The organism is Flavobacterium sp. LC2016-23 (assembly GCF_009674775.1).
GTDB lineage: Bacteria > Bacteroidota > Bacteroidia > Flavobacteriales > Flavobacteriaceae > Flavobacterium.
Genome location: NZ_WKKE01000009.1, coordinates 115,343 through 173,013 on the forward strand (window position 1 = coordinate 115,343; position 57,671 = coordinate 173,013).

Genomic DNA, 57,671 nt, shown 5'->3' on the forward strand with positions numbered 1-57,671 from the left:
AGGCGACACCAAATTCGTTGTGGACTGTTTTTGGAGATTATTCAGGAGTCTATAATCCATATCCGAAAGACAGTTATGGGATAAGTAAATTCAGTCAGGATCAATGGCTGGATATTCCTTATGAGGAAGTTCTGGGTGCTAAATCGTTAGTAAGGATAGCGGTAGATCCAAATAATGAAAATAAAGTATATGTAGGGTCTTATGATGCCGGTTTATTAAAGATTGAGAAAGAGGTGCCCTCTTATCTTTACGGAACCGGAAATAGTTCGTTAGAGGCTATTCCGGGTACGCCGGATGTCTGGATTAACGGAACCGTGTTTGATAAAATCGGAAATTTATGGATGAATAACAGTCTGGTTGATAACGGAATCAAAATGCTTAAGCCAAACGGAGACTGGCAGGTTTATTCGACAAAATCAATCATTACGAATGTTTCAAGTTGTCCTTTTGGCCGAATGTCAATTGATAAAAACGGAACAAAATGGATGGCAACCTATAATAATGGAATTATCGGATTTAATGAAAAAGGAAATGTTTTCAAGAAAATTACAATGGGCAGTGATGCCGGAAATCTTCCTTTTATTGATGCACGTGTAGCTACTCCGGATAATAACAATCAGCTTTGGATTGGAACCGCAAAGGGACTAAGGGTTCTGTCTAATGTAAATAGTTTCCTGACAGATCCTCAGTTAACGACAAAAGCAATCATTATTCTGGAAGATGGCTTAGCACAGGAATTATTGTACGAGCAATTTATTACAGATATTGTAGTCGACGGATCTAACAATAAATGGATTGCGACTGCTGATTCCGGTGTTTTCCTGGTTTCTCCGAACGGTCAGGAAACCAAATACCATTTTACCATAAATAATTCGCCTTTGCCCAGTAATACTATAAATGATATTGATATCAATAGTGCCACGGGAGAAGTTTTTATAGCAACAGACAAAGGACTTATTTCTTTTAAAGGAGTATCAACTGCCGCAAATGATAATTTGAATGAGGTCTATGTCTATCCAAATCCGGTGCGTCCTAATTATGGAGGAACGGTAAAAGTAGCAGGTTTGCTGGATAAAGCCAATATAAAAATTACAGATATTGAAGGTAATCTTGTTTACGAAACGACTTCGCAAGGCGGAACAATAGAGTGGGATACCACTGCTTTTGGCCGGTATAAAGTGGCTTCCGGAGTGTATATGATTTTTATATCGGCTCAGGACGGAGTTGAAACTAAAGTCAAAAAAGTAATGATTATCAGGTAGTTTGATGCGATGAATACTAAAAATTGTTTTGACTTTTTACGGTTTTTCTTTGCCGCAAATATTCTGTTGGCACATCTCTGCGAACTTTCTCAAAGCAATAACCTGGCTTTTTTGTCCCATTTTTCTAATGCGATAATTGCTATAAAAGGGTTCTTTGTAATAAGTGGTTTTCTGGTGGCTAAAAGTTTTGTGAATACGCCTTCATTAAAAGAGTATTTCCTCAAACGGGCTAAAAGAATTTTACCGGCCTATGTTGTGGTGGTGGTTCTTTCAGTTTTAATTTTTGCCTTCTTCAGCAGCCATGATTTTGCGGACTATTTTTCAGATATAAATACCTATAAATATCTGGGATGGAATTTAGTTTTTCTAAATTTCATGCAGCCTTGTTTGCCGGGACTTTTTGAGGGCAATCTTCTTTGTGCGGTAAATGGCGCTTTGTGGACCTTAAAAGTAGAAGAAGGATTTTATATTGTTCTGCCTTTGATTTTTTACGCGATCAAGAAGACAAAAAGACCCATTTTGATACTTGTAAGTCTTTATTTTCTGTCATTACTCTATTGGTTTATAATGGATTCTTATTTTAATAAACCCTTATTAGCGAAACAATTGCCAGGGTATTTGTCTTATTTTGTTACCGGGATTTTACTTTTTCTCAATTTTGAGTTCATTATGAAATTCAAAAAATCAATTTTGATGTTTTCGGTTTTGATGTTACTGAGTTATTATTTTTCAAATCTCCAAACCGATGTATTTTACCCTGCCGCATTTGGCTGTATTGTGATCATTATGGCCTACAATCTTCCGTTTCTGAACCACTTTGGGAAGTATGGCGATTTTACCTACGGACTGTATATTTATCATTTTCCGATAATCCAATTGTTTCGACAATACAATTTATTCGAAAGATACAACGCGTTTGCAATGGCAATTGCAGTAATTTTGATTACTTTGTTCTTTGCTGTCTTATCCTGGTTTTTAATCGAACGCAGATTTTTGGACCGTTTTAAAAAGAATAATCAAAAGCAAATTCCGGCTGTATGTTAGTCAAAACCAAAGCCATCGTAATCTCATCCTTAAAATTTCAGGAAAAAAGCCTGATCGTAAAATGTTTTACGCTTTCAAACGGCCTGAAATCTTATTTCGTCCGCGATGCTTTTTCGAGCCGGAAAGCCAGTCAGAAAATTGCCTATTTCCAGCCGTTGTCTATTCTCGAAATTGAAGCGGTACATAAAAACAAGGGAACTTTGGAAAATTTCAAGGAAATAAAAACAGCCGTTCCCTTTCAAAGTATTCATACCGATATTGTAAAAAGCACTATGGTCATGTTTCTGTCTGAAATGCTTCATTATTCCATTCAGGAAGAAGAAAAAAACGAATCGCTTTTTACGTTTTTAGAGACCGCTTTGACCTGGCTGGATCATCATGATGAGATTTCCAATTTCCATTTAATCCTGCTTCTCGAAACCACCAAGTATTTAGGGTTTTATCCGGATGTTTCCGAAATAGAACTGCCGTTTTTTGAAATGTATGACGGGATTTTTACCCTTTTTCATGGTGTAGGTTCGCTGACGGAACATGAAAGCACTTTGTTTAAAAAGCTGATTGATTTAAAATTTGATAACGACCAGAAAGTTTTTCATGTCATTGAAAGGCAAATACTACTTAAAATATTGATTGACTACTACAGCTTTCACTTAGACGGATTCAAAAAACCAAAATCTTTGGAAGTTTTAAAAGAAGTTTTCTCTTAAATCAAGCAAAACGTTACTATTTCTTGAATATTATAGTATAAATTTCGCCATACCAGTCTTTTTTCTGTCATCTTTTATCTATTTTACTCAAAATTCCTTACTTTCGCACCTCGATTAAGAAAAGGATAAAATGAGCACAAAATTTACTGAATACAAAGGACTTGACTTGCCAACAGTAGCGTCAGAAGTACTTGATTTTTGGAAGAAAGAAAATATATTTGAAAAGAGCGTAACAACTCGCGAAGGTGCTGAGCCTTACGTATTTTTTGAAGGTCCGCCTTCAGCAAACGGATTACCGGGAATTCACCACGTGATGGCACGTGCAATTAAAGATATTTTTTGCAGATACAGAACTCAAAAAGGTTTTCAGGTAAAAAGAAAAGCCGGTTGGGACACGCACGGATTGCCTGTAGAATTAGGTACCGAAAAAGAACTTGGAATCACAAAAGAAGATATTGGCAAAACCATTTCTATCGAAGAATATAACGAAGCGTGTAAAAAAACCGTTATGCGTTATACTGATGTATGGAATGATTTGACCGAAAAAATGGGGTATTGGGTTGATATGGAAGATCCGTATGTGACGTACAAACCTAAATATATGGAATCGGTTTGGTGGCTTTTGAAACAAATCTACGATAAAGGTTTGTTGTACAAAGGATACACGATTCAGCCATATTCTCCAAAAGCGGGAACAGGATTGTCTTCTCACGAAGTAAATCAGCCAGGAGCGTACAGAGATGTTACAGATACTACGATTGTTGCGCAATTCAAAACTTTACCGGAAACATTGCCCTTATTTTTACAGGGTTTTGGAGATATTCACATTTTGGCCTGGACGACAACACCATGGACATTACCATCGAATACCGCTTTGACCGTTGGTCCAAAAATTGACTACGTATTAGTAAAAACATTCAATCAGTATACATTCGAACCTGTAAATGTTGTTTTGGCTAAAAATTTAGTGGGAAAACAATTCGGGAAAGGATTTTTCGCAAGTGAAGACGATGCTGATTTTGCAAAAGTGAAAAACGGCGACAAACAGCTTCCGTACAAAATTTTAGCGGAAGCGAAAGGTATAGATTTAGTTGAAATACGTTATGAGCAATTATTGCCTTATGTATTGCCTTATCAAAATGCTGAAAATGCTTTTAGGGTAATTGCCGGAGATTTTGTTACGACAGAAGACGGAACAGGAATTGTACATACTGCTCCGACTTTCGGTGCCGATGATGCTAAAGTGGCAAAAGAAGCGAAACCCGAAATTCCGCCAATGCTGGTTTTAGACGAAAGCGGAACAGCAGTGCCGCTGGTAGATTTACAAGGAAAGTTTACCTCTCATTTAGGAGATCTTGCCGGTAAATATGTTAAAAACGAATATTACGATGAAGGACAGGCTCCGGAACGTTCTGTTGATGTGGAAATCGCTATTCGATTAAAAGAAGAAAATAAAGCCTTTAAGGTTGAAAAATACGTACATAGTTATCCACACAGCTGGAGAACTGATGAGCCGTTATTATATTATCCGCTAGATTCATGGTTTATTAAAGTAACCGATGTAAAAGATAGAATGTTCGACCTGAACGAAACTATCAATTGGAAGCCTAAGTCTACTGGTGAGGGACGTTTTGGAAACTGGCTGAAAAATGCCAACGACTGGAACTTATCTCGTTCTAGATATTGGGGTATTCCGTTGCCAATTTGGAGAACTGAAGATAAAAAAGAAGAAGTTCTTATTGGTTCTGTTGAAGAATTGTACAATGCGATTGAAAAATCTATCGAAGCCGGTTTTCAGAAAGAAAATCCGTTTAAAGGTTTTGAAATCGGAAACATGTCTGAATCCAATTATGATTTAATTGATTTGCACAAAAATGTAGTGGATGGAATTACTTTAGTTTCAGCTTCAGGCCAGCCAATGAAACGCGAAAGCGATTTGATTGATGTCTGGTTCGATTCTGGTGCAATGCCTTATGCACAATGGCATTATCCTTTTGAAAATAAAGATAAAATCGACGAGAATAAAGATTTTCCTGCGAATTTCATCGCAGAAGGTGTAGATCAGACCCGTGGATGGTTTTATACCTTACACGCTATCGGAACTTTGGTTTTTGATAAAGTGGCCTATAAAAATGTGGTTTCCAATGGTTTGGTTCTGGATAAAGACGGAATAAAAATGTCTAAAAGTAAAGGGAATACGATAGACCCTTTTAAAACCATTGAAGAGTATGGTCCTGATGCCACCCGCTGGTACATGATCATGAATGCAAATCCCTGGGACAACCTGAAATTTGATTTAGAGGGAATTGCTGAGGTGCGTCGTAAATTCTTCGGAACATTATACAACACCTATTCGTTCTTTTCGTTATATGCCAATATCGATGGATTTAAATATGCTGAAGCAGAGATCCCGTTAAACGAAAGACCGGAAATCGATCAGTGGATTATGTCTGAATTACACACGTTAATAAAATTTGTTGATGAATGCTATGAAGATTATGAGCCGACAAAAGCAGCAAGGGCTATTTCTGACTTCGTTCAGGAAAATCTGAGTAACTGGTATGTTCGTTTGTGCCGTCGTCGTTTCTGGAAAGGCGAATATGCTCAGGATAAGATTGCGGCTTACCAGACATTATATACCTGTCTGCTAACGATCAGTAAATTAAGCGCTCCAATCGCTCCTTTTTTCATGGATAAATTGTACCGCGATTTGACAATTTCTACAGGATCTGAGAATTATGCCAGTGTTCACTTGGCTGAGTTTCCAAAATTTGTCGAAAACTTTGTTAATAAAACGTTAGAAAGCAAAATGCAGAAGGCGCAAACCATCTCATCTTTGGTTTTATCACTCCGTAAAAAGGAAATGATCAAAGTACGTCAGCCTTTGCAAAAGGTAATGATTCCGGTGCTTGACGAGAATCAGAGAGTTGAAATCGAAGCGATTTCAGAGCTTATAAAAGCCGAAGTAAACGTGAAAGAAATCATGCTTTTAGATGATGCTTCAGGTATTTTAGTAAAGCAGATTAAACCTAATTTTAAAACTTTAGGACCACGTTTCGGGAAAGATATGGGCTTGATTTCTAAGGAAATACAAAGTTTTTCTTCCGATCAGATCAATGAGCTGGACAAGCAGGGTACGCTAGATATTGTTATTGCTGGAAATAATGTAACTTTATCTCTGGAAGATGTCGAAATAACATCTCAGGATATCGAAGGATGGCTGGTTGCAAATTCAAACGGAATTACTGTTGCGCTTGATATAACAATCACCGAAGATTTGAAAAAAGAAGGTATTGCGAGAGAATTGGTAAACAGAATTCAGAATATCCGTAAAGATTCAGGATTTGAGGTTACTGATAAGATTAAAGTACAAATTAAAAGAAGCGGTCTTTTAGAGGAAGCTATTTTAAAAAATGAAGACTATATAAAGTCGGAGACATTAACAGATAATTTGATTTTTACTGATGCGCTGGAAAGCGGCACAGAAATTGAGTTTGACGATATTAAAACAATGATATTAATTTCAAAATAATATAAAAATGGTAGATGAAATTACAAGATACTCTGACGCCGATTTGGCGGAGTTCAAAGAAATAATCCAAAATAAAATACAAAAAGCACAAGCCGATCTGGATTTAATAAAAAGTGCTTACATGAATGATTTGAATAACGGAACAGATGATACTTCTCCAACTTTCAAAGCTTTTGAAGAAGGAAGCGAAACAATGTCAAAAGAAGCGAATTCACAGTTGGCTATCAGACAGGAAAAGTTTATTCGTGATCTGAAGAATGCATTATTCCGTGTAGAAAATAAAACGTATGGTATCTGCAAAGTAACAGGTAAATTAATAGGTAAAGAAAGACTGAAAATTGTACCTCATGCTACAATGAGTATCGAAGCAAAAAATCTGCAACGATAATATACTAAATTATAAAACGCTCCTTTTGGGGCGTTTTTTATATAAAAATGTCAGGTGATGTAAAATCTTAAGCCTTGTTTTAGGGTTTGTGTAATTATCCGGCTGGAAAAACTATTGCTTAATTAGGACTGTCTCGATTGAGGTCAGTTCTAATTAAGCAATAATAAATGGCATTAGGCTAAATTCTTTTCGAGTTCTAATTTATGTTTTCTCAGGATAGCTCTTGTCATTCCTAAATTGGCCTTAGTGGAATCTGCAGCCAGGTAAATCATAAATTTTTTATTTGGTGAGATGTCTATAATGTGAATTTGTGTAGAAAGCGTAATTAAGATATCTTCAATATTCTGATTTAAATTAAGGGCTTTCACGGCATTTAATTTTGCCTTTACAACTTCAAGATTGTAAGCAGCTGCCAGCTCAGGATCAAAAGAAGGGTCTACACTTAAATTACCAAAGCTTAATCCGGATTCAATTTCGGTTACGGCAATAGCAATAAAGCCGTTTACGTTGGTTTTCATTTCATTTAAAAAAACGTTTAAAAAGTCGTTACTCATAATGTTGTGGTGTTTGTGGTTAATAGATTATGTTATTTCAATAGGGAATTTTTGCTTAATTCGTTCGAAAGTTCATCTGTTGTACGCATCAATAATCCGAGATTGCTCCCGTCTTTTGAAAAGGCCACTACAAAGTTTGAGCCACTGATCTTGTTTCCAATTACAACTCCCTCTGCTGTTTTTAAGAACAACTGTTTTAGGGAACCTTTATCCAGATCAGAAAGAAATTTTTCAGTCATAGATAAAATAGCAGCACTCATTGCGGCGACACTGTCCCCGTAATCCAGGTGCAGTGATGTGATTAGTTTTCCTTTTCCGTTTAAAATTAGTGCTGATGAAGATTTTGTGTTAATCAGAAAATCATTCAGGATGGTAGTGATTTCATTCATTTGGGAAGGATTTAAGGAGTTGTTAAAATAGGTTGATATTGATAAACTATTTAAAGTTTGGGATGTATTCTGACTAAACAACTGTTAATTTTACTAACAAATATAAAATATTTTATGTATCATTGTATTACCGGATCAATAATAATTTAATTTTTTTACTATAAAAACCTTACATTATGGCTAAAGTGTTGAAATTCAAAGATGTTAACTCGGATGTTGAAAATAGAATGAAAGAATTCGAGAAAATGAGGGTTAAATTGAAATCCCAGATTGCAAAGGATACAGCTAAAAAATCCGCTGCAGGAAAAGAGGGAAAAGGTTTGTTTAAATCGATTTCCGAATTTTTTACCGATGCTCCTAAAACGCCGGCAAATACAAGTGTTAAAAAATAGGCTTTATTAAGCTGGTCGCAAGTTATCGTAGACCGGTTTATTTTATTATAAAACAATTAACGCTCCTTAAGGGGCGTTCTTTTTGATTAAATTACTATTTTTGCCCATCAAAAAATCATAAAATGTCATTACGAAAATCGTATTTCCTTATATTCTTAGTTTTATTAATCGATCAGCTTTCTAAAATTTATGTAAAAACAAACTTTGTCTTAGGTGAGGAAGTGGTTATTGCGGACTGGTTTAGGATTCATTTTATAGAAAATGAAGGAATGGCCTGGGGAACCAAAATTCCAGGGGAATATGGAAAATTAATTTTGACCGTTTTCAGGATTTTTGCCGTATTCGGAATCGGATACTGGCTGGCTGATGCGATTAAAAAGCGCCATTCTACTTATCTGATCGTTTCTATTGCCTTAATTTTTGCCGGTGCAGCCGGAAATATACTGGATTCTGTTTTTTACGGAGTAATTTTTGACGACAGTACCCATAATCTGGCAACACTTTTTTCTCCAACTCCATACGGATCATGGTTTCATGGTCTCGTAGTAGATATGTTTTATTTTCCGATTTGGGAGGGTAATCTGCCAGCCTGGCTGCCTTTCTTTGGAGGTAAGCATTTTATGTTTTTCAACGCTATTTTCAATGTTGCCGATATGGCAATTTCCACCGGTGTTGGTATCCTGCTGGTATTTAATAAAAGAGCATTTCCGAAACACAGCTAGTTGTTTTAAATTTCAAATTTTTGAAATTCCAAATTCCAATATTTGCCTGCAATGAACGCTTCAAGTATTGGAATTTGGAATTTTACATTATTGGGATTTAATATTTATTGTGCTATTTTTACGATACAAAAATCAAACCTATGCAAAGTCCGTCTTTTTCTATTTATGATGCATCTGCGGGTTCGGGAAAGACCTATACTCTCGTTAAGGAATATCTTAAAATTATCCTCTCTTCTCCTAAAAATGATGCCTATCGTAATATTCTGGCAATAACTTTTACGAATAAAGCTGTTCACGAAATGAAAAGCCGTATTGTCGGTAGTTTATCTGAATTTACCAAAGATGAACCTTCTGCAAAAGCGATGGATTTGATGGAGGATTTGTCCCGTGAAACAGGTCTTTCGATTATAAAAATCAAAACAAAATCCCAGAATATTATCAAGCACCTTATTCATAATTATGCTGCTTTTGATATTTCTACTATTGATAAATTTACCCATAAGGTAATTCGTGCTTTTGCACATGATCTGAATTTACCCATGACTTTTGAGGTTACACTGGATACCGAAAATTTACTGGTAGAAGCCGTTGACGCTATTATTGCCCAAGCTGGACAGGATGAAACGCTCACCAAATTGCTGATTGATTTCACGATGGAAAAAACCGACGACGATAAAAGTTGGGATGTTTCGCGTGAAATTCTTGAAACCGGAAGATTGGTACTGAATGAAAACAACAGGAATGAAATCTCTCATTTTCAGGACAAATCCATTGAGGAATTTGTTGCTATAAAGAAGAAAATGTCGGTTCTGTGTTCCGATCTGGAAAAAGAAAATGCGGAGTCTGCGACACAGGTTCTGGAGTTAATCGATAAAAACGGAATTGATTTAAAGTCGTTTTCAAGAGGAACTTTTCCAAATCATCTTGAAAGTATTCGTGATGGAAAATTTAATCCAAGAAATAAAACTTTTCATGAATTTGAGGATATCGCAATCAATAAAACAGCAAGTGACCGGGCTCTGATTGAAAATCTTATTCCTGAATTACTGCTGACTTTAGATAAGATTTATAAAAACTTCGAAAAACGAGATTTTTACAAAGCCTTTCTCAAAAACATAACACCGCTTTCTTTACTGAATACGGTCAGTAATGAACTGGCAAAAATCCAGTCGGAACAAAATATTTTGTCGATTTCAGAATTCAACGCCATTATTCATCGTGAAATTCAAAATCAGCCGGCACCATTTATTTATGAGCGTTTGGGAGAACGGTACCGTCATTTTTTTATTGATGAATTTCAGGATACCTCAGAAATGCAATGGCAGAATCTGATCCCGCTAATTGACAATGCACTTTCCGGTCAGGATGATTTTGGGAATAAAGGAACGCTTATGATTGTTGGTGACCCCAAACAATCCATTTATCGTTGGAGGGGAGGAAAGGCAGAGCAGTTTATTGAATTAAGTAAAGAAGCAAATCCTTTTGCAAATCCGGATAAAAAACTGGAACATTTAAATACGAATTATAGAAGCTACAGCGAAGTAATTGATTTTAATAATGCTTTCTTTAAACTAATTTCCACGGAATTTACAAATGAAGATTATAAGGATTTATATGAAAACCATAGCTTTCAGAATCCAAATTCTAAAAAAGGCGGCTATGTCAATATTTCATTTCTGCCCATAATAGAAAAAAGTGATTTTGCGGATGAAGAAGAGGGTGTTGAGAAATCCGATTTGTATGTGCTGGCCACTTTAAATACAATTTTAAAAGTGGTTAAGGAAGGTTTTGAATATAAGGACATCGTAGTTCTGACCCGCAAAAGGGACCAGGGAATTGCCATTGCCAATTATTTGACAGAACAGAATATTCCGCTTCTTTCTTCGGAAACCCTGATGATTCAGAATGCTACGGAAGTCCGACTGATTGTTCATTTGCTGAAATATCTGAACAACAGTGCTGATTTGGAGTCAAAAGCTAATTTTTTGCATTTTTTAGCAACGACTCTCGAAATTGAAATTCCGATTCATGATTTTATCGCAAACGGAATGGCTCAGAGAGTCGAAAGTGATTTTGAGAAGTGGCTTTTAGCGTTTGATGTTTCACTTTCTTTTGAAGATATCAGGAAGAAGTCTTTGTACGAAGCTGTTGAAATTATAATTTCAAAATTCATTCTTCCGTCGGAGGGAAATGCCTATGTGCAGTTTTTTCTGGATATCGTTTTGGAGCGCGACATCAGAAATCAGGCAGGTATTGCCGATTTTCTGGGGTATTGGGATAAAAATGCGGAGAAATTCAGTATTCCTTCCCCGGAAGGAAATAATGCAGTCCGCATTATGACCATTCATAAATCGAAAGGCCTCGAGTTTCCTGTCGTCATCATGCCTTTTGCTGAAGAAGATTACAACAGGAAACCAAAAGATAAGCTTTGGCTGGATACAGAAGAAGCTGATTTGGGCGTGCCAAAAGCTTTGATCGATAACAGTAGTGCTGTCGAAGGTTTTGGTGAAAGTGCTTCGGCAGTTTTTAATTTGAAAAAACAGGAAGAATTACTGGACAATATTAATGTTTTATATGTGGCCCTGACACGTGCTGAAGAGCAGTTGTATGTTATTTCGCAATCTTTAAAAGAGCGAAAGGACGGAGAATTTCCGAATAACATGGCTTCTTTTTTTATTAAATATTTGATGCATAAAGGCATTTATGATTCGGAAAAAACAGAATATGATTTTGGACGTAAAACAAAACTCTCTCCGCCGACGAAAATGGCAGATCTGGTTAAGGTAATTCCAATGGTGGCAGAAGTTTTAAATCCGAAAAATATAAAAATTGCACAGCGGGAAGCTTTAATGTGGGGCACGCATCAGCAGGAAGCGATTTCGTACGGAAATGTAATTCATGAAATTCTGGCGTTTGTTAAAGATAAATCAGAGGTGGATTTAGCGGTTACAAAAGCACTCGAAAATGGGCTGATTACTTTTGATCAGACCGAAAAGGTATTGACAACACTTCGCGAAATTGTAAATCATCCGGAATTAAGTGTGTGTTTTGACGGAAATGATAAAATCCTGAATGAGCAGACGATTGTTCAGAAAGAAGGTAAAGTTTTAAAACCGGATCGTATTGTTTTGAAAAAAAACAAAGAAGCATATCTTTTGGATTATAAAACTGGTGTGAGTAATGCAAAATACACGAGACAAATTCAGGAATATCAGGATGCTATTGAAGATTTAGGATACAAAGTGTTAAAAAGAGCTTTGGTGTATATAGGAACAGATGTTGATGTGGTAAATTTGTGATGAAATTAATCAGATGTTAAAGTGTTAATTGGCGTAAGTTGTTAATTTTTAACATATTAAATAAATAAAAATGTACGGTAAAATTAAAGATCATTTGCAAAGTGAGTTGCAGACTATTGAAGAAAACGGAATTTTTAAAAAAGAACGTATTATAACTTCGGCACAAGATGCTGAAATTACGATTTCAACCGGAGAGAAAGTTTTAAATTTCTGTGCCAATAATTATTTAGGACTTTCTTCGCATCCTGAAGTGGTTCAGGCTGCTAAAGATGCTATGGACACGCATGGTTTTGGAATGTCGTCTGTTCGTTTCATTTGTGGTACACAGGATATTCATAAGACCCTAGAGAAAAAGATTGCTGATTTTTATGGTACAGAGGATACTATTTTATATGCAGCCGCTTTTGATGCTAATGGTGGTGTTTTTGAACCATTACTGGGAGAAAATGATGCTATTATTTCAGATAGTTTAAATCATGCTTCTATTATTGATGGCGTTCGTTTGTGTAAAGCAGCCCGTTATCGCTATGAGAACAGTAATATGGAAGATCTGGAGCAGCAGTTAATTAAGGCTAATGAAGCAGGTGCACGTTTTAAATTAATTGTTACCGATGGTGTTTTTTCTATGGATGGTGTTGTAGCTCCGTTAGATAAAATCTGTGATCTGGCAGATAAATACGACGCTTTGGTGATGGTGGATGAATGTCATGCAGCAGGATTTATTGGTGCCACCGGTAAGGGTACCCTTGAGGCAAAAGGTGTTATGGGAAGAGTTGATATTATAACAGGTACACTTGGTAAAGCGCTGGGTGGAGCAATGGGAGGTTACACAACAGCTAAGAAAGAAATTATTGAATTACTGCGTCAAAGATCAAGACCTTATTTATTTTCGAACTCTCTGGCACCTGCAATTGTTGGGGCTTCCATCAAGGTTTTTGAATTACTGGAAAAAGATACTTCGCTAAGAGATAAATTAGAATGGAATACAAACTACTTTAAAGAAGGTATGAAAAATGCCGGATTTGATATTATTGATGGGGATTCGGCAATTGTTCCGGTGATGTTATACGACGCAAAATTATCACAAACAATGGCAAATGAACTTTTGAAACAAGGTATTTATGTGATCGGTTTCTTTTTTCCTGTTGTTCCGAAAGAGAAGGCCAGAATTCGCGTGCAGCTATCTGCAGCACATACGAAAGAACATTTAGACAAAGCTATAAGTGCTTTTGTATCAGTTGGTAAAATGTTAAAAGTTATATAATTCCCATTTTATTGAATTTTTGTAGGTTTTTTTTAACATTTCATTTTGTATTTAAAAATTTTGGTGTTACTTTTGCTTGTAATTAACTAAATTGTAATTAAAAAAATTAAGTATGAAACATCTTAACAAACTTTTAGTTGCTGTAATGATGGTGATGGGGCTAGCTTCTCACGCGCAAGACAGTAACAATCCATGGGCTATCTCTTTTGGAGTTAATGCCGTTGACACTAGAACTAGCTCTAATGCAGGAAGTGGTTTCTTTGATCAACATTTTTCTCAGGCATTCGCTGTGAAAGACAACTGGAATATTCTTCCTTCTTTGTCTTACATTGGTGTGTCTAGATACGTTGGAAGTGGATTCTCTGTAGGTTTACAAGGGTCTGTGAACAAAATTGATAAATTTGTAACTTTCGCTCCATCTGCTCCAGGGCATGATGCAAGAGGAAATGTTGTTACTAATCCTGGTGATTTGATGTATTACGGAGTTGACGCTACTATCAAATATAGCTTCCAGGAATTAATCAAATCTAAAGTAATCGATCCTTCCTTAACTGTTGGTGGTGGTTATGTTTTCTTCGGAGACAGCAGCTACGGAACTGTTAACCCAGGTGCTGGTTTAACTTTTTGGTTTACTGACGCTATTGGTTTAGAGCTTGCTACTAAATACAAATGGTCTGTTTCTGGAGACAGAGTAGATGCTGCTGGTGTTCCAGACGCTCCATCTCACTTCCAACACACTGCAGGTCTTATCTTCAAATTTGGAGGTAAAGATACAGACGGTGATGGTATCTACGATAAAGATGATGCTTGTCCGGACGTTGCAGGTTTAAAACAATTCAACGGATGTCCTGATACTGACGGAGACGGAATCGTTGATGCTTCTGACGCTTGTCCAGATGTTTTTGGTTTAGCTGCATTAAACGGATGTCCTGATACTGACGGAGACGGAATTGCTGATAAAGATGATGCTTGTCCAGATGTTGCTGGTTTAGCTGCTTTAAAAGGTTGTCCAGATGCTGACGGTGACGGAATTGCTGATAAAGATGACAAATGTCCTACAGTTGCTGGTCCAAAAGAAAACGGTGGTTGTCCTTTCTTAGACGCTGATAAAGATGGTGTTCTAGATAAAGATGATGATTGTCCTACAGTTGCTGGTCCTGCTAGTAACAGAGGTTGTCCAGAAGTTACTTCTGAGGCTTTAGAAGACCTTAAAGTTCAAGCTAGAGCAATCTACTTCAACTCAGGTAAAGCTACTTTCAAAACAGGAGACAAAGAAACTCCAGCTAGATTAGATGCTATTAAAGAAATCCTTAAAAACTATCCAAACGCGAAATTCAGCATTGAAGGTCACACAGATAGCGATGGTTCTGACAAATTGAACCAAAAACTTTCTGAAGACAGAGCTGCTGCTGTAATGAACGCTTTGATCGAAAGAGGAGTAAATGTTGATAACTTAGTATCTAAAGGTTTTGGTGAGTCTCAACCAGTTGCGAGTAACAAAACTCCTGCAGGTAAAGCACAAAACAGAAGAACTGAAATCAAACACATTGGTTCTAAATACGAAGGTAAATTGTAATTTACTTTCTAAATAAATTCTAAAAGCCATTCTTAATTGAATGGCTTTTTTTATTTTTATAAAATGATAAATACTTCTTTTCTCGGAAAAATAGCAACTGTTATAATTCAGGATTATTCAGGTAAACTTGCTGAAACAACTATTATCCTGCCCAATAAAAGAGCTAAGGTTTTTTTAATTGAAGCTCTGAAAAGAGAAACTACGCATACAATTCTTTCTCCTGATATCATTAGTATAGAGGATTTTGTACAGGATGTCGCTTCCATTCGGGCTGTTGATTCTATTGAACTTTTATTTGAGTTTTACGAAGTGTATCTTTCAATTACAGAAAAACAAAATCAGCAATCATTTGAGTTATTTGCCAATTGGGCAAAAACACTTCTGCAGGACTTTAATGAAATTGATCGCTATTTATTGGAACCTTCTCACGTTTTGTCTTACCTGAAAGATATTGAAGACATTAAAAAATGGGGTATAGAAGTTGAAAATAAAACGAAACTTTTAGAGAATTATATTGATTTCTGGAAACTTCTTCCGCTCTATTATGAGTCTTTATACAATCATTTGCTTCATAAAGGTATCGGATATCAGGGATTGATTTATCGGGAAGCGGTCAATAATTTAAATCATTTTTCGAATACAATTTCCGAACGTCATTTTGTTTTTGCAGGTTTCAATGCCTTAAACGCAGCCGAAGAAAAAATCGTGCAGCATCTTTTAGCCTTAGATCAGGCTAAAATTTATTGGGATGTCGATCAGACTTTTCTCAACGACCCCTATCATGACGCAGGACTTTTTGTACGTCGTTTTAAAGAAAACTGGAAACACTATAAATCAAATCCTTTTGAGTGGATTGTAGATGACTTTTCACAATCAAAAAACATTCAGGTTATCGGTACCCCAAAAACGATTGGCCAGGCTAAATTAGCAGGAAGTATTATCGAAAAAATAGTAGCTGAAAATCCCTTAACCTCCCTCGACAAAGTAGCTATTGTTTTGGGTGAAGAGAATTTACTGATACCTGTTTTATACGCTTTGCCTTCTTCGGTAGGAGCTTTGAATATTACTATGGGATATTCAGGTAAAAATAACCCATCGCAGATTCTGATTGCGAAATTATTTAAAATGCATACGAATGCACTCTCCAGAAAAGGGGAAAGCTATGTTTTTTATTATAAAGATGTATTGGATATTTTGACGCATCCGTTAGTGGAACCTTATGCAAATGCCGGGAATCTGGTTAAGATTATAAAAGAGAATAATTATACTTTTATTACCCACAACAGATTGTTTGAACTGAATTCGAATGTGTCGGATCTTTTTAAATTGCTTTTTCAAAAATGGGAGAACGGATCGGTGGCAGTTCTCGAAAATATTTCAACACTTCTATTGGTTATAAAAGGGAATTTTAGTAATGACAATGAAGAAGAAAAAATAGCCAAAGCTTTTGTTTTTGCTATTTTTAAAGTAATTAACAAGCTGATTAATTACTATTCCAGACATAAACATATCGATAATATTGATACGCTTTATGCGATTTACAAACAGGTAATTGATGTAGCTGAAGTTTCTTTTGAAGGAGAACCTTTAAAAGGATTGCAGATTATGGGAGTTCTTGAAAGCCGTGTGCTGGATTTTGATACTGTAATCGTAACTTCAATGAACGAGGGGAAATTTCCTGCCGGAAAATCCCAAAATTCATTTATCCCCTACGATGTAAAAAAAGAACTGGGTCTGCCAACTTTTAAAGAGAAGGATGCTATTTATACGTATCACTTTTATCATTTGCTGCAAAGGGCAAAGAATATTTATCTGATTTATAATACCGAAAATGATGGTTTAGATGCCGGTGAACGCAGTCGTTTTATAACGCAGCTCGAAGTCGAAAAGCAAGTAAAGCACAACCTTACTTTTGATATTTATAATCCTGTTTTGCCAACAACGGCATACAAGCCAATGGTGATTCCGAAATCTGAAGCGGTTATGGAACGATTAAAGGAAATTGCAGAGACTGGTTTTTCTCCGTCTGCCTTGACAAGTTATATCCGGAATCCGATTGAATTTTATTTTCAGAAAATCCTGCGGATCCGTGAAGTCGAAGAAGTCGAAGAAAACATTGCCTTAAATACGTTGGGAACCATTATACATGAAACTTTAAAGGCATTGTACGATCCTTTTGTGGACAGATTTATTTCTGAAGCGGATATAAAAAATTGTTTTAAACTGTTGGATGACGAAGTGTTAAGGCAATTCAAACTGGTTTATAAAGAAGGAGAAATTAAAAAAGGACGAAATCTTCTGGCTTTTGAAGTAGCCAAACGAAATGTTTCGAATTTCCTGAAAATGGAGCTGGATTCGATTGTAAACGGAGATGCCATTAAAATCATTGCTTTAGAAAAAACATTTGAGCGTCACTTTAGTCATCCTGATTTGCCATTTCCGGTTTTGATTAAAGGAAATGTGGACAGAATCGAACTGCGAAACGGAAAAGTAAGAATTATCGATTATAAGACCGGAAAAGTAGAGAAGACCAATGTAGTATTGAAATCATGGAATGGATTGACTCAGGAGCTTAAAAATGATAAAATTATCCAGGTCCTGGCCTATGCGTTTATGTTTGAGGAAGAAGCGACGGATATTCCTATGGAAGTTGGAATTATCTCCTTCAAAAATTTAAAATCAGGATTTCTCCCGTTTGGATTTAAGGAAGAGAAAGAAATGGATCTTATAGTAAGCAAAGAAATTCTGAGCAGTTATTTAGAACAAGTGGCTTTGCTGCTAAAGGAAATTTTTGATCCCGCTATTCCATTCGAGGAAAAAATAAATTAGATCACTGAGCTGTAAAAAGACGATTTTATTATCGTTTAAAAAGTAAAGGATAAACACTTTTTAGAAAAACGGATGCCTTTAATCTGTTTTAAATAAAAAAATCAAGCGGCTGTCCGTTAGGGAATGGTGCTGTTTTTAAATTAAAAACGTTTTTTTTAAATCTTCAAAAAACGTTTTTTCAGAGATACCGTAAAGCCGATTATCGCCCGTGATGATTGAATCGGTGAATGAACAGATCGTAAAAAAATCAAAATTTCAGGGCCTGATTATTACGGATCCTAATTGTGAAAATGTAATCATGATTTCAACCTGGTTCATTCTATGCAAAAACGGTAAGTTGCATCCTGTAAGTAAAAAAGCGGAAATTGTTCTCTAACAAGTTCCGCTTTTTTTGTAAGTCGTTTTTAGCTGAATATTTTTTTGAAGAAGCCCTTTTTCTTTTCTTCCTCAGTTGCATTAGCGTTTATACTTCCGTTCTCAAAACGAAATCTTCTAAACTTCATCAGTTTTACATTTAGGTCAAAGCGTAATTCGTCTACCGTTTTCATTTGAATAAATTTTTCGCAAATTTAGGGAAAACTTCCCGTAAACCTGCTTCTCCTTTACGTTTATCGAATCATTTGAGTTTTATTGAACAGATTGTCCGGTTTTTCAATAAATCACTGTTTTCTATTAATTTTTTTTGCAGAATTTATTTTAAAAACAGCCAAAAATTAAAGTATAAATAAAAGTAATTCAGGTAATTAGGTATCCTGTTTTTTTTAACAAGTGTTTAGCGTACAATTCTGTTTATTGAAAATATCTTTGAAGATTCTTAAAATTTTTATAACAGCAATATGATTGATTTAAATACACTGGTAGCGGAAACCGGAGCTGAATCCGGATTGGTTTTTAATATAGATGGAATTTTGGTAGAATCAGTTAATCTGGAATACGACGGGAATGTGGCTGCAATGATAGGGATGATATTAAAGATGTGTTTGGAAATGTCGGAAGATGTTAATAATGGAGATTTGAAACAGGTAATGATTAAGAACAACGATGGTATCGTGGTAGCAAATAAGAATTCGGACGATAATTGTGTTGCGCTGCTTTCTAAAGATATTAGTAAAATGGGACTTCTGTTACGCAGAATGGATACCGTTTTCAACAATTAATTAAATACAATTAAAACATGTCAGATTTTTTACAGAATTTTCAAAACGATTTAAAAGAGAATATTAACGGGTTTATTGCCGTTTCAGTAACTCAGGTCGAAACAGGAATGTCTTATTGCTCACTTTCTTTAAATCCGGCTTTTGACCCGGAATTAGCATCCGCTTATAATTTAGAAGTTGTAAAAGCAAAAATAAACGCTATCAAAGCTTTAGGGCTCGATCAAAAAATCAATGATATCCTAATTACACTAACAGATCAGATTCATATTATTGATGTTTCTGAGGATGGAAGCTATTTTATTTATTTGGCGGTTGATGCAACAAAAGCGAATCTTGGAATGACAAGAGCAACTTTGGCGAAATTCAAAAAAGATATTATCTCGAAATTATAATATAATTTTTGCCCCCAATAATGAGAAAAGGCTGTTTCAAAATTTTTTGAACAGCCTTTTTTGCTTTTTGCAGGTTTTCATTTATTTAAAGAAATCAGCCAGTACCACTTTCAGCTCTTCTTTGTTTTCAATGTGACTCATATGTCCATCGTCAAAAGAAACAAGTACTGCGGTGGTATCTTCTATTTGTGTTGCGGTTTCTTCGTAGTTGAGAACCGGATCTTTTTTGCCTAAAACCAATAAAACCGGAAAAAGGTTTTCACGTAAAAGCGCTTCCCTGTCTTTTCTGATTTTCATTCCTTCTAAAGAAGCGACAATTCCCTGCAAAGGAGTCTTAAGTGCCTGAGCTTTAGTTTTCTCAATTTCTTCTGCTAATCTTGTTCGGTTGTCTTCGCTAAACAAATTGGCTACCGCAAGGCTTACAAAGGTTACATAGTTTTGTTTCACCGCTTTGATGGCACGGGTTCTGTTTAGTTTTTTCTCGGCACTGTCTTCTTTGGCAGTCGAATTTAATAAAACTAATTTCTTAATACGCTCCGGATGCAATTCAGCCAGGGCCAAAGCAACATAGCCTCCCATAGAATGACCAGCGACAATCGCTTTTTCGATTTTTAAATGTTCTAAAACTTCATTTACGGCATTGGCATTATCTTCCATTGAATGGACGTAGCCCAAAGAATCCGATTCGCCATGGCCCAGTAAATCGATTGTGACCACGCGATACTCTTTAGAGAAAAGAGCCACATATTCCTGCCACATTTTTTTGTTTTCCAAAAAGCCGTGTAGCAATACAATTGCAGTTCCTTGTCCGGAATCAGTATAGGATATTTTCGTGTTTTTGTATAATAGCGTTTTCAAGACGTTTGATTTAAATATAAATTTAAGGTATTATTTTTAAAATTGGATTAAAATTAAAAACGGCTCGCATTTCTGAAAGCCGTTTGTTTTTTATGATTTTAAAAAGGAATTTATTTCAGAGAAAAACTTTTCCCGTGCATCCAGCCATCCATAATGTTTGGAATGTTCCAGGAAAATCAGTTTTGAATTCGGAAGTGTCTGATGTGCCAGTTCTCCAATTTCGTTACTGATAATGTCTTCTTTTCCCTGAATGATCAGCACCGGATTTTTGAATTGTTTCAATTTTGCTTTGCAGTCAAAATTCATTTTCTGCATATCGCTCCATAATAAGCCGTTTATAGTCGAATTGCCTTGTGTTAATCTTTCTGCGATTATTGGGGCATATTGCTGATCGTAAACATAAGCAGGAGCCATTGCTTTTCCTCTTCCGATTCTTGCGGTGTACGAAGTGTCGCCTTTTTCGATTTTGGTATTCCAGTAAGTCAATGAATCTTTTTGCGATTGATTCAATCCAGATTCGATAAGATTTGGGCTTTTCAGCAAAGTCAGATCAACGCCTCCGGAAGAAGATAAAATTAATTTATCGATACTTTCGGGATATACAGTCGCATAATAAGAAGCCAGCATTCCTCCAAATGAATGCCCGAGGATATTCCATTTCTTGATTTTAAGATGTTTTCTCAATGATTCGATATCATCGGCCATTAATTTCATCGAAACAGTCTTCGCGTTTAAATTTGCCAATTTTGATTTTCCCGTTCCCCTTTGGTCGTAAATTATGGTTTGCTGATTTTCAGACAGCGTTTTGGCCATGTTTTCAAAACCATTACTGTTCATTCCCGGACCGCCGTTAATAATTAAAAGCGGTTCTCCTTTTCCGAATGTTTTGTAATATGTCAGGCTCGAATCATTGTTCTTAGCGTAACCTTCCGTCTGAGCGAAAGTCTTGCCGGCGAAAATCAAAAAAGTAAGTATAAAAAGCTTTTTCATAACCATAATTATGAATTCATAAGACTTTCGATTTCATCTACTTCAATCGGAATGTTGCGCATCAGGTTGAAAGGTTCTCCTTTTTCCTGCACCACAACGTTGTCCTCCAGACGGATTCCGAATCCTTCTGCCGGAATGTAGATGCCAGGTTCAACCGTAAAAACCATATTGGCTTTCATGGGTTCGTGAAGCAATCCGTAATCGTGCGTGTCCAGCCCCATGTGGTGGGAAGTTCCGTGCATGAAATATTTTTTGTACGCTGGCCAGTCCGGATTTTCGTTCTGAACATCGGCTTTGTCAATTAAACCCAGACCCAGTAATTCTGAAGTCATGATTTTACCCACTTCAATATGGTATTGCTTCCAAAGTGTTCCCGGAGTCAGCATTTTGGTGGCTTCGTTTTTTACTCTTAAAACCGCATTGTAAACGGCTTTTTGTCTTTCGGAATATCTTCCTGAAACCGGAATTGTTCTGGTCATATCGCTCGAATAATTCGCATATTCAGCAGCGACATCCAGTAAAATTAAATCATCGGCTTTACATTGCTGGTTGTTTTCGATATAATGCAAAACGTTGGCATTGTTTCCCGAAGCAATAATTGGGGTGTAAGCGAAGCCTTTCGAACGGTTACGGATGAATTCGTGAATCAGTTCGGCTTCGATTTCGTATTCGGTAACGTTTGGTTTTACAAACGACAATAATCTGCGAAACCCTTTTTCGGTAATATCACACGCCTGTTGAATCAAATCGATTTCTTCGCTTTCTTTTACAGAACGAATGCGTTGTAAAATCGGGTTGCTTTTCGCTACGTTGTGTGCCGGATAACGTTCTTTCCACCATTTTACGAAACGGGCTTCACGGGTTTCTGTTTCAACAGTCGCACGGTAATGTTCGTTGGTGTTGATGTACATCGTGTCGGCGTACGTCATCATTTCGTTCAAAATTTTATGAAAATCCTGTAACCAATACACTGTTCTGATTCCCGAAACCTGAAAAGCGCGTTCTTTACTTAGCTTTTCGCCTTCCCAAACGGCAATATGATCGTTGGTTTCTTTCAGGAAAAGAATCTCTTTTTGGTTTTCATAAGGCGCATCCGGAAACAAAAGCAAGATGCTTTCTTCCTGATCTACACCGCTCAGGTAAAATATATCTCTGTGTTGTGCAAACGGCAAAGTACTGTCGGCACTAACGGGGTAAATGTCATTGGAATTGAAAACGGCAACACTGTTAGGTTTCATTTCTGCCGTGAATTTTCTGCGGTTTTTTACAAAAAGAGCGCTGTTTATTTGATGATATTTCATAATAATTTCGTTTTTGAACTTCGAATTTCAAAATTAGTGATTTTTGAAGAAGTGTCGTATACTTGGTTTATTAAAGTTTTCTTATTTGTTTTGAGGCTAATTTTAGGTTGCTGATTTAACTACAAATCGCAGGCAAAGATTAATTAAAAGCCGTAGCCAATGGTTTCAACCATTGGAGGGTAATAGATTTGTCGCAATATGAAACCCAAGGTTGAAACCTTGGGCTATAGTTGAAAACAGAAAGCATAAGATCTGTAAAGATGCCTAAATCTTACAACCGTAATCATTGTCATTCTGAGGAATGAGGAATCTCTGCAAGTAACTCGACAAAGAGTGATAATTTTGTTTCACGCAGATTTTTTATTTTGAAAGGTCAGGGAATCTCCATTAAAACCTGTCGGGTTTAAAATCTTTTCTCGCAACAATAAATAAATCCATAAAAAAACCGAAGCTCTAAAACTTCGGTCTTTCTATAAATATATCTTTCGTATAATTTATTTTTTCTCACTTAACAACTTCTCCAAAAAAGCGACTTTCTCTTTTTCAGCTTCAACCAATCGTTCATAAAGTTTTTTGTTCTCTTCGTAAGCTTCAAGCATTTTATCAAACGGATTAAAAGTACAGCCATAACTAATAACAGAAGAACCATTGTTGTTGTCAATGTCGAAAGTGTTCCCAATAATATTAAAAACGGCATCTTCAGAAAAGTTTTTTATTACGTCAGATGTTACTCCTAAAGCCTCTGCTATTGCTTTTAGTTTTTCATCATCAACATTTTCACTTCCTTCAATGCTTGAAACAGTTTGCTGGCTAACGCCAATCGCAATAGCAAGTGCTTCCTGCTTCATGTCGCGAAGCTCTCTGATTCGGCTTATGTTTCGCCCGATGTGTCTTGGTTTTGGTGCTGTGCTCATAGTTCAAAGATATTTAAAATTCTTTTATGTTTTTTGGTTTTGCTTAAAAACGGATTTTTGTTTGTTGGGGAGATTTTGTAAATTGTTTTATTAATTTTACAAACATACAATTTTTCTTACTATTTTTAAAATATACTAATTAATTTTTAGCGTCGTGCTTTAAGGAATTCTTGTAAATATATCAATCGAATGCAATCAAAAATAAAAATCAGAAAAGTCGAAAAACAAGATTTAGATTTTGTGTATAAGTCAATTTGTGAACTTGAAAATGAAGAATTAGATTTTGAAGTTTTTGCGGCAATATTCAATGAAAATATTGCTAACCCGAAGAATGTTTATCTGATGGCTGAAAACGAAAAAGAAGGTGCAGGTTTTATTAGTTTTCATACGCAGCATCTTTTGCATCACTGCGGTTTGGTTGGTGAAATTCAGGAGTTTTTTATTCATCAAAAATACCGGGGTCAGGGCGTTGGACGTTTACTAATTAATGAAATAAAAAATTTTGCAGAGCAGAATAATTTGAAAAGCATAGAAGTAACCACCAATAGAAGAAGAGTAGAAAATGTCCTGATTTATGAAAATCTTGGTTTTACTTTAAGCCATAATAAGTTTACGATTTATAGGTGATTTTGAAATAAAGGCTGGTTTTGTCATTTCGACCGAAGGGAGAAATCACACAAGTAGATCCATATGCAAAAAGCCAATCTTTGTAGAATTACTAGTGCGATTTCTCCCTTCGGTCGAAATGACAAACGGTATAGATTAATAAAAAGAAAACCGAAGCATTTGCTTCGGTTTTCTTTTTATTGGAATTTGGATTTTTTTTATTGGAATTTGGAAATTAAAAAATTTGGAATTTCTTAATCAATCCATTTATAATATCTCGCCCCCATCAAATTAGGGATTTCTTTTTCGATTCGGTCTAAGATCCATTCCTTTTTAGGCGTTCGGATGCTTTGTTTTTGTTCTTTTTTGTGGAGGCTTTCGTAAGTTTTAAAATCAATTTCAACGCTTTCTTCCAGATTTTCAAAAAGTTTGGTTTTGGCTAAAGCCGATTGCCATTCGGGTTGAATAGTTCCTTCAAAAACTTTCGATTTCGATCCGCTTCCGTAAGCCAGGAATCCGAATTTAGTTCCGGCAACTTCTGTTTTTGTATCGTAATAATGCGCCAAAGTCGATAATAATCCCATGAAAATAGAACCTGTATAAAGATTTCCAATTAAAGACGAAGCCAGTTCTGCAGGCTGCAATTTTTCGGTTACGAATTTTCGGTATGCATCAGATTTACCAACTTCCTTGATTTTAGTCTGATAATCTGCCGGTTCAATATTTTCTGAAATAATTTTATCGGCATGGTCTAAAGCATAAATTTCAGACAACATTCGGCGTCCCTGAAACGAGTAGGGAAGGTGCATGATAATACTGTTCCAGGAATTGTATAAGGTTTCGATAGTGTTTTTTAGTTTCTTGAAAGAAAAGTAAGCAGATCTCGTACGATCCATATAACACTGATTCGAATACTGACCGTCGAAAACCGGCTGGTCTTTGTGGATTTCGATTTCGGCTTCTAAGTTATCAAACCACGGATCGTTGTTTTCGTTTTGTGTTATCGCTTCCTTTGCGATAGTCCTGTAGGGTTTGAAAAAATCGAAAACACCTTTGGTGCTTGTAGCCCAATTTTCATCAAAAGCAATAATTCGAGGGTTCGAAGTTACTAACATTGCCAAAGCTCCGGCGCCCTGCGTGTATTCTCCGGTGGAGTTTAAGTCGTATTTCGCGAAATCGGTTGTCACCACAATTGCTTTTTTAGATGGATTCAGTTTTACAAAATCAATACAGTTTTGCAAAGCGTCTACTCCGCCAATGCAGGCAAACGTAAAATCGACAACGTCACATTCGGCCAAAGTATCTTCTCCAAATTTTTGTTCCATTAAACTGATTAAGAAAGAGCTAATAGGTTTTGAACTGTCGATGCCGCTTTCGGTTCCGACATAAATCCGGCTGATTTCGTTTAGGTTTATTTGATTCTCAGTAATTAGTTTCGTTAAAGCATTAGCTCCAAAAACGACCGCATCCTGATGAACATCGGGTAAAGTCATCTTAATTAATCCAAGGCCTTTTTCTAGTTTTTCGGGTTCTATGTTTCTGGCAGTTGCCAAAGTTTTTATGGGTAAATGTATGTTGGCTACGTCAAAAGAAATAGCGTCAATTCCTGTTTTCATTCTGATTTTTTTTGAAGCCCATAAAGGTAAAATTATGCTGCTAAAATTCCCTTGTTTTTGGTCAATAAAATTAAGAATGCTGTCACTTTTGAGGAAAACAATTTAAAAAGTGATAAAAAATAACAATTTGGTAATTATATAAAAGTCAGGATTACGTTAAAATGGCTTTAGAAAAAGGTCTATTTTCTTGTTTTTAAATAATTTGTAATAAAGTCTTGGAAAGCTCTTTAAAATGATTATAAATAACAACGAAATGGTTGTAGTTCATGTCTAATTGCTTTATTTTTGTCTAATTTTTAAAACAAACTACTTAAACACTTATGGCACAATCTGCACAGTTGAATGCTTCCATCTTAAAGAAAGTGGCTATGGCTCTTTCGGGAATATTCTTAATCACGTTTTTAGCGCTGCATGTTTCCTTAAATTTCATTTCTATTATTAGTGAAGATGTTTTTAACGAAGCTTCTCACTTTATGGGTTACAATCCGCTAATTCAATATGTAATGCAACCAGTTTTGGCAATCGGGGTAATTTTCCATTTCGTAATGGGATTTGTACTGACTGCTCAAAATAGCGCTGCAAGACCAATTGCATACGCAAAATACAATGGAGCGGCTAATGCTTCGTGGAGTTCCAGAAATATGATTATTTCCGGGTTGGTTATTTTGGCTTTCTTAGGATTGCATTTCTACGATTTTTGGTTTCCTGAAGTTACCTATAAATATATTGCAGGTACCGCGCCAGATGCTACAAGATATTATGGAGAGTTAGTTCATAAATTTCATGACCCAATTCGTACAGGATTATATTGTATATCTTTTGTGTTGTTAGGATTTCACCTTTGGCACGGATTCGCATCTTCTCTACAATCAGTTGGGATGCACAATAAATATTCTCGATTCTTAAGTAAAATCGGTTATGGATTTGCGGTGGTAGTACCGGCACTTTTCATCATAATCGCTTTAGTTCATCATTTCAATAATTAATATAAATTATAATGGCATTAGATTCAAAAATTCCACACGGCCCAATATCGGACAAATGGACAGATTATAAAGATCATATTAATTTAGTAAACCCTGCAAACAAGCGTAATTTAGATATTATTATTGTTGGTACAGGTTTGGCTGGAGGTTCAGCTGCGGCTACTTTGGCTGAGCAGGGATATAACGTAAAAGCTTTCTGCTTTCAGGATTCACCAAGACGTGCGCACTCTATTGCAGCACAAGGGGGAATCAATGCAGCAAAAAATTATAAAGGTGACGGTGACTCCGTTTACAGATTGTTCTACGATACTGTAAAAGGTGGTGACTACCGTGCACGTGAGGCAAACGTTCACCGTTTGGCTGAAGTTTCTACTAATATTATTGACCAGTGTGTGGCTCAGGGAGTACCATTGGCTCGTGAATATGGCGGATTATTAGATAACCGTTCTTTTGGAGGAACTTTGGTTTCCCGTACATTTTACGCACAAGGACAAACCGGACAACAATTATTGTTAGGAGCTTATTCTGCAATGAACCGTCAGATTGGTCGTGGAAAAATAAAAATGTACAACCGTCACGAAATGTTAGACCTTGTTATCGTGAACGGAAAAGCAAGAGGTATTATCGCCCGTAACTTAGTTACAGGAGAAATCGAAAGACACTCTGCTCATGCTGTAGTTATTGGTTCAGGAGGATACGGAAACGTATTTTTCCTTTCTACAAATGCTATGGGAAGTAACGCAACAGCAGCCTGGAAAATTCATAAAAAAGGAGCATTTTTTGCAAATCCTTGTTATACACAAATTCACCCAACCTGTATTCCGGTTTCGGGAGATCACCAGTCAAAACTGACTTTGATGTCTGAATCATTACGTAATGACGGTCGTATCTGGGTTCCTGCAAAATTAGAAGATGCTCAGGCAATTCGTGAAGGAAAGAAAAAAGCAACAGATTTATCGGAAGCGGACAGAGATTATTTCTTAGAAAGAAGATATCCTGCTTTTGGTAACTTAGTGCCTCGTGACGTAGCATCCCGTGCTGCAAAAGAAAGATGTGATGCCGGTTTTGGAGTTAATAAAACGGGTGAAGCTGTTTACTTAGATTTTGCTGCCGCTATTAAACGTTACGGAACTGAAGAGGCTTTCGTAAGAGGTTTAGATGCTAATGATGCTGCTTTGGTAACGAAATTAGGAGCTGAAATCGTGAAAAGTAAATACGGAAACTTATTCCAGATGTATTACAAAATCGTTGACGAAGATCCTTACACAACACCAATGATGATTTACCCTGCGGTTCACTACACAATGGGAGGAACATGGGTGGATTATAACTTAATGACTACCATTCCTGGTTGTTTCTCCATTGGAGAATCTAACTTCTCTGATCACGGAGCAAACAGACTTGGAGCTTCTGCCTTGATGCAAGGTTTAGCTGATGGATACTTCGTATTGCCTTATACTATCGGGGATTATTTAGCTCCGGATATTAAAATGGGACCGATTTCTACAGATTTACCGGAATTCGTGGAAGCGGAGAAAAATGTAAAAGATCAAATCGACAGATTTATCAATAATAAAGGAACTCATTCTGTAGATTATTTCCATAAGAAATTAGGAAAAATCATGTGGGATAAAGTAGGTATGGCCCGTAATGCTAAAGGTTTGACAGAAGCTATCGAAGAAATTGCCGCTTTACGTGAGGAGTTTTATAAAGATGTAAAAGTGCCTGGAAGCGCTAACGAATTTAATCAGGAATTAGAGAAAGCGACACGTGTTGCCGATTTCTTAGAGTTAGGAGAATTGTTCGCGAAAGATGCATTACACCGTAATGAGTCTTGTGGAGGTCACTTCCGTGAAGAATACCAGACAGAAGAAGGAGAAGCACTTCGTGATGATGAAAACTTTGCATACGTTGCAGCCTGGGAATACAAAGGAAAACCAAGTGATGCCGTATTACACAAAGAACCTCTGGTTTACGAAAACATTAAATTAGTTCAAAGAAGCTACAAGTAAAAAGTTAAGAGTTAAGGGTTATGAGTTCATTAAAGTCGTTCGAAGATTTAGAGTGTTGGAAAGCGGCACGCGAATTAAGAATCTTTGTTTCTCAAAATATTCTTCCGAAATTTCCAATTGACGAAAAATATGCCTTAACAAGTCAGCTTAAAAGATCTTCGAGATCTGTTAGTGATAATATAGCCGAAGGATTTGGTAGATATCATTATCAAGAAAATATTCAATTTTGTAGAATTGCAAGAGGTTCATTGAGTGAATCATTAAATCAGGTAATTACAGCTATAGATGAGAGATATATTGAAGATAATTTGTTGCAACAATTTAGAGAGAAGTTCGAAAGAACTAAAGCAATATTAAATGGATACATAAATTATTTAGCTAGGACGAAAATGGAATAGGAATTCCCTATAACTTTTAACTCTTAACTTATAACCCATAACAGAATTATGAAACTTACATTAAAAATATGGCGTCAGAAAAACGCCCAGGATAAAGGAGGAATCGTTGATTACCCAATTGACGGAATCGAACCAGATATGTCTTTCCTTGAAATGCTTGACGTTCTTAACGAACAATTGATTAATAAAGGAGAAGAGCCGGTAGCATTTGATCACGATTGTCGTGAAGGAATCTGCGGAATGTGTTCTTTATTCATTAATGGAGAAGCACACGGACCAGACAGAGGAGTTACCACTTGTCAGTTGCACATGCGTATGTTTAAAGATGGTGATACGATTTTTATCGAGCCATTCAGAGCAAAAGCTTTCCCGGTAATTAAAGATTTAGTGGTTGACAGAAGTTCATTTGACAGAATTCAGCACGCAGGTGGATTTATCTCTGTAAATACTTCAGGAAATACAATTGATGCCAATACAATTCCAATTAACAAACACGATGCAGATAAATCATTTGATGCTGCTGCCTGTATTGGTTGTGGAGCTTGTGTGGCAACTTGTAAAAACTCTTCAGCCATGTTGTTCGTTGCTGCAAAAGTATCGCAATACGCATTATTACCTCAGGGTAAAATAGAAGCGGTTGATCGTGTTTTGAACATGGTGCACCAAATGGACGCGGAAGGTTTTGGTAACTGTACCAACACAGGAGCTTGTGAGGTAGAATGTCCTAAAGGAATTTCTCTTGAAAATATCGCACGTATGAACCGTGAGTATTTGTCGGCAAGCTTAAAAGGATAATTTTAAGAATAGCTTTAAATAGAAAAATGGGGTTCTAAAAACCCCATTTTTTTGTTTATATATTTTCCAGATACTGCCTTTTAGCAATCAATCCAAAAGCTGTATAGTCATAAAAAAATACGTATTAGTATTCGTGTTTTTTTTGCATATTCCTGAGCCTTTAAAATTATTATAGCCCACGGTTTCAACCGTGGGCTATAATAATTTTAATCTATTGCACTCCAACGGTTGAAACCGTTGGCAACGTCTTGGTTTGGTATTTGTATCTAAGTACGAATAGTATCTATTTATTTTTTTGCTGATTTTCTAAATACTCAACTTTATCTTTTTCTGCTTGCAGTAAACGTTCGTAAAGTTTTTCTTTTTCCTGATAAACTTCAATTAATTTGTCTATTGGATTAAATGTACAGCCATAATTAACTGATGCAGCATTATCGTGATTATTCACTGTACTTGCAATAATATTTAAAACCGCTTCTTCCGAGAAATTTTTAATTGCTTCCACACTCACGCCAAGAGCTTTTGCTACTTCAATTAATTTTCCTTCTTCTATGGTTTCGCTGTTTTCCATTAGTGAAATCGCTTGCTGATTAGTTCCTAAGGCCTGTGCTAAGGCTTCCTGTTTCATGTCTTTCATTTCACGGATACGGCTTATTTTTCGCCCTATGTGATTTGATTTTGTAAGTGTGCTCATAGTTCAAAGATAATAATTAGAAATAAAAAAAGTGATGTTTATATAAGATACATATTTAATTGTTGGGAGCTATTTTTTAGTGACGAATTTAGAAATGTGTCAAAAATACAATTTTTCATACAAATTAGATATAAGGAAAGATAAAATTGTAAAGATTTCAGTTTTTCTTTTAATAGTAAATGTTGTAATTGTGTGTTGTGGCAAAATTGAAATTAAATTAAATTTGCCACACTTTTTGTGGCAAAATAAAATTTTAAAAAAAAATGCCACGCTTTTTGTGGCAAAAAAATATGAAAATCAGATTTGCCACAAACTATACTATACAAGCACTGCCAATTCTCACGAGGTTCAATGTCATAGATGTGCTCTTTATTTTATGTTTTACTCATAATACAGTTGCGAAGCACTTATTTCTTTTTTTTCTTTTCCTTCCTGTTGTATAAAACAACTTAAAGTAGTCCCTCCAATCTGATCGAAATAACTAATGTTGAATTTATGAAAACCTTTTTCAAGTTTTACGACTCCATACGCTTCATTGAGCCAATGAATTCCGTCATTATTGACGATTAATTCATTATCGATAAAAAGCTTCGAGCCATCGTCTGAAAGTGTCGAGATTGTGTAGTTTGCCGTTTCCGGAATATAGAGGTATCCGTCGAATTTTAAGCCGATATAACGCTCTGTTTTCGATTTCCATTTTTCACTGCTTACAGCCCCTTCAAAAATTCCCGAATTAATGGGTTTTGTCTCTTCTAAATCCTGTACCTGCTGGAAAAAAGTTCCGGTATAATACTCGTATTTTAAACCTTGTTTCGTTGGTTTTACGGCTAAAGCTGCTTTTACATCCGGATTTCTAACCAGTATTTTATTGATAGAACTTCTTCTTCCGCCTGCGCTAATCTGAACGGTTTTGATGATTCGGTATTCTCCTTTCGGAATGTTTATAGTAACGGGCTGCGTGTACAGTTCAGCGGTTTCATCCGGATTGTAGCCGTCTATGGTATAGAAAATCTGTCCGTTTTTGAGAGTTGGTTTCAGATCCAGTACATATTTTGAGGCAATTACAGCCGTTTCATTCGCTCCAAAAGGGGTTGGAACTTTATACAATATTTTTTGGGCTTCCAGTTTTTCCAGATGATATGGCATTCGGTTCAGTATAAAATTATTGTAATTTTTGTTTTGAGGCTGCGTCCAGGCAATTTCTGCCAGGGCAAATACTCTTGGATAAAGCTGATAATTCAATTTAGCCGGACTTGTCAAATATTCCGACCAAAGATTCGATTGAACACCCATAATATATTTTTGTTCGTCAATGGTTAAACTGTCAACCGGAGTCGGGTTGTAGTTGTATATTTTATCCACTGTAATTAATCGTCCAACAGTTAAAGGTTCATTGGGAGAATAGCCCTGATTGTAATCGAGGTATAAAACCTGTTCCGGATTCATGATTACAAAATGTTTCTGTTTCGCGGCACTAATTCCTCCGGCTTCCCCACGCCAGGACATTACTGCGGCGTTTGGTGCCAGTCCGCCCTCAAGCATTTCGTCCCAACCCAGAATTTGTCTTCCGTTGGCATTGAGGAATTTTTCTATTCGGGTTGTTAAGTAGCTTTGCAATTCATGCTCGTTTTTTAATCCTAATTCTTTGATTCTTTTCTGGCAATTCGGACAAGCTTTCCATCTTGTTTTTGGGCATTCGTCACCTCCTATATGAATATATTTGCTTGGAAATAAAGCAATAACCTCCGTTAAAACATCTTCCAGGAAAGTAAAAGTCTCTTCTTTTCCGGCGCAAAAAATATCCTCAAAAACACCCCAGGATTCAACCACCTTATACGGACGATCGGGAAAACAGGATAAATTGGGATAAGCGGTAACGGCTGCGGTCGCATGACCCGGCATTTCGATTTCAGGAATGATGTTTACATAATGTGCTTCGGCAAATTTCACGACCTCCTTAATTTCTTCCTGAGTATAATAACCACCGTATGGATTTCCGTCAAAAAAATAAGGGAATCTTTCGAATTTATTTCCAACCAAAGTCTGCGCTCTTTTAGATCCGACTTCGGTTAATTTGGGATACTTTTTGATCTCGATTCTCCAGCCCTGATCGTCTGTTAAATGCCAATGGAAATTATTTAATTTATAGCTGGACATTTGTGCGATAAAATTTTTTATAACACCGATAGTAAAAAAGTGTCGGCAAACGTCCAGGTGTAATCCTCGGTAGGCGTATCGTGGCGCGTCTTCGACGGTTATGCAAGGCAATTTTATTTCCTGATTTTCTGCTTTATTCGGCAACAGCTGAAGCAAACTTTGCACAGCATAAAATAATCCTTCTTCAGTACCTGTTACGGTGATTTTTTTGGAAGTAATATTTATTTTATACGCTTCTTTGTTTGATGACGCGGAAGGATTTTTAGCAATAAACAGCACTTCGACAGCAGCTTTTTTTGAAGGTAGATTTCCATTAACGGCACCCTCAAAAATTTGTGCTGTTCTGAGTTCGGCTGCACTAAATTGATTATTCTCAAAAACAACTTTTATCTTTCCGTTGAGACGAATGCTGTCGCCTGTATCTTTATAGGAATTTGGAGCGGGAATTATAGCATTGTTTTCAAAAGAAGTTTGGGCATTTCCGAAAGAAAAACAAAATATTAAAAAGAGGAATAGACTTTTTTGCATGGTTTTTTTTTGGTTTGTTAAACAAATTTAGGTTTTGTAAAATGTTTTGCATTTTTTTTGCAAAAGAGTTTTGTGTTTAAATGTCTTTAAAATAGATGAATTAACTTTTTTATTACTTTGAGTTATAATTTGTTTCGCAATAATATTGCATTTATTGTTTACATTTGCTCCTAACAAAATTTAATTTGCATGAGTAACGATAATGAAGTGGTTAATTACACTAAGGAAGAACGTAAAAATCTTATTTTAAAAGAGATCAACCTTCACACCCGTGTCAGTTTTGAAACGCTCTCTGCGAAATTATTTGTTTCAGAAGATACGGTCAGACGTGATATTAATGAACTCGAATCAGAATCGTTATTGATTAAGGTAAAAGGCGGTGCAATGACAAAAGCGTATCACCATTCTTCTTCCAATCAAACCTATGCAGGTGAATCAAAACAGGTGATTGCGCAAAAAACATTAGGTTTACTTCATGATGGTATGGTTTTGTTAATTGGCGGCGGAACAACCATTAGAGAGTTCATACGCCTGATTCCAAATGATTTAAATCTTACTATTTTTACGGTTACTGTTCTTTCTGCCGTGGAACTTCTCGATAAACCGAATGTCAAAATCATCATGATTGGCGGCAGTATTTCATCTTACAGCCAAATGTGCGTGAGCGGTGATGTTTACAATCAGTTGGCGAACATTAAAGTTGACCTGCTCATCCTGGGAACCAATGCTTTAGATATCGAAGGTGGTTTCTCGGATTCTGATTGGGAAACCGTTCAGGTAAAAAAAGCAATGATTCAGGCTGCCGAAAAAACGGCCATCCTGACTATTTCCGAAAAACTCGATACCGTTTTAAAAATGAAAATTGCCAATTTATCCGAGGTAGATTATGTGGTGACCGAAGTTAGTCCGGATCACGAAAAATTACAATCGTATAAAAAGGCAGTTCCAGGTTTAGTGTTTATCTAATCCCAGTTTTTCATTAAAAAATTAATCCAGTTCTGATGAAAGATATTTTTTAAATCTTCATCAGAATACCCGTTGTTTTTAAAAATCAGCACCAATTTCTGTAAATCGGCAATCGTATCTAGATCATACGGACCTTGTTCTGTACCAAAAGCACCGTCAAGATCGGAACCGATACCAATATGACTGGCATTTCCGGCCAGCTGGCAAATGTGATCCATATGTTTAAAAACCGTTTCCAGATTGCATTGTGTTCCCAAAGGTGTCGAAACGCCTCTTTCCCAGTTTGGAACCAGCATCCAGGCATCTAAAGCTCCGCCAATTACGGCTCCTCTCGAAATTAAGGCCTTAATCATTTCGTCACTGTACTGCCTGTTATGATTGACAAGACTTCGGCAATTGTTATGGCTCGCCCAAACGGGTCCGTTGTAATGGTCTAAGGCCTGCCAGAAAGCATCGTCGCATAAATGGGTGGCATCCAGAATAATATTCAGGTGTTCCATCTCTTTCAGTAAATCAAGACCATTCTGATTCATTTTTCCGGTAGCGTCTGTTCCGTTGGCGTAACGTCCCGGACCGTAATGCGCAGGTCCGATTGCTCGTAAACCGTAGTTATGAGCTTTTTCCAGATAAGAAATATCAACAATGGAATCCGCACCTTCTAAACTTAAAATATAACCAATTGGCTTTTTATCGTTTGAGCTTCCGTCATTCCATAAATCAATTTGTTGCTGAAGCGATTTTTTATCGGTAATTGCCACCATTTCTCCCGCTTCTTCCATGGTTTTGTACCAGGTCAGTTGTCCTTGTGTTTGTGCCCAGGCCTGTTCGGGGGAATTCCAGCCCGGAATGATGCTGCCCGGTTTTACGAAACGCGCGATCTGTGTCGCTACCACAATACCAATATTACCTCTTCGCAGATCCGGAAACGAAACCGTGGCACGCTCGCGATCGGGTTTGTCAGTCATTCCTTTTTCTAAGTGGCGTAATGTTTTTACATCATTTCTTAAATCTCTGTTCCATTCCATCGCATTCATGCTCAGGTCTAGATGGGCGTCTATTATAAACATAGTATTTTTTTTAAGGCACAAGCTCCAAAGGCTCTATTCTCTTTCATCTTCACTCTTTCTTCCTGGCTCTATTTTCTATTCTCTTTTCTTTATTCTCCTTTTTCTGCTGCTAAATATTAATTTTTCTGCCGCGGGCTGCAACCTGCCATTGATCGCAGATTTCATGTGCTGCATTTACCACCTGAACCGAATCGTAAAGCGCACAGGTGGGACAGACATGATAGGGCTGGGCATAAATGGTATCGCCAATAGCATACTCGTTTTTTCCTCTGTTTTCTATAATTAAATGTTCTTCAGAATGTGCCGTCGGGATTAGATTTTCATCATTTAAAATTACTAATCTCCTGTCGATTGTGTTTTCGGAAGCTACAGCTTTGTATCCGATATCGATGCAAAATGTGGAACTCGTTGGTTTTGAAATAATGGTTCCCACAATGACCAAAGCGGGCTCGAAATTTTGTTCCGGTAAATGAATCTGATAATTCGAATCCCAAAACACAAAAGTCCCCGGACTGCATTCTACATTTTTCTGAGTGGCGTAAAATGGAAAGGTATTGGATCCTCCGGCAACAATTTTGAGTTCGTAACCCAGCTTTTCCTGAAGGGCTTCTATTTCTTCATTAATACTAAAAAACAAGTTGGAAGCGGCAGCAACACGTTGTTCTAAATCGCCTTTTAAATGCCCGTCGTAAATATGAATTCCGGCAAAATGAATATTTTTCAATGCAACAATTTCGTCAACTAAGGTACTCCAGTTTTTAGAAACCGAAATTCCGGTTCGGTTCATTCCGGTATTCAGATCCAGGTAAACCGTTAATTTTAAATCATTTTTCTCTGCACTTTCATTTAGCGCTTTCGCCGATTCGATATTGTCAACTATAGTCGAAAAAGCGGTATTCGGATATTTTTTCACTAATGCAATCCATCTTTCTTTTTTAACTCCTACCGGCTGATAGGCGAGAAGCACATCCGGGATTTCGTGCAGGGCCGCAAGTTCGGCTTCGGCAATGGTGGCGCATTTTATTTTATGGATGTTGTAGGTTTTAAATAAATCCAGGATCTCACCAATTTTATGCGTTTTGATGTGGGGCCTTAATTTTTGAGTTTCACCATTTACAGCTTCAATCAGACGCTCGATATTCGACTGGATGCGATCTTCGTAAACAGCCAGGAAAGGAGTGTCAATGCGGGTTTCGGAATTAATTTTCCACCAATCTTTTTGCATAACTTTAATTTCTTGTTTTTTCTACAACTTCAATTAAATTTCGGAAAGCGTCAAGGGATTGCTCGTAATTTAAGTTCAAAAGCATTTCTTTAGAAAATAAATTGGATCCAATTCCAACACAAACCACTCCGGATTTGAACCATGATTTCAAATTGCTTTCTTCAAGGGTTACGCCTCCGGTGGGCATTATTTTCAAATTAGGAAAGGGTGCCCTTATCGCTTTTACATATCCGGGCCCGCCAATTTTATCGGCCGGGAAAAGTTTTACAATTTCGGCCCCTAATTTGTTGGCGTGCAGTATTTCATTCAGCGTTGCAGCGCCTGGAATCCAGTAAATATTATTTTTGAAGCAATAATTGCCGATCTCTAAATCGGTATGAGGACAAACAATACAATCTGCCCCTAGTTGATGAAACGTTTCGGCATCTTCAACACTTAAAATAGAGCCAACGGCTATTTTTACCTCTAAATTATTTGCTTTTTTAAAGGCGATCATTTGAGTGAAAACTTCTTTAGCATTGTCTGCACGGGCAGCAAACTCGATAATTTTTATGCCAGCATCAGCAGCCGATTGTAATACAATTTGGGCTGTTTCAATATTGATTTGAGTTACTAACGGAAGTACGCCTTGTGTTTTTAAAATGCTGTACATAGTTGGGGAAATTTATCTGTTAATTCTGTTACTGGAGCCATTTTTAATAAAATGACTTATTTCTGTTGGATTGCTAATGGCAAAATCTCCGTGAACACTCTGTTTGATCACACCGCAGGCCGTAGCCCAGTCAATACATTCCTGACCGGAAAAGTTATGGGTAATTCCGTAAAGTAAACCTGCGGTAAAGGCATCTCCGGAACCAATCTGATCTGTTACCAGATGTATTTTCTGTTCTTTCGTTTCATAAAAATGGCCTTCATGCAAAAGCAATCCTTTGTATAAATGTGCCGGTCCGTCTGATTTTCTAAAGCTCATGGCCAGTGTTTTCAGAAAAGGCATTTTTGTTTTTAATAATTCGAATGTTTGCTGAAAACGATTTGCATCGGATTCATTTTTATCGGTTTTTATTCCGAAATAAATTTCTACGGCATCTAAATCAGCCACTGTTATGGTACTGTACTGAAGCAGATCAGGCATGATTTCAGACGGATGTTTTCCGTATTGCCATAATTTGGATCGAAAGTTAAAATCAGATGAAATCGGAATTCCTTTTTTGTGTGCCGAAAGGATGGCTTCTTTACAAGCCAAACCTGCTTCATTAGAAACGCCCGGACTAATTCCCGACCAATGAAAATGTGTAACATCGGCTAAAGCCACATCCCAGTTAATCTGATCTTTCTGAATGGTTGCGAACGAAGAATTGCTTCGGTCGTAAATTACCTGCGACTGCCTGATCTGATTTCCGGATTCGACAAAATACAAGCCCAGACGTTCTCCGCCATACACACATTTGGAGGTGCTTACTTTGTATTTCTGAAGCTCGTTTAACGCCAATTGCGCCAGATCATTTTCCGGTAATCGGGTAATGTAATCAGTTGGAATCCCAAGTTGGGAAAGTAAAACACAAACATTGGCTTCAGCACCTCCAACGTTTATTTTTATTTCGTTGGCCTGCGTAAACCGGTTTCCATCGGTCACACTCATCCGGAGTAATAATTCGCCGAATGTTGCAATTCTTGTTTGTGGGGTTGTTGTATTCATTGTTGTGTTTTTTTGCCACTGATTATAAGATTAGAAAGGATTTTTTTGGGCTTGCCACGAATTACACGAATTTTCACAAATCAGTACGTGAAAAATTAATTCGTGAAAATTTGTGTAATTCGTGGCTAAATTTTTTTAATCTTTTTAATCCTGTAATCTGTGGCCTGTTTTTTTAATATAATTCGAAAACAGCTTCTACTTCAACAGGAATATTGTCCGGTAGGGATCCCATTCCAACAGCACTTCGTACACCGATTCCGTTTTCCTGCCCCCATACTTCGGCAAACAATTCACTGCAGCCGTTGATTACATACGGATGTCTTAAAAAATCACCGTTGCAATTCACCATTCCTAAAACTTTTATAACACGTTTTACTTTGTCCAGGCTTCCAAAATTGGTTACAATCGTAGAAAGCATAGTCAGTCCTACTTGTCTTGCGGCTAATTTTCCTTCTTCAATGTCCATATCATCGCCGATTCTTCCGATGATTAGGGATTTGTCATCCCGAACAGGACCGTGTCCGGAAAGGTATAAATAGTTACCATCTACTAAATAAGGTTTGTAAATACCAAGCGGCTGGGGTGCCGGTGGTAATGATAAACCTAATGTTTCAAATTTTTCCTGTGGTAATAAATTCATGATATTAATGTATAATTGAGTTTAAAATAAAAACGAAAATGATTCCTAAAACAGATACTAAAGATTCCATGACGGTCCATGATCTAAAAGTATCTTTCAGGCTGATATTAAAATATTCCTTAAACATCCAGAAACTTGGATCGTTTACGTGGGAGCACATCAGACTTCCTGCTCCGACGGCTAAAACTAACAGATTGGGGTCGAGTCCGTTAGTTTGTAGTAAAGGTAATAAAACGCTGGCAGTCATTAATCCGGCAGCCGTTGCAGAACCCACACAAACCCGAATGATCGCGGCCATTATCCAGGCCAGTAAATACGGATGAATGCTGGTTTGTGTTAAAGCCGATACGATAGTCTCGTTTACACCGCTGACAATCATGACTTCTTTCAGGCTTCCGGCTCCTCCGACAATCAAAACAATCAGTGCCACATCTTTGATCGCGATGGCATAATCATCCATAACAGAATTCAGAGTTCTATTCATTCGCAGGCCTAAAGTGTAGGTGCAAATAAGCAACGAAATGAGCATAATCATACTGGGTTCACCAACTGTTTTACAGAGGTTTAGTAACGTTTCATTTGTTGAAATCAGGGGCAATACCGATGTTAAGGTCAAACCAAAAACAGGAAATAAGGCAGAGAATAAACTAATCGAAAAACTCGGAAGTGTGCCCGGATTAGCGATTTCTTCTACATTTAAAATTTCATGACTGGATTCTGTTTTGATATTTTTAAGCAAATTTGAAAATAATAAACCCGCAATAAAAATAGTCGGTATGGCGATTATAATCCCGTAAACGAGAACCAGTCCGATATCAGCATTTAAAATACTGCTCAGTGCCATTGGAGACGGATGCGGGGGCAAAAAACCGTGTGCCACAGAAAGCGATGCCAGCATAGGAATTCCCAAATAGACTTTCGATAATTTAAATTGATGGGCTACTGAAAAGATCAACGGTACTAACAAAACAAAGCCAACACTATAAAACAGCGGTATCCCAACAATAAACCCGGTGATCATGAGGCCTAAGCGAACGTATTTTTTGCCCGTCCATCCCATAACCGTTTTGGCAATAACATTGGCTGCTCCGGACGAAACGGTAAGTTTACCGATACAGGTTCCGAAAACAATAATCAAAGTAATCGAACCCAGCATTTCACCCAACCCTTTTTGCACGGTTTGTGACAAAGTGTTTATCGGCAGGCCTAAAAAAAGGCCTGCTAATAAAGCTGTTATGATGAATGCAATAAAAGGATTGATTTTAAACCAGGCTATTTGCAGGATTAAAAAAGCAATGCATGCAGTAAGAATTAAAATGCTCATTTATCTCTTGTATATTATTTATCCCACCAGATTTTTGTGGTAAAAGTATCTTCGCCCTGGCGTTTGATCGCTTCAGCTAAGTTAGCGGAATTCACGGAATATTCGCTGGTCGGATATTTGAAACGTCTTGGAATTGTGCCGTTTGTAACGTTCCCCGGAAAGTTTACAGGAACCAAAACCGGATAGCCTGTTCTTCTCCAGTTGGCATACACTTCCTGCTCGTCTACAAATAAGGCAACCCAGATCTGCGTGTGTATCTGATTCATTTTTTGGTCTAATGATCCCGCCGCATTAAACGGATTTGCCGTTAAATAAGGTGTGGCATCGGCAATGGTATAACCGGCACCGTAAATTCCCATATTCAGGAAGGATGCTTTTACGCCTCTTTCGTATAAATCTTTATCGGTTTCCGTTGTGTACCATCCTCTGGCTGCAGCTTCCGCCAGGTATAGGTTTGTTTCTGCGTTGCTGATCAGTACCAGCGGCGCATCGTATTTAAAAACGGTACTTTGGTTGGGCTCGGAATAAGTAGCTTGCTCTGTTGGAGTAGGCGCTGTTTTAAGTCCGTTTGGAAAACCTTTTTGTACGGCCAGTGTGGTATTTTGCACCGTCCCCTGCCAAACTCCCGCATACACACTAATTCTTGGATCTGCAGTGGCTTGTAATAAATCGATGAAGGTTTTGGCCAGTTTTCCGCCTTCCACATTTTTCTGACCGTATGATCCCTGGGTAAAGTCTTGTCTTCTGGAATCAAGTCCAACCGGGTTTCTGTTAAAATCATTCGGGCCGTCTGTATATTTCATGATCGCATTATCGGCTCCGTTTAGGATTACGCCTCCGGCAATCGCTTTGGTTACCCATGTTTTGGAAAGCGCAGGGTCTACTTTTGTTAATCTTAATCCAAGGCGAAGCATTAACGAATACGAGAATTTTTTCCATTTGGTTACATCCCCGTCATAAATAAAATCGGCTTTGCCAAAACTTGGCTTAGAAGGGTCAAGAGCTGTTGCCGCTTCATCCAGTTCTTTTAACAGGTCTTTATAAATCGCTTCCTGGGAATCGTATTTCGGAAGAAAAATCTGGGTACTGTTTGCTTTTGCAGCTTCGAAATAAGGAACGTCACCGTACAAATCAGTAATTCGGTGGTACAAGTATGCTTTCCAGATTCTTGCAATATTAAGTTTGTTGCTTTCATTCGGACTGTTTTTGAGGGCATCAATTACAATTTCAACTTCATTCACACCGGTTGGATAGGCCTGGTTAAAATAAGCGGAATAATACACTTCATTGCTCAGGTATTTGTCACCGGCACCTGAAGCTTCTTTGTAGGTCGCATAATGCTGCAGCATTCCGCCGCATTCCAGAATATTGGTCGCAAAATAATTATTGTTTAAACCGTCTAATTGTGATTTGCTGAAAATGAAATTCGGAGTGGGTTTCTCCACAACATTCGGATTCGTGTTTATTTCTTCGAAATCTTTGGTACAGGCTGTCATACTTGCTAAAAGTATTCCTGTGATATATAGTATGGTTCTCTTTTTCATGTCTTTTAATTTAAAATTTAACGTTTAAACTTAAACCAAAACTTCTTGTTTTTGGTACTCCGAATTGTTCTACACCCTGAGCATTTCCGGCACTAAATACAGATTCCGGATCTACGTTTGGTGTTTTCTTGTAAAGAATGAATAAGTTTCTTGCCACAAATGAAACAGAAGCTCCCTGAAGTTTAGACAACCCTCTTATTTTTTCAATTGGCAACTGGTAACCAAAAATCACCTGTCTTAATTTTACAAAACTCGCATCGTATACAAAGGTTGAAGAGATATTTCTTAATCCGTCATAATAGGTTCTCAGGTTTTCCGGAGCAATAACCATATTCACCGGATTTCCGTTCGTATCGACACCGGAAATTGGTAATCCGTTTTCACGGCCTTCCAAAGTCAGTTTGGTTAATCCCATACGGGTTCCGTATAAATCGGTTCCGGAATATAAGCTTCCGCCAAACTTACCATCGATCAGAAAGCTGAAGGATAAAGCTTTGTATTTAAATTCATTGCTGATACCCGCCGACCACGGGTGAACGCCCTGACCTAATTCCTCAAGAGGACCTTGTGCAATAGTGGCTGATCCGCCGCTCACGTTGTAAACCGTATTGCCATTGGCATCTTTACGGGGTTTGTATCCTTTTATAATGCTGTACGGACGGCCGACATCACTGGTAATCGTAACGTAACCGTTTACAGAAGTGGCCATTGTAATGGATTTTAGCTGATCGGTAAGCGCTTCAACCGTATTTTCATTATAGGCTCCGTTGAAGCTGGCTTCCCAGGAGAAATTTTCATGGTTAATTATTTTTCCGCTAAGCAAAAGTTCAATTCCTTTGTTTCTCATTTTTCCAAGATTCAATAAAGCGGTACTTGCTCCTGAAGCATTGGAAATCGTCGTTTCAACAATGTCATTGGTGGTAGCGCGGTTGTACCATGCCACATCAAGATTCAGACGGTTGTTGAAAAAACCTAAATCGGTACCAATTTCGAATGTAGTAGAAGTTAACGGACTTAAAGTAGCATTTGGCACTCTTGAACTTGTTGGTCCTTGTAATTGTTGTCCGTTATGTCCGCCCTGTATCATCGAATAAGAAGGATTCAAAGCATACGGATCCGGAGTGGCTCCACCTACTTCAGCCCATGAAGTTCTTAGTTTGGTAAACGAAACCCATTCCGGCATTTTTATAATTTCCGAAAGGATGATACTGGTTCCGATCGAAGGATAAAATACCGTGTTGTTTTCTTTAGATAAAGTAGAAAACCAATCCTGACGGCCTGTTACGTTTAGGAAAACAATGCTTTTATAGTCTAAATCTACTGCACCGTAAACAGAGTTTGTTTTGGTTTTTCCGTATGGATACGTGTACGTCAAAGTTGATAAATTGCTTAAGGCATAAAAATCATCTAACACAAAATTAGAGCCTTCCACTTTGGTTTCGTCCCTTAAAGTCGTACGCGAATTCACTCCCGCCAAAGCGTTTAAAGAGAAATCCCCGAAAATGTTTTTCTTGCTATAATTCAGGATCGCTTCCGAATTCAGGTTTTGTAATTTTACTTTTGAACCTTGTGCGTATCCAACCGGATTGTTTAAAGTTGTTTTCGGAATATATCCAAAGAAGTCATAATTCGTATAATCCTGTCCGATTCGTCCCTGAAGGAATAAGTCCGGCGTAAAGTTCATTTTTACGTTCAGCATTCCGATGAAGCGGTTTTTGGTATCGCTGTTTTTTATTTTATTGATCACATAGTAGGGGTTCGTAGCCACTGCAACAGGATTCCAGGCCTGTTCAATGCCGTTTGCATCATAACCCGGAGCCAGATTTCGGATATCGACGGTATTCCCAATCATATACGTTCCCCAGTTCGGATTGGCTTCCGCATCTGAAACGGTTACCCTGTTGTTTGATTTATCAATATTGTACTGCGCCACAACATCAAATTTAAGCCAGTTGGTTAGGTTGACATTGGTGGCAATGTTGACACTTTTACGATTAAAATCAGAATTAGGTACTACGCCTTCATTGTCCATGTTCATGAAAGAAAGACGTCCCGTTGCTTTTTCTGTTCCGCCCGATAAAGCAATAGAGTTGATATAAGTCGTTCCGGTTTGGTAAAAGTTTTTAATATTGTTTTTTTGAGGCGAGTAAGGTCTTGCCACGCCGTCAAACTGAATCACATTTGATCCGTCCATTTTGGCTCCCCAGGACCAGCGCCCGGCGGCTATAGCTTCGGCTTGTGTGGTTGGTTTTTTGCCGAGTGATCCCGAGCCGTATTCGTACTGCCAGTCGGGTGTGATAGACGGAGTTTCGAAAGTGAAGGAAGAATTGTAGTCTACGCCAATACCTTTTTGGGCGGCGCCTCTTTTAGTCTGGATCAGGATAACTCCATTGGCGGCACTTGCCCCATAAAGCGCGGCTGCTGTTCCTCCTTTAAGAACCGTAATGGTTTTAATATCGTCAGGGTTGATCACAGAAGTTCCGTCACCGCGGTCCACATTTATTCTGGTGGATCCGGCTCCGTTTCCGATTCCCGGTAAATTTAACTGCGTATTATCAATAGGCAAATCATTGACTACATACATGGGCTGGTTGTTTCCGTTTAAGGAGCCATTTCCGCGAATGATCACTCTGCTGGATCCGTTTGGTCCGGTTGCCGTGCTGCTCACGTTTACACCAGCAATTTTTCCAACAAGAGCATTGGCGATATTGGTTTCTTTCGCCTTTGTAAATTCTGTTCCTTTAAGCTCTGTTACAGCGTATGCAATGGATTTGCTGCTTTTTTTAACACCAAGTGCTGTTACGACAACCTGATCGAGCACATTTTCTGCCGGTTTTAATCTGATCACTAAACTTGTGGTTTTAAGTAAAGCGAATGACAGCGTTTCGTAACCCATATAGGTTACAATAATGTGGACTTCGTTTTCGGGAACATTTAGTTTAAATTTTCCGTTTTCGTCAGATATCGTGGCTATTTTAGTGTTGCTTTCTGCATAAATAGTTGCTCCGGCAATTGGCATTCCGTCATCCTGGCCTAATACCTGACCTGAAATTTCGACCTGATTACTTGTTTGTTCAAAAAGATGCTTTTTAATTGCAGTCTCTTTTGCGCTTGCGGAGAGGATGATCCCTCCCATAAGCACTAATGAAATGAGCTTTGTTTTCATAATTCTGTGGTTTTCATGTTTTTTTGGTTTTTATTGGCAATCAAATATAAATATTTATTTTTCACACTTGCATTTTTTTTGCATAAAATGCATTTTTTTTGCAATATTTTTTCCCGAAGTATTTTTAAATTCCAAAAGAAGTGTTGTTTTTGAAGGTGTTTTGAGAATTTTTTGCACAAAGTGTTTTATAATTGCAAAAATAAATTTTGGCTGAAAATTCGTATTTTTGAACTATGAAAATTGCACTTATTCAATCCGATCTGTATTGGGAAGACGCTTCCGCAAACAGAAAAAACTTCGAATCGAAAATAAATCAAATCGATTTAAAGGTGAATTTGATAGTCCTTCCGGAAATGTTTTCCACTGGTTTTACTATGAATGCCAGCGAAGTAGCTGAAACCATGCAGGGCGAAACCGTTCTGTGGATGCAGTCTTTGGCAAAACAGAAGCAGGTTGCTATAGTAGGAAGTTTGATTATTGCAGAAGAAGCAAAGTATTACAACCGCATGCTGTTTGTTTTTCCAAATGGAGCAATACGGCATTATGACAAACGTCATTTGTTTACATTGGCCGGAGAAGATAAATCGTATACCGCAGGAACTGAAAAGGTAATCGTGGAATATTTGGATTGGAAAATCTGTCTCCAGATTTGTTATGATTTGAGATTTCCTGTTTTTGCACGAAATACAGAGAATTATGACTTGCTTTTATACGTGGCCAACTGGCCAAAAGTCCGCACCAATGCCTGGGACGCTTTGCTGAAAGCGCGTGCGATTGAAAACATGAGTTATGTAGTCGCGGTAAACAGGGTGGGACTTGATGCTAATGAGTATGAGCATATCGGTCATTCGCAGGTAATAGATTTCCTTGGGAATCCGGTTTTGAATCCCCGGGAAAAGGAAGGTGTTTTTATAGTTGAGGTGGATAAAAAACCAATGCTGGAAACGCGTAACAAGCTTGACTTTTTAAGTGACAGGGATCAGTTCGAAATTAGGATTTAAAAAGCTTTTCTCTTTTTCGCTTCCTCTTTTTTCTTTTTTTCATCCATTTTTTTCTCGACTTCCGGGCTGAAAGGAATACTTAAATCAACCGTTTCATTTCGGTCCCAGTTGGCGCGGACATCAAATTCCTGCTGATAGTAGTAGACTTCCTCGGCAAGTCTTTTTTCCAGATAACTTCCGGGGTCATACATTTTATTTTTGTTGTCATCGTAAATGATACGAATGGTAAACGCATTAGGCTCTACCAGATTGAATTCGATTTTGGTCTCGCCTTCGGAATAAGCATCTGCCAATATTATATCTCCTTTTTTATTGGTCAGTTGTACGATTATAGGAAAACGCTTGACATTTTTTAGGTTCAGGATTATATTTCCGTAATCGGCGAGTTCTTTTGTGGCCAGCTTATACGATAACGTATCGTTTGCTTTTTGGTAAAAATCCGTTAAAGCACCCGGGAAAAAGGTAAAATGATATTTTTCCAGAGGCTCTTTCTTGAAATCAATATACAGTTTCTGATCAAATTCATCATACTCCGTTGTAAAGTCTACGGCTGTCGAATCTTTGTTTACTAATCTGATTTTAGACTTATCGAATTTTACTAAAGGGGTTTCGGTTTCCAAAGTAAACCGGTCCCTGAAGTTAATTATTCCGTTTTGTACCGCCTTTATGTTTAAGGTGTCTTTTTTCTGGTCTTTGATTTTAAAAGTAAACGTCTTCTTGTATTTTTCTTTCTCTACGTCTAAAGATAACGAGTCTGCCTTCAGCGGTTTGTACCATATCTGCAAAGAATCTTTCTTCGGGAATTGGGTTACGATAGTTTCCAGCACTTCGGTGTTGTTCCTGAGGACAATTTTGGGTTTCGAATTCTTAAAGTTTTGCTTGCCTTCATACGGAAGCAATAATCGGTTTCCGGAGACCTGTACAGGCTTGAATGTTTTTAACGGAAGTGTTTCTTTAAATAATTCTACTTCATATACCGTGTCGTTTGGTACTGTAATGTAACTTTTAAAAAATCCGATTTTATCATCCTTCGGATTAAATTTATTATTGCTTCCTTTGTCCTTTAAGGCGACTAAAAGGTATTTTCCGGCTTTTAAATTTTCAAATTTAAAAGTTCTCATACTGTCTAAGGTATTCGTAATGTACCTCGGGTTTTCTTTGTAAATAACCGAATCCTTAAATTTATCATTCACTTCATAAAGCATTACCGATACAAAATTGTCTACGTTTTTTTCGTAAGCATCTTTGATTTTTCCGTTAAGGGTAAGGGAATCGATATAAGAACCGGTCGAAAAAACATATTTGAACTGGTTGTAGGCGTTTCCTTCATTATTGTCTGTAATACCCTGTCCAAAGTTCAGGCTGTAGGTGGTGTTCGGCTGTAAAGTGTCTCTAAGCCTGATCGTAATAAATCGGCTGACATTGGTTGGTGTAATCAGCGGTTCATATTTCATTGGAGGTGAAATAATCAGCTGTTTGTTTATGTTTTTAAGCTTTATATATTCATCAAATGTCAGAGTGATTTCATTTCCTTTAAAGTCAGTACTAAGATTTTTAGGGGAGCTGGATATCAGAACCGGAGCAAGAGTATCTTTTAATCCGCCGGTAATACTGCCTCTCTTAGCACAGCTTATCATTGATAATACCAATAAAAAGGAAATATATTTCAGTGTGTTTTTCAACATAACAGGTTTTGAATTTTATTCCACAAAATAACAATTATATTTGCTTTAATAGAAATTTTTTATGCCTTTATTAGTATTTGCGGTTTTTATCTTTGATTGTTTCTTGGCATACAGATCCGGAAATGCGTTATAATTTCTTACTTTTGATTTCGTTTTTAATTTAACTGGTTTTGAAAAAGAATATTTTAATGGGTTTTGTGTTTTTTTTACTGCTGTCCTGCAGTAAAAAAGAAGCGCCGGTGGTATCTTTTTATTATTGGAAAACCATTTTTAGATTATCCCAAACAGAAAAAGAAGTTTTAGAAGACAACAATGTCCGCAAACTTTATATTCGTTATTTCGATATTGGTTTGCATCCGCAGACCCAGGAACCCATTCCGATTTCCCCCATTCGTTTTCAGGAAAATATGACCCGTTTTACGGTCGTTCCGGTAGTTTTTATCAAAAACAAAGTCATGTTGCAACCGAATCTTGATATTGATGATCTGGTTGAAAAAACATTTCGCCTGATTGCCGAAATGAATAAAAAAAACAAAATTGATGGTCAGGAAATCCAGATTGATTGCGACTGGACACTTTCGAGCAAAGACAATTATCTGAAATTTATAGAGAAATTTAAAAAACGTTCCCAAAAGAAACTTTCGGCTACAATTCGGCTGCATCAGGTCAAATATTTTAAAAAGACAAAAATTCCAAATGTCGATTCCGGAGTTTTGATGTATTACAACATGGGATCTATTGCTCCGGATTCGCTCAATTCGGTCTACGATCCCAAAATCGCAGCACGATATTTGAAGAGCCTGAAAAACTATCCGTTGCCGCTTGATTTTGCTTTGCCAGTATATTCGTGGGGAGTGCATATCAGAAATCAGAAGGTGATTGGACTGCGTTCCAAAATCAATATTGAGGCGCTTAAGGCAGATAAGAATTTTGAACAAACCAGCGCTGTGTTTTTTCAGGTGAAACATTCTAATTATAAAAACGGGATCTTTTACGAAGAAAACGACCTGCTGAAAATGGAAGCAATTGTGGCAGAAGATTTAAAACAAATGGGCGAAGAGTTGCATGAAAACATAGCGCAGCAGCCAAAAGAAATTATATTTTACGATTTAGACGAATTCAATTTAAAAAACTATGAAAAGAATATTTTTGAACAGGTTATTTCTTGTTTCTAGTGCCTCTTTACTTTTTGTATACGGAATAATTTATGCTTGTGGAGGCGGAGACGATTGGGATTACTTTGGTTATAATTCGAATTTTACTCCGGAAACATTTGCCGATAAATCGTATACGCCGCTATTCTTATCAGGCGGAATATTTTACGGGATTGGTTATGACACCGAACATAATTCGCGTTTTAATAATGATATACAAGCAGACTGGGAAACCTATCTGAAAGGAAAAGCAAATCCGGCAACGATAAGTTATTTTCTGATTGGCCCTGATAAACCAAGCTCCTACGAAGACAGGGACAAACCTCTGGAAAACAAACCCGAAATAGAACAGCTTCATGTTTTTTATAAAACCAAAAAAGAGAATAAGGCTTCGCTGAAGTGGGGTAAAAAAATTAGCCTGAAAGACGAGAAAATTAAAAATTTCATTGAATTTCTATACCTCGCGCAAAAGATAGAAACGGTTTCTATCGGTGGTGATTACTGGAGCTATGATCCTGTTGTCGCAAAAACATTCGATGACCAGAAGATGATTCAGTCAATTGAAAATGTTTACAACACCACCTCAGATGCCTTCCTGAAAAACAGGTATTGGTTTCTTACGGTAAAAGCACGTTTTTATAGCAACGACAAGCAAAAAGCAGTTTTGTTTTTTAATAAAACCGAAGCTTCAGTTCCTAAAAACACCTTGTATTACAGGGCACTTTCGTATGTGGCCGGAATCAATTACAAGCAAAAAAAATATGCAGTTTCAAACTACTTATATGCGCAGGTGTTTGATAAATGCCCTGAAATGAGAGTCGTGACGGCCTATAGTTTTCATCCGCAAAATGATGCCGACTGGAATAAATCGCTGGCAATGGCGAAAAACAATAAAGAAAAAGCCGCACTCTGGGCCATTCACGGCTATTATAAGGATGAGAAACAAGCTATAGAAAAAATTTATGACCTGGATCCAAAAAGCGAACATCTGAATTATCTGGTCACACGATTGGTAAACAAACAAGAGCAGGAGATCAATAATTCTTTTCAGCAGAAAGCCGAAGAAAATGTTCCAATGAAACAACAGACCATTGCAGAGAATAAATCCGAGAACCAGGCGAAACTGAATAAAAGTGCTTTTGATTTAATTTCGAAAATTTCGGCTGCAGGAAATACAGAGCGACCTTACGTATGGGATTTAGTTTTAGGGTATTTACAGACTTTAAAAGGGGATTATACAAGCGCCGACAAGAATTTTGACAAAGCCGAAAAAATATTGCCTAAAACAGAATTGGCAGGATATCAGTTAAGATTGCTTCGCTTTGTGAATAACCTGAGCAAAATTGATAAACTCACCGATAAAAACGAAAAGACTGTTCTGGCCGATTTGAACTGGCTGTATTACGAACTTCCGAAAACGTATAAAGGACAGGAATTCCGTTATCAAAATGCAGTATCGTGGAGCAGAAGCTGCCTGTCGACCCTTTACAGGGAAAAAGGAAATCCGGTCATGGCAGAGATATTCGGCGAATCACGTTATAGCTATTGGAACGACGGAAATGCCTTTTATGACAATGAAAAGGTTTTGCTGGATATGAAAGCCTTTTTAGCCAAACCCAATAAATCGGAAATAGAGAAGATCGGGTCAGGGGTATATAGTCTGAAATTAAAAGACATTAATAATTTTCAGGCCGTTCAGGCGACTTTTAAAAATAAAATCCCGGAAGCAATCGCTTTTATGCAACAGACAGATTCTGTTCAGTACAGTCAGTTTCTGGGAAATCCGTTTAACGGAAGCATAAAAGATTGTCACGATTGTGATCATGTGGCGTATCAGAAAAAGAAATATTCTCAAATTGACTTTTTGAATACCATAAAGTCCATGCAGGATAAACTGGCTCAGAAAGAAGATGTTTATACCAATAGTTTACTGCTGGGTAATGCCTTTTATAATATCACCCATTTCGGGAACGGCAGGACTTTTTACGAAACAAGTATTGTAGGTTCTGGTTCCAGTCCGTATACGTTTAGGGACTCCATGAAAAAAATGATTACCAATTGCGATATTCCTAAAATGTACTATCAAAAAGCACTGGAGGCTGCAACAACAAAAGAACAAAAGGCGAAATGTATCTATATGATAGCAAAATGTGAACGGAATGAATATTACAACAATAAATATAACAGTTTGAAAAACTGGTGGGAAGCAGACGATGATAAAATTAATTTTATTGCCTGGAACGGTTTTAAAACCCTGAAAAAAGACTATTCCGATACCAAATACTATCAGGATATAATTGCGGAATGTGGTTATTTCAATACTTATATTAGTCAATAACGATAATTGAATTTAAAGAAATGGTAAATAAAATAGAACATATCGGAATTGCAGTGAAAAACATGGACGACGCCAATGTGCTGTTCGAAAAATTATTAGGCGTTCCGTCGTACAAAATGGAATCGGTGGAAAGCGAAGGAGTGCTGACTTCTTTCTTTCAGACTGGAACCAATAAAATCGAGCTTTTGATGGCCACTCATCCTGAAAGTCCGATTGCAAAATTCTTAGAGAAAAAAGGCGAAGGAATTCACCACATCGCTTTCGATGTCGAAGATATTGAGGCGGAAATCACGCGCCTGAAAAACGAAGGTTTTGTATTGATAAACGAAGTTCCTAAAAAGGGTGCCGATAACAAACTGGTTGTTTTTTTACATCCCAGGAATACAAATGGAGTTTTGGTAGAGCTTTGTCAGGAAATTAAATAAAAAAAAAGCTTTTTCTCACATTTAATAAGGTGTTGAAAATCAATTGGGTTTCTGAGAATACGCGGGACGATTTAAAATTAAATAGAAATCATACCGTAAAATATTTGCAGTGAATAAAAAATAGTAGTAATATTGCATCCTCAAACCGGTCCTATAGCTCAGCTGGTTAGAGCACCTGACTCATAATCAGGTGGTCCCTGGTTCGAGCCCAGGTGGGACCACTTTTAAAATCAAGCCTTTACAGTGATGTAAAGGCTTTTTTATTTTCAGGGCAAAAATTTTGGGGTCAGGTTGTTTTTAAATTCTTCTGATTTCATTTCTTTCAGTTGACGCTTTTCAACCAGATTAAATTTTCATTAAATTTGCCGAAATGTTGCTTTTTTCTGAAACCAAATAAGCAAAATTGCCGTATGTTTGACTAATACGATTTCGTTAATTGTTTTGTTGTAAAACTTCACATTTTTTTGTTTTAAAACTTGCATTTGAATGAAAATCTTATACATTTGTCAAGAATTTGAGCATAAAGCGTTGTTTTTGTGAGAATTGTAATAAGGAAAATGATTTTAATAATATATTATGCTGTTTTTCAGCAGATTGAAAATTATGAAGATATCAAAAACTGTTTTTTTTGTGTTTTTTGTAACCTTGATTAGCGTTTCAAGTGTTATTGCTGGTACTAATACCCCTCCTAAGCCAATGGCTAAAGCGGCAGCACCAAAACCACCCGATGTTCCTATTGACCAGAGTTTACTGCTTCTGGTAATGGCGGCATTATTATTCGGCACGTATACTTTATACCAATATAATTTAAAAAGAAAAGCTTCAGTTTAAACTGAAGCTTTTCTTTTTAATAAAATTTTGTAACTATTTGTTTATGGAATAGAGTCTGGAAATGTATTTTCCTACGACATCAAATTCTAAATTAATCTTAGTTCCGATTTTAAAATTTTTGAAGTTGGTATTTTCAAAAGTGTAAGGAATTATGGATACGCTAAATTCATTTGTTTTCGAATTTACGACCGTAAGACTTACTCCGTTTACTGTTATAGAGCCTTTTTCTATAGTGATGTTATTTAAGTTTTTGTCGTATTCGAAAGTGTAATTCCAGCTTCCGTTGGCTTCCTGAATATTGCTGCAGGTTCCTGTCTGGTCTACGTGGCCTTGTACAATATGTCCGTCAAGACGATCTCCGAGTTTCATTCCTCTTTCCAGATTTACAATATCGTTTACTTCCCAATCCCCGATATTGGTCTTTAGAATCGTTTCTTCAATTGCCGTTACCGTATAAAAGTTGTCTTTTATAGCGACAACAGTCAGGCAGATTCCATTATGTGATACGCTTTGGTCAATCTTTAATTCATTGGTGAAAGAAGATTCAACGGTTACATGAAGGTTGTTTTGATCTTTTTGTATTTCGTGAATCCTTCCTAGGGTTTCTATAATTCCTGTGAACATTGTTGTTTTATTTTACTAAATTTGCACATCAAAATTAGTAATAAATAAACTGAGCACATGAATAAAAAAGCAGAAAATATAATTGTTGGAATTTCAATAGGAGATTTAAACGGTATTGGAAGCGAAGTTATACTGAAAACATTCGAAGATTCACGCATGTTAGAATTATGTACTCCGGTTATTTTTGCAAATGCCAAAATACTTTCGTTCGTTAAAAAAAGTGTTACCTCTGCCATTCAGTTTCACGGAGTGGATAAATTAGATCAGGTTTTGCCGGGAAAAGTCAATGTCTTTAATCTTTGGAAAGAAGGTGTTGATATTAATTTTGGGGTTAATGATCCGAAAATTGGAGAATATGCCATAAAATCTTTTGTGGCGGCAACCAAAGCTTTAAAAGAGGGGCAGATTGATGTTCTGGTTACGGCTCCCATAAATAAGTATAATATCCAGTCGGAAGAATTCAAATTTCCGGGACATACCGACTATTTAGATCAGCAGCTGGAAGGAAATGCGCTTATGATGATGGTTCAGGATAATCTCAGGGTGGGACTCCTGACGGATCATGTGCCGCTCAATGAAGTTTCATCACATTTGACAGAAGAATTAATTACAAGAAAAATAGAAACAGTAAGAAAATCCCTGATAGAGGATTTTAGTATTGTAAAACCAAAAATCGCTGTTTTGGGATTAAATCCACATGCAGGAGATGGAGGTGTGATTGGTAAAGAAGATGATTTGATTCTAAAGCCTGTTCTGAAAAAAATATTTGAAAAAGGAACTATGGTTTTTGGACCATTTCCGGCAGATGGCTTTTTTGGAAGCGGCCAATACGAAAAATATGACGCAATCGTGGCAGCTTATCATGATCAGGGACTTATTCCTTTTAAAACATTATCCTTTGGAAAAGGAGTAAATTATACAGCAGGTCTAAACAGAGTCAGAACTTCGCCGGACCACGGCACAGCCTATGATATTGCAGGGAAAGACATCGCGGATTATAATTCCTTTAAAGAGGCCGTTTATCTGGCAATTGATATTTTTCGCTCTCGTAATCTGTATGAGGAGATTAGTCAAAAACCTCTTAAAATAAAAGAAAAACAGTTATAAACAAAAAAAGGTGAATAAGATTATTAGTTTTATAATAATTTTATATCTTTGCACCCCAATTCAGGTATCTGGGTTTTAGATAGCGATTGGTCAAATTGATGTTGAAATGAGCAAAACAAAAGAATTTTTAATTCCTTTCGTAGGGTTAAAACTAGGAAAACACCATTTTGAGTATCAAATAAGTAATGTGTTCTTTGAGAACTTTGATTACGACGAATTTCAAAGTTCGGACATCAAAGTAAGTCTGGTTTTAGATAAGAAAAGCAACATGATGGAGTTGGATTTCAAACACAAAGGAACAGTTAATGTGCCTTGTGATCTGACAGGTGAAGATTTTGATCTTCCTATTAAAGGGAAAATGAAACTAATCGTTCGCTTCGGAGATGAATTCAATAATGATAATGAAGAGTTGCTGATTTTGCCGCACGGAGAGCATGAAATAGATGTCGCACAATACATTTACGAAATGATTGCACTTTCGGTACCGCTAAAACGAGTTCATCCGGGAGTAAAAGACGGAAGTTTGCAAACCGAAGCCTTAACAAAGCTGAAGGAACTAACAGTAAAAGAACAAAAAGAAGAGAGTAAACAAGAAGAAGATATTGACCCGCGTTGGGACAAATTAAAAAAACTATTAACGGATAAATAATATAGTAAAATGGCACATCCTAAGAGAAAAATCTCGAAAACAAGAAGAGATAAGAGAAGAACACATTATAAAGCTACTGTAGCTCAAATCGCTACATGTCCAATTACTGGAGAAGCACATTTATACCACAGAGCATACTGGCATGAAGGTAAAATGTATTACAGAGGGCAAGTTGTTATCGATAAATCTGTAGCGGTTGCTTAATACGTTTTTGTAAATAATACTGGAACTCTCACATAGTGAGAGTTTTTTTTGTTGCTTATAACTTTCGTTTTTTAAGAAAACAGATACAAATTTTGCTTTGTTTTTTTTTGTAATTTTCAAGTCTTTTAAAAATTTTTCAAATAGGAGTATTTGAAAGGAAATAATAGAATATAATGAATACAATCACAGCCGCAATTACCGCTGTTGGAGCTTATGTTCCTGACTTTGTACTTTCAAACAAAGTGTTGGAAACAATGGTTGATACCAATGACGAGTGGATTACCGCCCGTACCGGAATAAAAGAAAGAAGAATTCTTAAAGATGCTGATAAAGGAACATCATTTCTTGCTATAAAAGCAGCACAGGATTTAATAGCAAAAGCTAACATCGATCCGCTGGAGATTGATATGGTAATATTAGCAACAGCTACAGCAGATATGCCCGTAGCCTCTACAGGAGTTTTTGTTGCAACAGAAATTGGAGCTACAAATGCATTTGCATACGATTTACAGGCTGCATGTTCCAGTTTTTTATATGGTATGTCTACCGCTGCAGCTTATATACAGTCAGGACGTTATAAAAAAGTACTTTTAATTGGTGCTGATAAAATGTCATCAATCGTAGATTATACAGACAGAGCAACCTGCATTATTTTTGGTGATGGAGGAGGAGCTGTATTATTCGAACCGAATTATGAAGGTTTAGGTTTACAGGATGAATACTTGCGAAGTGATGGTGTCGGGCGTGATTTTTTGAAAATCTCTGCGGGCGGTTCTTTACTGCCAACTACATTAGAGACTGTTCAGAACAAACAGCACAATATCATTCAGGACGGAAAAACCGTTTTTAAATACGCAGTAACGAATATGGCAGATGCCAGCGAATTGATTCTGAAAAGAAACAATCTGACTAATGAAAATGTAAATTGGCTAGTGCCGCATCAGGCAAACAAACGTATTATTGATGCCACTGCTAACAGAATGGAATTGGAAGATTCTAAAGTATTGATGAATATCGAAAGATATGGTAATACAACTTCAGCTACATTACCATTAGTGTTAAGCGACTTTGAACACTTATTCAAAAAAGGAGATAATATTATTTTCGCCGCTTTTGGTGGTGGATTCACTTGGGGATCTATTTACCTAAAATGGGCTTACGATAAAAAATAAATTAAACTAAAATCGAATCACTATGGATTTAAAAGAAATTCAAAACCTAATCAAATTTGTTGCAAATTCGGGAGTTGCAGAAGTGAAGTTGGAAATGGATGATGTAAAAATCACTATCAGAACAACATTGGAAACAAATGTAACAGAAGCTACTTATGTGCAACAATTACCTGCTCAGCCTGCTTTGCAGCAAGCAGTTGCTCCTCAGCAGACAGCTCCGGTTGTTGTAAATGTTAACACTGAAGCACCAGCTGCGGCAGAGGATTCTAAATACATAACTATAAAATCTCCGATTATCGGAACTTTTTATAGAAAACCTTCTCCGGATAAACCTGTTTTCACTGAAGTGGGAAGTACTATTGCCAAAGGTGATGTTCTTTGTGTAATTGAAGCAATGAAATTATTCAACGAAATCGAATCAGAAGTTTCAGGTAAAATTGTAAAAATTCTTGTTGACGATATGTCTCCGGTAGAATTTGATCAGCCTTTATTTTTAGTTGATCCATCATAAATAAATTTAGATTTTAGATTTTAGATTTTAGATTGATTTGGCAGCATTAAGTTTGTCGGGCATCTAAAATTATCTAATGATCAAATTGTCTAATTATCTAATTAAAGTAAGATGTTTAAAAAAATATTAATTGCGAATAGAGGAGAAATTGCACTTCGTGTAATTCGTACATGTAAAGAGATGGGAATTAAAACTGTAGCAGTTTACTCTACAGCCGATGCAGAAAGTCTACATGTTAAGTTTGCTGACGAAGCGGTTTGTATAGGACCTCCTCCAAGTAACTTATCGTATTTGAAAATGTCAAATATTATTGCAGCTGCGGAAATTACCAATGCAGATGCAATTCATCCTGGATATGGATTTCTTTCTGAGAATGCTAAATTCTCAAAAATATGTCAGGAACACGGAATCAAATTTATTGGAGCCGCTCCTGAAATGATCGATAAAATGGGAGATAAAGCTTCTGCCAAAGCAACAATGAAAGCAGCAGGAGTTCCTTGTGTACCAGGTTCAGACGGATTGTTGGAATCTTTCGAACAAACACAAAAATTAGCCAAAGAATTCGGTTACCCGGTAATGCTTAAAGCTACTGCCGGTGGTGGTGGAAAAGGAATGCGTGCTGTCTGGAAAGAAGAAGAGCTGTTGAAAGCCTGGGAAAGCGCACGTCAGGAAGCTGCCGCAGCATTCGGAAATGACGGAATGTACATGGAAAAACTGATTGAAGAACCACGCCACATCGAAATTCAGGTAGTCGGGGATTCTTACGGAAAAGCATGTCACCTTTCTGAAAGAGATTGCTCCGTACAACGCCGTCACCAAAAACTTACCGAAGAAACACCTTCACCTTTCATGACTGACGAATTGCGTAACGCAATGGGAGCAGCCGCTGTAAAAGCCGCTGAGTTCATTAAATACGAAGGAGCAGGAACTGTAGAATTTTTAGTGGACAAACACAGAAATTTCTATTTCATGGAAATGAA

Annotated in this window: 50 protein-coding genes and 1 tRNA gene (2 of these 51 running past the window's edge); 31 read left to right on the top strand and 20 right to left on the bottom strand. The window is 37.0% G+C overall.

Annotated features, from left to right (window positions below; translation table 11 throughout):
* The 5 genes from GJU43_RS09425 to GJU43_RS09445 form a co-directional block, all read left to right on the top strand.
* Positions 1–1,262, top strand: partial view of a T9SS type A sorting domain-containing protein gene (locus GJU43_RS09425; RefSeq protein WP_154340516.1) — the 3' portion only. The gene continues 1,009 nt to the left of window position 1, outside the view; only the last 1,262 of its 2,271 coding nucleotides appear in the window; its start codon lies beyond the left edge, outside the window; it ends in the stop codon at positions 1,260–1,262.
* A gap of 9 nt (positions 1,263–1,271) precedes the next feature.
* The gene (locus GJU43_RS09430; protein WP_154340517.1) at positions 1,272–2,306 is read left to right on the top strand and encodes an acyltransferase; all 1,035 of its coding nucleotides are present in this window, start codon (positions 1,272–1,274) and stop codon (positions 2,304–2,306) included.
* Positions 2,300–3,013, top strand: coding sequence for a DNA repair protein RecO (gene recO, locus GJU43_RS09435; protein WP_154340518.1), 714 nt, complete (start codon positions 2,300–2,302; stop codon positions 3,011–3,013). Before GJU43_RS09430 ends, recO begins: the two co-directional genes overlap by 7 nt.
* A 130-nt stretch (positions 3,014–3,143) precedes the next feature.
* On the top strand, positions 3,144–6,545 hold the full coding sequence (gene ileS, locus GJU43_RS09440) for an isoleucine--tRNA ligase (RefSeq protein ID WP_154340519.1): 3,402 nt from the start codon (positions 3,144–3,146) through the stop codon (positions 6,543–6,545).
* Between the two features lie 7 nt (positions 6,546–6,552).
* Positions 6,553–6,933, top strand: a complete 381-nt coding sequence (locus tag GJU43_RS09445; RefSeq protein ID WP_035681592.1) for a TraR/DksA C4-type zinc finger protein — start codon at positions 6,553–6,555, stop codon at positions 6,931–6,933.
* A 173-nt stretch (positions 6,934–7,106) separates the two neighbouring features.
* On the opposite strand, the gene GJU43_RS09450 is transcribed toward GJU43_RS09445, so the two are convergent.
* Entirely contained in the window at positions 7,107–7,487 is a 381-nt protein-coding gene (locus GJU43_RS09450) for a hypothetical protein (protein ID WP_154340520.1), read from the bottom strand.
* A 32-nt stretch (positions 7,488–7,519) separates the two neighbouring features.
* Positions 7,520–7,876, bottom strand: a complete 357-nt coding sequence (locus GJU43_RS09455) for a roadblock/LC7 domain-containing protein (RefSeq protein WP_154340521.1) — start codon at positions 7,874–7,876, stop codon at positions 7,520–7,522.
* A 176-nt stretch (positions 7,877–8,052) separates the two neighbouring features.
* Between GJU43_RS09455 and GJU43_RS09460 the strand changes: the two genes are divergently transcribed.
* The 6 genes from GJU43_RS09460 to GJU43_RS09485 all read left to right on the top strand — a co-directional run bounded on the left by GJU43_RS09460 (position 8,053) and on the right by GJU43_RS09485 (position 17,958).
* The gene (locus GJU43_RS09460) at positions 8,053–8,268 is read left to right on the top strand and encodes a hypothetical protein (RefSeq protein WP_154340522.1); all 216 of its coding nucleotides are present in this window, start codon (positions 8,053–8,055) and stop codon (positions 8,266–8,268) included.
* A 122-nt stretch (positions 8,269–8,390) separates the two neighbouring features.
* Positions 8,391–8,990 carry a lipoprotein signal peptidase gene (locus tag GJU43_RS09465; RefSeq protein WP_154340523.1) on the top strand — a complete coding sequence of 200 codons (600 nt, stop codon included), beginning with the start codon at positions 8,391–8,393 and terminating at the stop codon, positions 8,988–8,990.
* A 140-nt stretch (positions 8,991–9,130) separates the two neighbouring features.
* On the top strand, positions 9,131–12,289 hold the full coding sequence (locus GJU43_RS09470; RefSeq protein ID WP_154340524.1) for an exodeoxyribonuclease V subunit beta: 3,159 nt from the start codon (positions 9,131–9,133) through the stop codon (positions 12,287–12,289).
* Positions 12,290–12,359: 70 nt separating this feature from the next.
* A complete protein-coding gene (gene kbl, locus GJU43_RS09475; protein WP_154340525.1) occupies positions 12,360–13,553 on the top strand; it encodes a glycine C-acetyltransferase in 1,194 nt (397 codons plus the stop codon).
* A 112-nt stretch (positions 13,554–13,665) separates the two neighbouring features.
* Positions 13,666–15,129, top strand: coding sequence for an OmpA family protein (locus tag GJU43_RS09480; protein WP_154340526.1), 1,464 nt, complete (start codon positions 13,666–13,668; stop codon positions 15,127–15,129).
* 63 nt (positions 15,130–15,192) lie between these two features.
* Entirely contained in the window at positions 15,193–17,958 is a 2,766-nt protein-coding gene (locus GJU43_RS09485) for a PD-(D/E)XK nuclease family protein (RefSeq protein ID WP_154340527.1), read from the top strand.
* 404 nt (positions 17,959–18,362) lie between these two features.
* On the opposite strand, the gene GJU43_RS09490 is transcribed toward GJU43_RS09485, so the two are convergent.
* Positions 18,363–18,506, bottom strand: coding sequence for a hypothetical protein (locus GJU43_RS09490; protein WP_154340528.1), 144 nt, complete (start codon positions 18,504–18,506; stop codon positions 18,363–18,365).
* Positions 18,507–18,794: 288 nt separating this feature from the next.
* Between GJU43_RS09490 and GJU43_RS09495 the strand changes: the two genes are divergently transcribed.
* Positions 18,795–19,115 carry a roadblock/LC7 domain-containing protein gene (locus tag GJU43_RS09495; protein WP_154340529.1) on the top strand — a complete coding sequence of 107 codons (321 nt, stop codon included), beginning with the start codon at positions 18,795–18,797 and terminating at the stop codon, positions 19,113–19,115.
* Between the two features lie 17 nt (positions 19,116–19,132).
* Entirely contained in the window at positions 19,133–19,507 is a 375-nt protein-coding gene (locus GJU43_RS09500) for a hypothetical protein (RefSeq protein WP_154340530.1), read from the top strand.
* Positions 19,508–19,588: 81 nt separating this feature from the next.
* Here GJU43_RS09500 and GJU43_RS09505 read toward each other — a convergent pair whose 3' ends face one another.
* From GJU43_RS09505 to GJU43_RS09520, 4 genes are all read right to left on the bottom strand, one after another.
* Positions 19,589–20,365, bottom strand: coding sequence for an alpha/beta fold hydrolase (locus tag GJU43_RS09505; RefSeq protein ID WP_154340531.1), 777 nt, complete (start codon positions 20,363–20,365; stop codon positions 19,589–19,591).
* 90 nt (positions 20,366–20,455) lie between these two features.
* A complete protein-coding gene (locus GJU43_RS09510; protein ID WP_229655028.1) occupies positions 20,456–21,355 on the bottom strand; it encodes an alpha/beta fold hydrolase in 900 nt (299 codons plus the stop codon).
* 8 nt (positions 21,356–21,363) lie between these two features.
* Entirely contained in the window at positions 21,364–22,656 is a 1,293-nt protein-coding gene (locus tag GJU43_RS09515) for an aminopeptidase P family protein (protein WP_154340533.1), read from the bottom strand.
* Positions 22,657–23,150: 494 nt separating this feature from the next.
* Positions 23,151–23,570 carry a helix-turn-helix domain-containing protein gene (locus GJU43_RS09520; RefSeq protein WP_154340534.1) on the bottom strand — a complete coding sequence of 140 codons (420 nt, stop codon included), beginning with the start codon at positions 23,568–23,570 and terminating at the stop codon, positions 23,151–23,153.
* A gap of 189 nt (positions 23,571–23,759) precedes the next feature.
* Here GJU43_RS09520 and GJU43_RS09525 point away from each other — a divergent pair, with 189 nt between their 5' ends.
* Positions 23,760–24,197 (top strand): GNAT family N-acetyltransferase, encoded by a 438-nt coding sequence (locus GJU43_RS09525; protein WP_154340535.1) that lies wholly within the window; start codon positions 23,760–23,762, stop codon positions 24,195–24,197.
* Positions 24,198–24,430: 233 nt separating this feature from the next.
* On the opposite strand, the gene GJU43_RS09530 is transcribed toward GJU43_RS09525, so the two are convergent.
* Positions 24,431–25,792, bottom strand: coding sequence for a hydroxymethylglutaryl-CoA synthase family protein (locus GJU43_RS09530; RefSeq protein WP_154340536.1), 1,362 nt, complete (start codon positions 25,790–25,792; stop codon positions 24,431–24,433).
* A gap of 320 nt (positions 25,793–26,112) precedes the next feature.
* Here GJU43_RS09530 and GJU43_RS09535 point away from each other — a divergent pair, with 320 nt between their 5' ends.
* The 4 genes from GJU43_RS09535 to GJU43_RS09550 are packed head-to-tail and all read left to right on the top strand — an operon-like array spanning position 26,113 to position 29,983.
* On the top strand, positions 26,113–26,778 hold the full coding sequence (locus GJU43_RS09535; protein WP_154340537.1) for a succinate dehydrogenase cytochrome b subunit: 666 nt from the start codon (positions 26,113–26,115) through the stop codon (positions 26,776–26,778).
* 11 nt (positions 26,779–26,789) lie between these two features.
* Positions 26,790–28,790 (top strand): fumarate reductase/succinate dehydrogenase flavoprotein subunit, encoded by a 2,001-nt coding sequence (locus GJU43_RS09540; protein WP_154340538.1) that lies wholly within the window; start codon positions 26,790–26,792, stop codon positions 28,788–28,790.
* 20 nt (positions 28,791–28,810) lie between these two features.
* The gene (locus GJU43_RS09545; RefSeq protein WP_154340539.1) at positions 28,811–29,188 is read left to right on the top strand and encodes a four helix bundle protein; all 378 of its coding nucleotides are present in this window, start codon (positions 28,811–28,813) and stop codon (positions 29,186–29,188) included.
* 48 nt (positions 29,189–29,236) lie between these two features.
* Positions 29,237–29,983 carry a succinate dehydrogenase/fumarate reductase iron-sulfur subunit gene (locus GJU43_RS09550; protein WP_154340540.1) on the top strand — a complete coding sequence of 249 codons (747 nt, stop codon included), beginning with the start codon at positions 29,237–29,239 and terminating at the stop codon, positions 29,981–29,983.
* A gap of 283 nt (positions 29,984–30,266) precedes the next feature.
* Here the strand turns inward: GJU43_RS09550 and GJU43_RS09555 are convergent, their stop codons facing one another.
* Both GJU43_RS09555 and GJU43_RS09560 read right to left on the bottom strand, forming a co-directional pair.
* Positions 30,267–30,677, bottom strand: a complete 411-nt coding sequence (locus tag GJU43_RS09555) for a helix-turn-helix domain-containing protein (RefSeq protein ID WP_154340541.1) — start codon at positions 30,675–30,677, stop codon at positions 30,267–30,269.
* Between the two features lie 381 nt (positions 30,678–31,058).
* Complete coding sequence (locus GJU43_RS09560; protein WP_154340542.1) at positions 31,059–33,362, bottom strand: family 20 glycosylhydrolase; 2,304 nt, start codon at positions 33,360–33,362, stop codon at positions 31,059–31,061.
* A 189-nt stretch (positions 33,363–33,551) separates the two neighbouring features.
* On the opposite strand from GJU43_RS09560, the gene GJU43_RS09565 reads away from it, so the two are divergent.
* Positions 33,552–34,328 (top strand): DeoR/GlpR family DNA-binding transcription regulator, encoded by a 777-nt coding sequence (locus tag GJU43_RS09565; RefSeq protein ID WP_154340543.1) that lies wholly within the window; start codon positions 33,552–33,554, stop codon positions 34,326–34,328.
* Here the strand turns inward: GJU43_RS09565 and GJU43_RS09570 are convergent.
* The 8 genes from GJU43_RS09570 to GJU43_RS09605 all read right to left on the bottom strand — a co-directional run bounded on the left by GJU43_RS09570 (position 34,325) and on the right by GJU43_RS09605 (position 44,990).
* Positions 34,325–35,395 (bottom strand): dipeptidase, encoded by a 1,071-nt coding sequence (locus GJU43_RS09570; protein ID WP_154340544.1) that lies wholly within the window; start codon positions 35,393–35,395, stop codon positions 34,325–34,327. The genes GJU43_RS09565 and GJU43_RS09570 overlap by 4 nt on opposite strands.
* 109 nt (positions 35,396–35,504) lie before the next feature.
* Complete coding sequence (locus tag GJU43_RS09575; protein ID WP_154340545.1) at positions 35,505–36,620, bottom strand: D-TA family PLP-dependent enzyme; 1,116 nt, start codon at positions 36,618–36,620, stop codon at positions 35,505–35,507.
* A 4-nt stretch (positions 36,621–36,624) separates the two neighbouring features.
* Entirely contained in the window at positions 36,625–37,272 is a 648-nt protein-coding gene (locus GJU43_RS09580) for an aldolase (RefSeq protein WP_154340546.1), read from the bottom strand.
* A gap of 12 nt (positions 37,273–37,284) precedes the next feature.
* Positions 37,285–38,316, bottom strand: coding sequence for a sugar kinase (locus GJU43_RS09585; protein ID WP_154340547.1), 1,032 nt, complete (start codon positions 38,314–38,316; stop codon positions 37,285–37,287).
* 172 nt (positions 38,317–38,488) lie between these two features.
* Positions 38,489–38,956 (bottom strand): RidA family protein, encoded by a 468-nt coding sequence (locus tag GJU43_RS09590; protein WP_154340548.1) that lies wholly within the window; start codon positions 38,954–38,956, stop codon positions 38,489–38,491.
* A gap of 4 nt (positions 38,957–38,960) precedes the next feature.
* Positions 38,961–40,280, bottom strand: a complete 1,320-nt coding sequence (locus GJU43_RS09595) for a GntP family permease (protein ID WP_154340549.1) — start codon at positions 40,278–40,280, stop codon at positions 38,961–38,963.
* A 14-nt stretch (positions 40,281–40,294) separates the two neighbouring features.
* Positions 40,295–41,824 (bottom strand): SusD/RagB family nutrient-binding outer membrane lipoprotein, encoded by a 1,530-nt coding sequence (locus tag GJU43_RS09600; RefSeq protein WP_154340550.1) that lies wholly within the window; start codon positions 41,822–41,824, stop codon positions 40,295–40,297.
* A gap of 10 nt (positions 41,825–41,834) precedes the next feature.
* On the bottom strand, positions 41,835–44,990 hold the full coding sequence (locus GJU43_RS09605) for a SusC/RagA family TonB-linked outer membrane protein (RefSeq protein ID WP_154340551.1): 3,156 nt from the start codon (positions 44,988–44,990) through the stop codon (positions 41,835–41,837).
* 233 nt (positions 44,991–45,223) lie between these two features.
* On the opposite strand from GJU43_RS09605, the gene GJU43_RS09610 reads away from it, so the two are divergent.
* The gene (locus GJU43_RS09610) at positions 45,224–45,991 is read left to right on the top strand and encodes an amidohydrolase (RefSeq protein ID WP_154340552.1); all 768 of its coding nucleotides are present in this window, start codon (positions 45,224–45,226) and stop codon (positions 45,989–45,991) included.
* Here GJU43_RS09610 and GJU43_RS09615 read toward each other — a convergent pair.
* Entirely contained in the window at positions 45,988–47,676 is a 1,689-nt protein-coding gene (locus GJU43_RS09615; RefSeq protein WP_154340553.1) for an Ig-like domain-containing protein, read from the bottom strand. The genes GJU43_RS09610 and GJU43_RS09615 overlap by 4 nt on opposite strands.
* Positions 47,677–47,846: 170 nt before the next feature.
* Between GJU43_RS09615 and GJU43_RS09620 the strand changes: the two genes are divergently transcribed.
* The 5 genes from GJU43_RS09620 to GJU43_RS09640 all read left to right on the top strand — a co-directional run bounded on the left by GJU43_RS09620 (position 47,847) and on the right by GJU43_RS09640 (position 52,424).
* On the top strand, positions 47,847–48,851 hold the full coding sequence (locus GJU43_RS09620) for a hypothetical protein (RefSeq protein WP_229655029.1): 1,005 nt from the start codon (positions 47,847–47,849) through the stop codon (positions 48,849–48,851).
* On the top strand, positions 48,811–51,168 hold the full coding sequence (locus tag GJU43_RS09625; protein WP_154340554.1) for a hypothetical protein: 2,358 nt from the start codon (positions 48,811–48,813) through the stop codon (positions 51,166–51,168). Before GJU43_RS09620 ends, GJU43_RS09625 begins: the two co-directional genes overlap by 41 nt.
* A gap of 20 nt (positions 51,169–51,188) precedes the next feature.
* Positions 51,189–51,593: a methylmalonyl-CoA epimerase gene (gene mce / locus GJU43_RS09630; RefSeq protein ID WP_154340555.1), complete on the top strand. Its 405-nt coding sequence runs from the start codon at positions 51,189–51,191 to the stop codon at positions 51,591–51,593.
* Positions 51,594–51,740: 147 nt separating this feature from the next.
* Positions 51,741–51,814: transfer RNA gene (locus tag GJU43_RS09635), tRNA-Ile, on the top strand.
* A 382-nt stretch (positions 51,815–52,196) separates the two neighbouring features.
* Entirely contained in the window at positions 52,197–52,424 is a 228-nt protein-coding gene (locus GJU43_RS09640) for a hypothetical protein (RefSeq protein ID WP_154340556.1), read from the top strand.
* A gap of 33 nt (positions 52,425–52,457) precedes the next feature.
* On the opposite strand, the gene GJU43_RS09645 is transcribed toward GJU43_RS09640, so the two are convergent.
* Entirely contained in the window at positions 52,458–53,048 is a 591-nt protein-coding gene (locus GJU43_RS09645) for a riboflavin synthase (RefSeq protein WP_154340557.1), read from the bottom strand.
* 57 nt (positions 53,049–53,105) lie between these two features.
* On the opposite strand from GJU43_RS09645, the gene pdxA reads away from it, so the two are divergent.
* The 6 genes from pdxA to accC form a co-directional block, all read left to right on the top strand.
* The gene (pdxA, locus tag GJU43_RS09650; protein ID WP_154340558.1) at positions 53,106–54,155 is read left to right on the top strand and encodes a 4-hydroxythreonine-4-phosphate dehydrogenase PdxA; all 1,050 of its coding nucleotides are present in this window, start codon (positions 53,106–53,108) and stop codon (positions 54,153–54,155) included.
* Between the two features lie 106 nt (positions 54,156–54,261).
* The gene (locus GJU43_RS09655) at positions 54,262–54,804 is read left to right on the top strand and encodes a DUF177 domain-containing protein (RefSeq protein WP_154340559.1); all 543 of its coding nucleotides are present in this window, start codon (positions 54,262–54,264) and stop codon (positions 54,802–54,804) included.
* 9 nt (positions 54,805–54,813) lie between these two features.
* Positions 54,814–55,008, top strand: a complete 195-nt coding sequence (gene rpmF, locus GJU43_RS09660; RefSeq protein WP_007137315.1) for a 50S ribosomal protein L32 — start codon at positions 54,814–54,816, stop codon at positions 55,006–55,008.
* A 173-nt stretch (positions 55,009–55,181) separates the two neighbouring features.
* Positions 55,182–56,180: a beta-ketoacyl-ACP synthase III gene (locus GJU43_RS09665; protein WP_154340560.1), complete on the top strand. Its 999-nt coding sequence runs from the start codon at positions 55,182–55,184 to the stop codon at positions 56,178–56,180.
* A gap of 22 nt (positions 56,181–56,202) precedes the next feature.
* Positions 56,203–56,691: an acetyl-CoA carboxylase biotin carboxyl carrier protein gene (gene accB, locus GJU43_RS09670; protein WP_154340561.1), complete on the top strand. Its 489-nt coding sequence runs from the start codon at positions 56,203–56,205 to the stop codon at positions 56,689–56,691.
* Between the two features lie 111 nt (positions 56,692–56,802).
* A protein-coding gene (accC, locus tag GJU43_RS09675; protein WP_154340562.1) for an acetyl-CoA carboxylase biotin carboxylase subunit crosses the window boundary here: on the top strand, positions 56,803–57,671 show its 5' portion. The gene runs 478 nt beyond the window's last position; 869 of the gene's 1,347 nt are visible here — the first part of the coding sequence; its start codon is at positions 56,803–56,805; its stop codon lies beyond the right edge, outside the window.

Bases quoted from the DNA above. Each gene is read 5' to 3' on its own strand.
- GJU43_RS09430 (WP_154340517.1), top strand. From the start codon at position 1,272: ATGAATACTAAAAATTGTTTTGACTTTTTACGGTTTTTCTTTGCCGCA.
- recO (WP_154340518.1), top strand. From the start codon at position 2,300: ATGTTAGTCAAAACCAAAGCCATCGTAATCTCATCCTTAAAATTTCAG.
- ileS (WP_154340519.1), top strand. From the start codon at position 3,144: ATGAGCACAAAATTTACTGAATACAAAGGACTTGACTTGCCAACAGTA.
- GJU43_RS09445 (WP_035681592.1), top strand. From the start codon at position 6,553: ATGGTAGATGAAATTACAAGATACTCTGACGCCGATTTGGCGGAGTTC.
- GJU43_RS09450 (WP_154340520.1), bottom strand. From the start codon at position 7,487: ATGAGTAACGACTTTTTAAACGTTTTTTTAAATGAAATGAAAACCAAC.
- GJU43_RS09455 (WP_154340521.1), bottom strand. From the start codon at position 7,876: ATGAATGAAATCACTACCATCCTGAATGATTTTCTGATTAACACAAAA.
- GJU43_RS09460 (WP_154340522.1), top strand. From the start codon at position 8,053: ATGGCTAAAGTGTTGAAATTCAAAGATGTTAACTCGGATGTTGAAAAT.
- GJU43_RS09465 (WP_154340523.1), top strand. From the start codon at position 8,391: ATGTCATTACGAAAATCGTATTTCCTTATATTCTTAGTTTTATTAATC.
- GJU43_RS09470 (WP_154340524.1), top strand. From the start codon at position 9,131: ATGCAAAGTCCGTCTTTTTCTATTTATGATGCATCTGCGGGTTCGGGA.
- kbl (WP_154340525.1), top strand. From the start codon at position 12,360: ATGTACGGTAAAATTAAAGATCATTTGCAAAGTGAGTTGCAGACTATT.
- GJU43_RS09480 (WP_154340526.1), top strand. From the start codon at position 13,666: ATGAAACATCTTAACAAACTTTTAGTTGCTGTAATGATGGTGATGGGG.
- GJU43_RS09485 (WP_154340527.1), top strand. From the start codon at position 15,193: ATGATAAATACTTCTTTTCTCGGAAAAATAGCAACTGTTATAATTCAG.
- GJU43_RS09490 (WP_154340528.1), bottom strand. From the start codon at position 18,506: ATGAAAACGGTAGACGAATTACGCTTTGACCTAAATGTAAAACTGATG.
- GJU43_RS09495 (WP_154340529.1), top strand. From the start codon at position 18,795: ATGATTGATTTAAATACACTGGTAGCGGAAACCGGAGCTGAATCCGGA.
- GJU43_RS09500 (WP_154340530.1), top strand. From the start codon at position 19,133: ATGTCAGATTTTTTACAGAATTTTCAAAACGATTTAAAAGAGAATATT.
- GJU43_RS09510 (WP_229655028.1), bottom strand. From the start codon at position 21,355: ATGAAAAAGCTTTTTATACTTACTTTTTTGATTTTCGCCGGCAAGACT.
- GJU43_RS09515 (WP_154340533.1), bottom strand. From the start codon at position 22,656: ATGAAATATCATCAAATAAACAGCGCTCTTTTTGTAAAAAACCGCAGA.
- GJU43_RS09520 (WP_154340534.1), bottom strand. From the start codon at position 23,570: ATGAGCACAGCACCAAAACCAAGACACATCGGGCGAAACATAAGCCGA.
- GJU43_RS09525 (WP_154340535.1), top strand. From the start codon at position 23,760: ATGCAATCAAAAATAAAAATCAGAAAAGTCGAAAAACAAGATTTAGAT.
- GJU43_RS09530 (WP_154340536.1), bottom strand. From the start codon at position 25,792: ATGAAAACAGGAATTGACGCTATTTCTTTTGACGTAGCCAACATACAT.
- GJU43_RS09535 (WP_154340537.1), top strand. From the start codon at position 26,113: ATGGCACAATCTGCACAGTTGAATGCTTCCATCTTAAAGAAAGTGGCT.
- GJU43_RS09540 (WP_154340538.1), top strand. From the start codon at position 26,790: ATGGCATTAGATTCAAAAATTCCACACGGCCCAATATCGGACAAATGG.
- GJU43_RS09545 (WP_154340539.1), top strand. From the start codon at position 28,811: ATGAGTTCATTAAAGTCGTTCGAAGATTTAGAGTGTTGGAAAGCGGCA.
- GJU43_RS09550 (WP_154340540.1), top strand. From the start codon at position 29,237: ATGAAACTTACATTAAAAATATGGCGTCAGAAAAACGCCCAGGATAAA.
- GJU43_RS09555 (WP_154340541.1), bottom strand. From the start codon at position 30,677: ATGAGCACACTTACAAAATCAAATCACATAGGGCGAAAAATAAGCCGT.
- GJU43_RS09560 (WP_154340542.1), bottom strand. From the start codon at position 33,362: ATGCAAAAAAGTCTATTCCTCTTTTTAATATTTTGTTTTTCTTTCGGA.
- GJU43_RS09565 (WP_154340543.1), top strand. From the start codon at position 33,552: ATGAGTAACGATAATGAAGTGGTTAATTACACTAAGGAAGAACGTAAA.
- GJU43_RS09570 (WP_154340544.1), bottom strand. From the start codon at position 35,395: ATGTTTATAATAGACGCCCATCTAGACCTGAGCATGAATGCGATGGAA.
- GJU43_RS09575 (WP_154340545.1), bottom strand. From the start codon at position 36,620: ATGCAAAAAGATTGGTGGAAAATTAATTCCGAAACCCGCATTGACACT.
- GJU43_RS09580 (WP_154340546.1), bottom strand. From the start codon at position 37,272: ATGTACAGCATTTTAAAAACACAAGGCGTACTTCCGTTAGTAACTCAA.
- GJU43_RS09585 (WP_154340547.1), bottom strand. From the start codon at position 38,316: ATGAATACAACAACCCCACAAACAAGAATTGCAACATTCGGCGAATTA.
- GJU43_RS09590 (WP_154340548.1), bottom strand. From the start codon at position 38,956: ATGAATTTATTACCACAGGAAAAATTTGAAACATTAGGTTTATCATTA.
- GJU43_RS09595 (WP_154340549.1), bottom strand. From the start codon at position 40,280: ATGAGCATTTTAATTCTTACTGCATGCATTGCTTTTTTAATCCTGCAA.
- GJU43_RS09600 (WP_154340550.1), bottom strand. From the start codon at position 41,824: ATGAAAAAGAGAACCATACTATATATCACAGGAATACTTTTAGCAAGT.
- GJU43_RS09605 (WP_154340551.1), bottom strand. From the start codon at position 44,990: ATGAAAACAAAGCTCATTTCATTAGTGCTTATGGGAGGGATCATCCTC.
- GJU43_RS09610 (WP_154340552.1), top strand. From the start codon at position 45,224: ATGAAAATTGCACTTATTCAATCCGATCTGTATTGGGAAGACGCTTCC.
- GJU43_RS09615 (WP_154340553.1), bottom strand. From the start codon at position 47,676: ATGTTGAAAAACACACTGAAATATATTTCCTTTTTATTGGTATTATCA.
- GJU43_RS09625 (WP_154340554.1), top strand. From the start codon at position 48,811: ATGAAAAGAATATTTTTGAACAGGTTATTTCTTGTTTCTAGTGCCTCT.
- mce (WP_154340555.1), top strand. From the start codon at position 51,189: ATGGTAAATAAAATAGAACATATCGGAATTGCAGTGAAAAACATGGAC.
- GJU43_RS09640 (WP_154340556.1), top strand. From the start codon at position 52,197: ATGAAGATATCAAAAACTGTTTTTTTTGTGTTTTTTGTAACCTTGATT.
- GJU43_RS09645 (WP_154340557.1), bottom strand. From the start codon at position 53,048: ATGTTCACAGGAATTATAGAAACCCTAGGAAGGATTCACGAAATACAA.
- pdxA (WP_154340558.1), top strand. From the start codon at position 53,106: ATGAATAAAAAAGCAGAAAATATAATTGTTGGAATTTCAATAGGAGAT.
- GJU43_RS09655 (WP_154340559.1), top strand. From the start codon at position 54,262: ATGAGCAAAACAAAAGAATTTTTAATTCCTTTCGTAGGGTTAAAACTA.
- rpmF (WP_007137315.1), top strand. From the start codon at position 54,814: ATGGCACATCCTAAGAGAAAAATCTCGAAAACAAGAAGAGATAAGAGA.
- GJU43_RS09665 (WP_154340560.1), top strand. From the start codon at position 55,182: ATGAATACAATCACAGCCGCAATTACCGCTGTTGGAGCTTATGTTCCT.
- accB (WP_154340561.1), top strand. From the start codon at position 56,203: ATGGATTTAAAAGAAATTCAAAACCTAATCAAATTTGTTGCAAATTCG.